Origin of the sequence: Streptomyces sp. NPDC059740 (assembly GCF_042733155.1) — a bacterium.
In the GTDB taxonomy this organism is placed as follows: Bacteria; Actinomycetota; Actinomycetes; order Streptomycetales; family Streptomycetaceae; genus Streptomyces.
This window is the reverse complement of record NZ_JBHWGP010000016.1, coordinates 57,672-115,342: the sequence shown is the minus strand read 5'-3', so window position 1 is coordinate 115,342 and position 57,671 is coordinate 57,672. Positions and strand designations below refer to the sequence as shown.

The following is a 57,671-nucleotide window of genomic DNA, read 5'->3' as shown; positions in this document are numbered from 1 at the left end:
CCCGGCTCCCCGCCGGGGGCTCACTCACCTTCACCTCGGGCATTCTCGTGCTCCGGCCCGGGCCCGGAATGACCACTCTGCTGGCTGCCGCCGGGGCCGTGGAGTCCCTCACCAGGGCGCTCGCGGTGGAGCTGGCCCCGTCGCGGCTGCGCGTCAACACCCTCCGCTTCGGTCGGTTCGACACCCCGCTCCTGCGTGGGCAGTCAGGACTGGACTCCGACGAAGCGATCTCCGCCGCCGGTGCCGCCGCGCCCCTCGGCCGCGTCGGCACCCCCGAGGAAGCCGCCGCCGCCGCTCTCTTCCTCATGGCCAACAACTACGTCACCGGCCAGGTCCTCACCGTTGACGGCGGCGAATCCCTGGCCTGACCCGGTAGGGCCCCGGTCGCTGGGCAGTGTCTTCACAGTCCCGCCTGTCCGGTGGCGTCTGGCACGCACGCTCGCCGCGTTGTCGGTCGTCGGCGCAGCCCGCTGCGCTCCCCTCCCTCCGCCCTGCGATCGCACGCACCAGACGCCACCGGACCCGCCCTTCGGGCGAACGACGCCACTGTGAAGACACTGCCCAGCCCCGCGGGAGCCCCCACCGTGCGGCGGCCCGAGGCCGCCCCCCGCCGTGCCTCTCCGACATGGTCTCCCCGGCCCTGTCGGCGGGCGGGGCCGGACGCCGGAGTCCGAGGCTCCCGTCCGTCTTCGGCCGACAGGCCGGGCGCCCGGCGGCCCGTCACCGGAGGCCGCGGTGGGGAGCGGTCGGTCGGGGCGCACGGAGGCGATCCGGTCAGGCCCGCAAGCGGAGCCCGCGGGGTGTGGCGTGGAAGCCTGCGGACTCCAGGGCGGGGGCGAGGTGGGAGTTCAGCGCGCTCCCGCCGTTGATCCGCTCGACGGTGACCGTGCCGAGGGCGCCCGCCCTGGCGGAGGAGGCGAGTGCCTCCAGGGCGAGCCCCGCCCGTCCCGCGGCGCCGGCCTCGGCCCCGTCCGTGGTGGCCGGCCCCCACACCAGCAGCGTCTTGCCGCCCCGCTCCATGTACAGCGACAGCTCCCCGTCGACGAGCACCACCAGGGACCCTGCCTTCCGGCCGGGCTTGTGGGTGGCTCCCTCGGGTGGCTCGGGCCAGGGCAGGGCGGCGCCGTAGGCGTTCGCCGGGTCGGCCGCGGCCAGCACGACGACGCGGGCGGGGTCGGTACGGCGGCCGGTCGGCGGCTGCCACGGCATGGCGCCGTCGTCCGCGCCCTGCACCGCCCGCTCCCGCGCGTTACCGACGGCGCGGAGCCGGTCCACGGCACCGTCCATCGCGAACTGGGCGGCCCCCAGGCCCTCGACCACGTAGCCGCGGCGCGCCTGGCCGGACTCCTCGAAGACTGACAACACGCGGTACGCGGCGGAGAAACCGCCCTGTACTCCCTCGGCCTGCACCGCGCCTCGCGTCACGACACCGTGGCGGTCCAGCAGCGTCCGGGCCAGGGCGTGCGCCCGGTGCGTCGGTTCGGACTCGGGCTCCGGGAGAAGGGACCAGCGGCCGGCAACCGTCGGGGGGCCCGAGCGCGAGGCCGTCGGCCGCCCCGTTCTTCCGGTGGCCGCCGTCAGCGTGCCGTATCTGCCGCGCGGCACCGAACGCCGGGCGCGGTGTGCCGTCGACCCGGCGGTACGGCCGGAGCCGAGCAGGGAACGCAGGGGCGCGAGCGTGTCGTTGGTGAGCCGACCGGACCAGGCCAGCTCCCACACCACGTCGGCCAGTTGCGGATCGGTGGCCTCCGGATGAGTGGTGGCCCGCACCTGGTCGGCGATCTGGCGGAAGAAAAGGCCGTACCCCGGCGCGAGGGCGGCCAGCACCGACTCGTGCAGGGGCGAGAGTTCCACGGGGTGCGGCTCCGGCAGCAGCAGCGGCGCGGCGTCGGTGAGGAAGAGGGAGACCCAGCCGTCCTTGCCCGGCAGGGCACCGGCGCCCGCCCACGTCACCTCACCGCCGGCCGTCAACTCGTCCAGCAGGGCAGGGGCGTAGTCGCGTACGCGGGACGGCAGGACCAGCTTCTCCAGGGCCGAGGCGGGCACCGGCGCCCCCTGGAGCTGTTCGATCGCCCGCACCAGACCGTCGATACCGCGCAGCTCACCACCGCCGACGTGCTGCCACTGCGGCAGGAAGGCGGCGAGGGTGGCCGGAGCCACCGGCTCCAGCTCGTGGCGCAGGGCGGCCAGCGAGCGGCGGCGCAACCGCCGCAGCACCTGCGCGTCACACCACTCCTGGCCCACGCCGGACGGCGCGAACTCGCCCTGCACGATGCGCTGCGCCGCTGCCAGGCGGTGCAGCGCACCGTCCGTGACCGCGGCACCCAGACCGAAGCGGGAGGCCGCCTGCTCGGAGGTGAACGGGCCGTGGGTACGGGCGTAGCGCGAGAGGAGGTCCCCCAACGGGTCCCCCACGGGCTCGGTGAACGACTCCGGCACACCGACGGGCAGCGCCGTGCCCAGCGCGTCCCGCAGCCGCCCGGCGTCCTCCACCGCGGCCCAGTGCTCCTGCCCCGCGATCCGCACGCCGATCGCCCGGCGGGCCGCCGCCAGCTCCCGCACCCAGGCCCGGTCCGCCCCCCGCTCGACCAGTTCCGCGTCGGTCAGCGGGCCCAGCACCCGCAGGGCGTCGGCGACCCCCTCGACGTCCTTGACCCGACGGTCGTCGGTGAGCCACTGCAGTTCGCCCTCCAGCTCCGCCAGGACGTCGGCGTCCAGCAACTCCCGCAGCTCGGCCTGGCCGAGGAGCTCCGCCAGCAGACGGGAGTCCAGCGAGAGCGCGGCCGCCCGGCGTTCGGCGAGGGGGGAGTCGCCCTCGTAGAGGAACTGGGCGACGTAGCCGAAGAGCAGGGACCGGGCGAACGGTGAGGGCTCGGCAGTGGTGACCTCCACCAGGCGTACTCGCCGTGCCTCGATGTCGGACATCAGCTCGGTCAGCCCCGGCACGTCGAAGACGTCCTGGAGGCACTCGCGGACCGCCTCCAGGACGATGGGGAAGGAGCCGAACTCACTCGCCACCTGGAGGAGCTGCGCCGCCCGCTGGCGCTGCTGCCAGAGCGGGGTGCGCTTGCCCGGGTTGCGTTTGGGCAGCAGCAGGGCGCGGGCGGCGCACTCGCGGAACCGGGAGGCGAACAGGGCACTGCCGCCCACCTGGTCGGTCACGACCTGGTCGACCTCGCCCTTGTCGAAGAGGACGTCCTCGGCGCCCACCGGTGACTGTTCGCGGTCGTGGGCCGTGCCGGCGCTCGCCGCGCCCGGGTCGGCGTCCAGCAGGTCCAGCCCCAGGAGGTCGGCGTCCGGCAGCCGGAGGACGATGCCGTCGTCGGCGTGCATGACCTGCGCGTCCATGCCGTACCGCTCGGTGAGCCGGGCGCCCAGCGCCAGCGCCCAGGGCGCGTGGACCTGCGCTCCGAACGGGGAGTGCACCACCACCCGCCAGTCACCCAGCTCGTCGCGGAAGCGCTCGACGACGATGGTCCGGTCGTCGGGGACGTGTCCGCAGGCCTCCTTCTGCTCGGCGAGATACCGCAGGACGTTGTCGGCGGCCCATTCGTCCAGGCCGGCGGCGGACAGGCGGGCGCGGGCGTCCTCGGGGCTCTGGGCGCCGATCTCCCGGAGGAAGGCGCCCAGCGCCCGGCCGAGTTCCAGTGGCCGGCCGAGCTGGTCGCCCTTCCAGAACGGCAGGCGGCCCGGCACCCCCGGAGCCGGTGAGACCAGCACCCGGTCCCGCGTGATGTCCTCGATCCGCCAGGAGGTCGTGCCGAGGGTGAAGACATCTCCCACCCGCGACTCGTAGACCATCTCCTCGTCCAGCTCGCCGACCCGGCCACCGCCCTTCTTCGGGTCGGAGCCCGCCAGGAAGACACCGAAGAGGCCGCGGTCGGGGATGGTGCCGCCGGAGGTGACCGCCAGCCGTTGCGCCCCGGGCCGCCCGGTCACCGTGCCCGCGACGCGGTCCCAGACAATGCGCGGGCGCAGCTCCGCGAAGGCGTCGGAGGGGTAGCGCCCCGCCAGCATGTCCAGTACGCCGGTGTAGGCGGACTCCGGCAGCGAGGCGAACGGCGCGGCCCGCCGGACCAGCGCCAGGAGTTCCTCCACGTCCCAGGTGTCCATGGCCGTCATGGCGACCAGCTGCTGCGCCAGGACGTCCAACGGGTTGGCCGGGACGCGCAACGCCTCGATCGCGCCGGCCCGCATCCGCTCGGTGACCACCGCCGACTGCACGAGGTCGCCGCGGTACTTGGGGAAGACCACGCCCCGCGAGACCGCCCCCACCTGGTGCCCGGCGCGCCCCACCCGCTGCAGACCGGAGGCGACCGAAGGCGGCGACTCGACCTGCACCACCAGGTCCACGGCGCCCATGTCGATGCCCAGCTCCAGGCTGGAGGTGGCCACCACCGCCGGCAGCCGCCCGGCCTTGAGGTCGTCCTCGACCTGCGCCCGCTGCTCCTTGGAGACCGAGCCGTGGTGGGCGCGGGCCAGCACCCCCGGCGCGCCGCGGGCCGCCCCCGACTCGGCCATCAGCTCGGCGGGGGAGTGGTGCTCGGGCAGCGGCTCGCCCGTCTCGCGCTCGTAGGCGATCTCGTTGAGCCGGTTGCACAGTCGCTCCGCCAGCCGCCGCGAGTTGGCGAAGACGATCGTCGAGCGGTGCGCCTGCACCAGGTCGGTGATGCGCTCCTCGACGTGCGGCCAGATCGAGGGCTTCTCGGCCGCCTCGCCCTCCTGCACCGGTGACCCGCCCAGCTCGCCGAGGTCCTCGACGGGCACCACCACCGACAGGTCGAACTCCTTGCCGGACGGGGGCTGGACGATCTCCACCCGCCGCTGCGGGGAGAGGTAGCGCGCCACCTCCTCCACGGGCCGGACCGTGGCCGACAGTCCGATGCGGCGGGCGGGACGGTCCAGCAGCTCGTCCAGCCGTTCCAGGGAGAGGGCCAGGTGGGCGCCCCGCTTGGTACCGGCGACGGCGTGCACCTCGTCGACGATCACCGTCTCCACGCCGGCGAGCGCCTCGCGCGTCGCCGAGGTGAGCATCAGGAAGAGCGACTCCGGCGTGGTGATCAGGATGTCGGGAGGGCGGGTGGCCAGCGCCCGGCGCTCGGCGGGCGGGGTGTCACCGGAGCGGATGCCGACCCTGACGTCCGGCTCCGGCAGCCCCAGCCGCACCGACTCCTGCCGGATGCCCGTCAGCGGGGAGCGCAGGTTGCGTTCGACGTCGACGGCGAGCGCCTTCAGCGGGGAGACGTACAGGACGCGGCAGCGCTTCTTCGGCTCGGCGGGCGGGGGGGTGGCCGCGAGCGAGTCGAGCGAGGCCAGGAAGGCGGCGAGGGTCTTCCCCGACCCCGTCGGTGCCACGACCAGTACGTCGGAGCCCTCACCGATCGCCCGCCACGCGCCCTCCTGCGCCGCGGTGGGCGCGCGGAAGGCACCCGTGAACCAACCGCTGGTCGCGGGCGAGAACGCGTCGAGCACTGACCGAGCCATGTCCCCCATCGTGCACCCGGCCACTGACAACGCCCTCTCACCACGTGAGAGCCGGGCCCGGCAGGGGCGCGAACGGGGGAGGATGCCGGGGTGAGTGGTTACCCCGGCCCGGAGAGCCGGCACCCCCGGAAGACGGAGTGGGCCCGGCACTGGCGGCACGCCGCGCTGCCCGGTGTCGAACTGCTGCGCGCCCACTACGTCGCCCACACCTTCCCCCGCCACAGCCACGAGGGGTACGTCATCGCGGCCGTCACCCGCGGTGTGGAGGAGGTGGGTCTCGGCGGCGGCGTGGTGCGGACGGGCGCGGGCGAGGTCGTCATGATCAACCCGGAGGAGCCGCACAGCGCGCGTGCCGGGGCGCCCGAGGGCTGGGTCTACTCCACGCTCTACCCCTCCCGCAGCCTGGTCGCCGGCATCGCGGCCGAGACGGGGGCGGGGCGGGGTACTCCCCACTTCACCGAGACCCGGGTGCGCGCCCCGCGGACCGCGGCGCTCCTGCACGCCGTCCACCACGCCGCCGAGGAGGGGGACGGGCTGCGGGCCGACAGTCTGCTGCGAGAGGTCGTCGCCGGCCTGCTGCACCGCCACGGCGGCCCCTCGGTCCGCCGGCCGCCCGCAGCGGGGGTCCGCACCGCGGCCAGGGCCAGGTCCGTCCTCCTGGACCGCATGGACGGTCCGCCCACCCTGGAGCGGTTGGCCCGGGACCTGGGGACCAGCCCGTTCGCGCTCTCCCGCGCCTTCCGGGCGGCGTACGGCATGCCGCCGCACGCCTGGCTCACCAACGCCCGGGTGCGCCGCGCCCGCGAGCTGCTGCTGAGCGGCCACAAGCCCGCCGAGGTGGCTGTCCGGGTGGGTTTCAGCGACCAGTCGCACCTGAACCGCCACTTCACCCGCATCGTCGGGGTGCCGCCCGGCGTCTTCCGCAGCGCCCACACCGATGCCGGGACGCCTTCGGGGCCGCACCCCGAACCGGGCCGGACCGGCGAGGGCCGCCGTGAGCGCAGAAACGTACAAGACGAAGGAAGCCCGCAGTCCTAGCGTCCCCTGTGTGAGTGAACGCCCAGACACCTGCGCCCGTAAATCCGGCCCTGTCCCGACCTGCTCGCCGCCCTCCGCCGCCCCGGCACCTGCGCGGAGAACCCCGGGCGGACGCCCTGACCTGCCGCCGGCGGTCGCGGAACGGCCCGACTCCGCGGTACGGCGGGACGCCCTGGGGGTGGGCGTGGCCGTCGGGTTGGCCGGCTTCGCCTTCGGCGTGACCGCGGCCGGAGCCGGTGTCGGCGTGGTGCAGACCTGCGCGCTCAGCCTGCTGGTCTTCACCGGTGCCTCGCAGTTCGCGCTGGTCGCCGCGTTGGCCGCCGGGGCGGCACCGCTCGCCGCTGCGGCGGGCGCCTTCTTCCTCGGCACCCGCAACGCCTTCTACGGGCTGCGTCTGACCGGTCTGCTGGGTTACCGCCCGGCGCTCCGGCCGCTCGTGGCCCACTGGATCATCGACGAGACCTCGGCGGTGGCCCTGGCCCAGCCCACCCGCCGCGCCGCACGGTTGGGTTTCACCGTCACCGGCGCGAGCCTCTTCGTGCTGTGGAACCTCACCACGCTGGGCGGCGCCGTGGGTGCGCAGGCGCTGGGCGACACCCGGGCCTGGGGGCTGGACGCGGCCGGACCGGCCGTCTTCCTCGCGCTGCTCGCCCCGCAGCTGAGAAGCGCGAGGACACGGACGACGGCCGGCCTGGGCGCCCTGGCGACGCTGGCCGCGACACCGGTACTGCCCGCCGGCGTGCCCGTCCTGCTGGCCGCCCTCGCCGCCCCCGCGGCGCTGTCCGCCGAGCGGCTCCGCGGCCGGGGCCGGCCGGGGGCGGCGGGCCGGCGCCGTGGCGAGGAGGAGGGGATGCGGGGATGACGTCGTGGACACCGGTCATGCTGACCGCGGCCGGCTGCTACCTGTGGAAGTACCTGGGCATGCTGCTGCCCGTGGGCCTGCTGGAGCGACCGGCGGTGCGACGGCTGGCCGAACTGGTTCCGGTCGCTCTGCTCGCGGCGCTCATCGCCCAGCAGACCCTCACCGACGGCCCGCACCTGGTACTCGACGCCCGTGCCGCCGGGCTCGCCTCGGCAGCCGTCGCCTTGCTGCTGCGGGCGCCCTTTCTGGCCGTCGTGGCGGTGGCGGTCCTGGTCACCGCGGGGACGCGGGCGCTCGGGTGGTGAGGGCCGGAGCCGTCCGAGGCGGCCCGGTCCGCCGGTGCCCGGACCACGCGGGATACTGGACGCATGCGGTTGACGGTCTTCTGGCAGCAGATGGCGGAACACCTCGGCGAGGGGTACGCCGAGTCCTTCGCCCGTGACCACGTCATGTCCGAACTGGGCGGTCGTACGGTCGACGAGGCGCTGGCGGCGGGCTGGGAGGCCCGGGAGGTGTGGCGGGCCGTCTGCACGGCCATGGGTTTCGCCTACACCGGCGGCGAACCCGGCGAGCGCCGCGCCTGAGCCCGGCGGACGCCCGTGCCCCGGGCCGGCGGCGGGCACGCGGCGCCCGGCGGCCGTGACCTGATCCGGTTGGCCGGTACCGGTACGGAGGCCGCAGGCGCGTTGTCGGCGCGGTACGGGAGACTGGGCCCGTGCCCGCGACACCGAAGTCCTCAGCTCACGGTCGCCGTCCCGAACGCCGTCCGGGTGACCCCCGGTCGCTGCGCATGCCGCGTTGGCTGCCGCGCGCGATGGTGCTGGCCCTCGTGCTGCTCGCCTGCTTCCAGCTCGCGACCTGGGCATTCCACCAGCTCGTCTCGCTGCTGCTGAACGTCCTGATCGCGTTCTTCCTGGCCCTGGCCGTGGAACCGGCGGTGGACTGGCTCGCGGCCCGGCGGATGAGACGGGGACTGGCGACGGGCATCGTCTTCTTCGGCGTGCTGATCGCCGCGATCGGGTTCTTCACCCTGCTGGGATCCCTGCTCGCCGGGCAGGTCACCATGATCGTCCAGGACTTCCCCGACTACCTCGACTCGCTGGTCAGATGGTCGAACAGCACCTTCCACACCCATTTCTCGCGGGTGCAGGTGCAGCAGAACCTGCTGGCCTCCCAGTGGCTGCGGCGGTACCTGCAGAACAGCGCCAACAACGTCCTGGCAATCTCCGCCACCGTCCTCGGGAGCCTCTTCGACCTGCTGACGATCGCCCTCTTCTCGTTCTACTTCGCCGCCGACGGGCCCCGCATGCGGCGGGCGCTGTGCTCGGTGCTGCCGCCGGCCCGGCAGGCGGAGGTGCTGCGGGCCTGGGAGATCGCGGTGACCAAGACCGGCGGCTACCTCTACTCCCGCGGACTCATGGCGCTGATCTCCGGGGTGGCCCACTACGTGCTGCTGCAGGTGCTCGGCGTCCCCTACGCCCCCGCCCTCGGCCTGTGGGTCGGACTGGTCTCGCAGTTCATCCCCACGATCGGCACCTATCTGGCGGGCGCCCTCCCCATCCTGCTGGCGTTCACGGTCAACCCCTGGTACGCGCTCTGGGTCTTCGGCTTCGTCGTGGTCTACCAGCAGTTCGAGAACTACATCCTCCAGCCGCGCATCACCGCCCGGACCGTCGCCATCCACCCCGCGGTCGCCTTCGGGTCCGTGGTCGCCGGCACGGCGCTGATGGGCGTCGTCGGTGCGCTGATCGCCATCCCCGCCACGGCCACCGCGCAGGCCTTCCTGGGCGCCTACGTCCGGCGCTACGCCATCACGGACGAGGCGAGGACGCACGGCAGCCGGGGGAGAGGCGGACGCGGTGGGTCGCTGCTGGACCGGTTGCGCAACGGCCTCGGCGAGGAGGCGCCGGAGGCCCCGCTGGAGGGCCGGCGCAGCGAGGCCCGGGCGCGGGGGGAGGACGAGCGACGGACCGACGAGCAGGAGCGCCGGGGACCGGAGGACCAGGGGCAGGAGGGGCAGGAGCAGCGCGACGACGACCAGGACGAGGGGAACTGGTGACGCCCGCCGGCCAAGGGGAAGAGAGCGCACGGACGCGCCACCGGGTCTGCCGCGCCCCGTGAAGGGCGCCGTGCGGCGGCCGGGGGCCGTCTTCGGGCGGGCGTGGCGAGCTTGACACGAAAATCGAACATCCATTCATATGGAGACCTCCGGTCCCTGCTCTTCCACGGTCTCCTCGGCGTTTCCGCAGGTGGCGGCGGAGGCGCGGGAAGTTTTCCACAGGCCGGACAGTGGTCCGGGCGCGTTGTCAGTGGCAGGCGTTAGCGTCATGGACGTGAAGCGATCGACTCAAGCAAACCGGGTGGAACCCATGGCAGGCACCGACCGCGAGAAGGCGCTGGACGCCGCACTCGCACAGATTGAACGGCAATTCGGCAAGGGCGCCGTGATGCGTCTCGGCGAGCGGCCGAACGAGCCCATCGAGGTCATCCCCACCGGGTCGACCGCTCTGGACGTCGCACTGGGCGTCGGCGGCCTCCCGCGGGGCCGCGTGGTGGAGGTCTACGGTCCGGAGTCCTCCGGCAAGACCACGCTGACCCTGCACGCCGTCGCGAACGCGCAGAAGAACGGCGGCTCGGTCGCCTTCGTCGACGCCGAGCACGCCCTTGACCCCGAGTACGCCAAGAAGCTCGGCGTGGACACCGACTCCCTCATCCTGTCCCAGCCGGACAACGGCGAGCAGGCCCTGGAGATCACGGACATGCTCGTCCGCTCCGGTGCGCTCGACCTCATCGTCATCGACTCCGTGGCCGCCCTGGTGCCGAAGGCGGAGATCGAGGGCGAGATGGGCGACTCGCACGTCGGCCTCCAGGCCCGGCTGATGAGCCAGGCGCTGCGGAAGATCACCAGCGCGCTGAACCAGTCGAAGACGACCGCGATCTTCATCAACCAGCTCCGCGAGAAGATCGGCGTGATGTTCGGCTCCCCGGAGACCACCACCGGTGGCCGGGCGCTGAAGTTCTACGCCTCGGTCCGGATCGACATCCGCCGCATCGAGACCCTCAAGGACGGCACGGAGGCGGTCGGTAACCGCACCCGCTGCAAGGTCGTGAAGAACAAGGTCGCCCCGCCCTTCAAGCAGGCGGAGTTCGACATCCTCTACGGCCAGGGCATCAGCCGCGAGGGTGGGCTGATCGACATGGGCGTCGAGCACGGCTTCATCCGCAAGTCCGGCGCCTGGTACACCTACGAGGGCGACCAGCTCGGGCAGGGCAAGGAGAACGCCCGCAACTTCCTCAAGGACAACCCCGACCTCGCGAACGAGGTCGAGAGGAAGCTCAAGGAGAAGCTCGGCATCGGCGTCAAGCCGCAGGAGCAGGCCGTCGAGGGCACCGAGGAGACGCCGGCGGGTGCGGTAGCCGAGGGTGACGCGGCCAAGTCCGTACCGGCTCCCGCGGCGAAGGCCACCCGAGCGGCCAAGACCGCGGCGGCCAAGAGCTAGCCCGGCATGACCCGGCGGACCGAATGGCCCGAGAGCGAGGGAAGGGCCGACGCCTCTCACATGCCGGATGACGCCTCCGTGGGCACGCTCCCCACGGAGGAAGGACCTGCCTCCGGCTCGTCGAGAGCCGAGCCGGAGGCGCGTACGCCGGACACCCGTACGCCGGAGGAGCAGGCACGGGCCATCTGCCTGCGCCTGCTCACCGGGACTCCCCGGACGCGGAAACAGCTGGCGGACGCACTCCGGAAACGGAACATCCCCGAGGACGCGGCGGAGGAGGTGCTCTCGCGCTTCGAGGAGGTCGGGCTCATCGACGACGCGGCCTTTGCCGGCGCCTGGGTCGAGTCACGGCACCACGGTCGTGGCCTCGCCCGTCGCGCTCTTGCACGGGAGCTGCGCACCAAGGGAGTCGCCGCCGAGGTCGTCGAGGAGGCAGTGGGGCAGCTGGACTCCGACGACGAGGAGCGCACGGCACGCGAGTTGGTCGAACGCAAACTCCGGGCCACTCGTGGCCTGGAGCGCGACAAGCGGCTACGGCGGCTTGCCGGCATGCTCGCCCGCAAGGGCTACCCGGAGGGCATGGCGCTGCGTGTCGTCCGCCGCGCCCTGGAGGAGGAGGGGGAGGACGCGGACCTCGACGGCTGTCTCTTCGACGACTGAGCCCGGCCCGGCCCCGGGCTGCCCCCAAGTCGGAGCGGGGAGTGCAGAGAAACACCTGGCCCCGGACGCAACCGAGGCACAGGAGGAGGCGGGATGGTGAGGCGAGCCCTGAGACACCAACCCTGAGACACCAACCCTGAGACACGAGCCCGGAGACACGAGCCCGGAGACACGAGCAGGGTGAACAAGACGCAGCTCCTGCCCAAGGACCTGCCGACTGGGGTGCGTATGTGGTGGTGATCAATAGGCGGTCCTGTGAGGTGTTGGATCCAGATCATCGAGGCACGAAGGTGGAGGCCGACGAGATGGCTCTCGGGGTCTTGTCGTGTCGGGTGGCGATGCCTTGCCAGGCCTTCAGCTTGTTGATCAGGTGCTCAACGGTGTTCCGCTCCTTGCGGAGGGTCGGCATCGCGACTTACGGACCGACCGCCTGGGAGCCCTCCTTCCTACGGTTGGTGGCCTGGTCCCTCTTCTCCGGGAGCGCTGCCTTGATATGACGTTTCCGCAGATAGACGCGGTTACCCCGGGACGAACAGGCCTTGTCCCCGGCGACCGCGTCGGTCCGGGTGCGGGGACGGCCCATCGGCCTCCGGACCCGCACTGCCTTGAGCACCGGGATGAACTGCGGGCTGTCCGCGGCCTGCCCCGCGCTCAGGCCGAACGCCGACGGGCGGCACTTCCGGTCGGCGGCGAGGTGGACCTTGCTGGTTTGTCCGCCCCTCGAGCGTCCGAGCAGGACAGCTTTCAGTCGCAGCTTGCGCCGACGCTGAATGCATCGTCGTTCTCCCCGCTCGGGGTCGTATTAGGTGTCCTGCCCGTCTTGTTCTTCCGGTCCGCCCCTTTTTTGCCGGGCCTTCCCTCTTCGGCGGCGGCCTTCTCCAGGGCGGTGATGACGCCCTGGTCGAGGTGCATTCCGGCAGCGTCGTGGTGGGCCCGGGTGGTGGTGGAGTCCACGCTGACCAGGGACAAGTCCACCTCACCTCGCTTTGCCGGCTTCCGCGACCAGGCCCTCCAGCAGGGCTTCAAAGGCGCCGGTGTCTCCCCACTGCCGGAAGCGGTTGTGGACGGCCGACCAGGCACCGAACTCCGCTGGCCTCTCCCGCCATGGCCCGCCCGTCCTGAACCGCCACACGCCCTCGAACTGTGCCGCAGCCGCTCGGGGTACCGGCCGAACCGGCCGATCGGCAGACAGGGCTCGATGAACGCCCCTTCCGCGTCCGTCAGTTGCACTCGCGTCACGCAAGAAGATCTACCGGTCCAGGCCCGCCGCGAGGCCGAGTTCCGCAGACTCATCACGATGCGACGCGCGCCCTACAGCCACCCCGAATACTGCAACGACTCCGTGGTGTCCTCGTCGCCTGAAGTGGCCGAGCCGGCACGGCCGGCTTCACGACCAGGCGATCTCGCCATGGTGGGAGACGAAGCGTCCAGTGCCGGCGCCGGGCTCCTCGGTGGCGAGGGCGACGATCGCGTCCGTGCCCTCGGTGACGGTCTGGGGGCCGCTGTGACCGTTGAGGTCGGTCGCGGTGTAGCCGGGGTCGGCGGCGTTGACACGGATGCCCTTGAGTCCCTTGGCGTACTGCGTGGTCAGCATCGTCAGTGCCGCCTTGGAGGAGGTGTACAGCGGCGCGACGACGCGCGACTCGGGCCGGTCGGGGTCGTGGGTCAGGGCGAGGGAGCCCATACCGCTGCTGACGTTGACGATCACGGGGTCGTCCGAGCGGCGCAGCAGCGGCAAGAACGCGGTGGTGGTGCGGATGACGCCGATGACGTTGACGTCGAGGACGGCGCGGGCGTCGGCGGCGGTGAGGTCGCTGGGGTCTCCGACGGGACCGTGGACACCGGCGTTGTTGATCAGGACATCGATCCTGCCCTCATGTTCGGCGACGTTCGCGGCCGCGGCGGCCACGGACGCGTCGTCGGTAACGTCGATGGGGACGTAGCGTGCGCCGAGCGCGGCGGCGGCCTCCTCGCCCTGCTCGCGGTTGCGGGCTCCGACGAGCACGGTGTGGCCGCATTCGGTCAGCCGGCGGGCGGTCTCGCGGCCGAGGCCCTTGTTGGCTCCGGTGATGAAGGTGATCGTCATGCCTTCGATACTGGTCCCGACGAGGGAGGCGGACCAGGGACGCTTCGACGGTGGGAAGACCAGTACCACCCTCGCGCCCACACGCACGACCGGAAATGCAGGAAAATGGAGAGCATGTCGACGACACCCGGAACCGGACTGGGCGCGATGATCCGCACCTGGCGGGACCGGCTGGCTCCGTCGGCCGCCGCGTTGCCGGTTGCCCGCGGGCGCCGGGCTGCCGGGCTGCGGCGCGAGGAACTGGCTGCTCTGGCCGGAGTATCGGTCGACTACATCGTGCGCCTGGAACAGGGGCGGGCCACGACACCCTCAGCGCCGGTGGTGGCGTCCTTGGCGCGCGCCCTGCAGCTGTCCACCGCCGAGCGGGACCATCTGTACCGGCTGGCCCAGCTCGTGCCGCCGGCGAACGGCGCGATCTCTGATCATCTCCCGCCCGGCGTGCGGCGGGTGCTCGCCCGGCTCGGGGACGTGGCGGTTGCCGTGTTCGCGGCGGACTGGCAACTGGTGTGGTGGAACCGTGGGTGGGCCGCCCTGCTGGGCGCGCCCGACGCCTCGCCGCCACGGCTGCGCAACTTCGCCCGCGACAGGTTCCCGGTGGACGCCGGCCCCGCCCGCCTCGCGCTGTGGCCAGTGACCGAGACGGACCGCGACGCCACCGACGCCGCCGTCGTCTCGGACCTGCGCCGCGCCACCGGCCGCTTCCCCCAGGACACCCGCTTGGCCGTGCTGATTCGCGAACTGAACGCGGGCAACAGGAGGTTCGCCGAGCTGTGGGCGGCCGGAGAGGTGGCCGCGCACCGCGAGGACCGCAAGACGATCGACCACCCGTCGGTGGGCCCGATCACGGTGGACTGCGACGTCCTGACCGACGGCGACTCCGAGCGCAAGATCGTCATCATGACCGCCGTGCCCGGCAGCGAGGACGAGAGCAAGCTCAAGCTCACCACCATCGCCGGCCCATCGGCCACCACGAACAACTGATCCGCCCAGCGCATCGATCGACCGGCTGGACGGTCGCGGCGACTGCCGAACCACGATGCCGACCTCCACAAGAAGCGTGACACCGTCGAGCACCTGACCAACAACTGCAGGCCTGCGAGCCATCGCCACCCGATGCGACCAGACTCCCGAGAGCCGTCCCGCCGGCCGCCACCTTCGCGCCTCGATGACAGGTCTTCCCCACCGGCCCTCAGCAGTGCCTGTCGGTCGGGGCCGGCTTCGGTCCCAGCCCGCCCTGTGCCGGGGGGAGGACGGGCAGGCCGGCAGCCCGCCAGGCCTGGAACCCGCCGTCCAGGTCGGTGACGTCCCGCAACCCGAGCTGCCTCAGCGACAGCGCCGCGAGGCTGGAGGCGTAGCCCTCGTTGCAGACGACCACCACGGGTCTCTCCGGGCCGGTCGTCTCGGGCGCACGGTGCGGGCAGGTGGGGTCCAACCGCCACTCCAACTCGTTGCGTTCCACCACGAGCGCTCCGGGCAGCAGTCCGTCGCGTTCTCGCAGGGCGGCGTACCGGATGTCCACCAGCAACCCACCCGACCGCTGGATGGCGAGGGCCTCGGATGGCCGTACTCGGCGCAGTCTCGCCCGGGCCTGCGCGAGGAGGGCGTCCACGGCGCTGGTGGCAGGCTGCGGAGGCACAGTCGGGCCGTTGGGTGCGTTGGGTGCGTTGGGTGCGTTGGGTGCGTTGGGTCCGTCGGGTCGGTCGGCTCCGTCGGGTCCGTGGAGTCCGTCGGGTCCCGTGCTTTCGGCGCGTGTCGGTGGCTGGGCGCAGTCCGGGGGCGTTGCCGGTGACGAGGGCCTGTCCTGGGTCATGTCCACTCCTCGGGCACCTCGACACCGGTCAGGCTGAGCGTCCTCCCGACCCTGTTGTACCGCCGCATCAGGGGGAGCGGCGGATAGTACGCGTGCACGGAGACGGCGTGGGCGTGAGCGGAGGTGTTGGCCACATGATGCACGTGGTGGGGGCCGAACGAACGTCCCAGGCCGCGGCTGAGGGTCCGTTCCCGGTCCACGTCCTCTGCCAGTTCCAGTGAGGTCCAGCCCGAGGTCGGCAGTTGGGCGGCCACCGACTGCTCGTCCAGCACACCCGCCGCGGTGGCGAAGGCTCCCCGCGAACCGCCGTGATCGTGCCAGCCGGTGCCGGTCCCCGGTGGCCAGCCGATGAGCCAGGCTTCACTACCGCCGGGGCCGTCCAGACGTCGCCAAGTCCGGTCGTGGGCATGGAGCGGAAGCGTGGCCACCACAGCCGGGTCGGCCGCCGCTCCCTGTACGAAGGCGAGCAACTCCGACACATCGGGGGCGCCGCCTCCGCTGACGGCAGTGGGCGGGGCGAGGCGCAATTCGGACACGGGTACCTCCTGTTGAGACGGGCGAGACGTAGGGGGCGTGGGTGTGAGTGGGCGGTGTCAGGGACGGGGAGGGCAAGGAGAGGGGGAGGGAAGGCACCGGCAGGCTCGGTCGGACTCCGCCGCCGCCCGCACCTACTGGTCGCTTCAGGCCTGACGGCTCACGGGCCCGGGGCCTCGCGAACCCGCGGTTCCGTGAGGCCCCGAGCAGAGAGGGCACAAACGGCGTGCGGTGCGGGGGCAAGGGCCCGGTGCGCAGACGGCTGGTGCCTCAAGTGCCTCGTGCGCGCGCCGGTGTTCGCCCGCTTTCCCTTGCTCGTCAGTGTGCGCCGGACCGGGCGTCGGCCCCCTGTGCGGGTGAAGGCTCAGCCCTCCACGTCCCCGCACCGGTACCCCGCGCTGCAGGATGCGTGAGGTGCCCAGCGCTGCGCAGAACTGCCCCGGCCCCCGGCCGTCCGAGATGCTTCGGCTACTCGCGGCACGAGGTGGGGCGGCCGCACCTCTCGTCAGGACACGAGCCACCACGGCTTGCGTGGTTCGTGCAGCCCGTCCCCGTGTACCGCGGGACTCGGCGGCACCTCACCCGGGGCCCGGCTCTGCCCGCCACCGCGCCGGACCGTCACCCGGACCTCACGCCGAAACGTCACCCGGACCACACGCCGGAACGTCCCGCGGAGCCGTCCCGCTGGCCGACCCACAGGACGGTCTGCGGTCCGGTCATCCGGCAGGAGCGGTGGCGAGGGCGGAGCGGTAGGAGACGGCTTCGGCGACCGGAGTGGGACGGCGGCCCGGTGGCCCCGAGCCCGGTGGTCGCGCGCCCGGTGGTCCCGAGCGGCGGTCCCGGGTGCGGGAGCACAGGTGGGAGGGAGGCCGGCCACTGCTGTCGTCAGCAGGCGTACACGCGCGGCGGTCGTGACAGACGGTCGGCCTTCCCTCGCCCCGGACGCAGCCGCGCCAACGGAAGGGCCGTGCACCACGGACCGGGGACAGCCGACGACGGGGACACGCAGCGGTGTCCGGAACGCCCGGCGTCAGGAGGACGAACAGACGTAGCCCGCGAAGCGGACCAGGTCGACATGGACCCTCCGCCACAACCGCGAACCAGTAATCATCCTCATGGCGCGCAGTCAAACACGAGTCGACGCAACCGGGCAACAGCCGTCCAGGGGGCGGGAGGAGCCGTGCGGGTGCAGGAGGGCGGCATCCCGCGCCTCCCTCCGCCAAGGCCCCACGCCGGCGCGATGCGGCGAGTACGCCCGCGTGCCTGACGACGACTGCTCCGTCCCGCACGCCACCTCCACCTCTCACCCACCGCAGCCCCCTCCACTCCCGGCCCGCGCCACCACCCCGCCTGCTCGCCGGGCAAGCCGGGCAAGCCAAGCAAGCCAGGCAAGGCGGGCAAGCCAGGCAAGGCGGGAGAGGGCAGGGGACGGGCGGCGGGGCGCCAGGGGCGGCGGAGTCGGTCAGGGCCTGGCTGCGGGGCGGCGGGCCACCCAGGTCTGGCGTGTGGAACGCACCACGAGGTCCTCGCGCTGGCGCACGTCCTGCAGGCCGCCGCCGAGCAGGGTGTCGAGGGCGGACAGGTCGGCGGGGGCCACCCTGCCGTCGAGGGCGTCGCGGAGGCGGCTCAGTACGAGGTGCGCGTAACGTCCGGTACCGGCGGGCAGTGGGGCGCGCAGTTCCAGCTCGTCGGTGTGTTCCCGCTCGACGTCGAAGCCGGCGGCGGTCAGCAGCGCGCCCCAGTCGGCGCCCAGGTGCGGCAATTGTTCGGCGAGCAGGGCGGTCAGGGCCGCGCGGCAGCGGATCTCCAGGCCGGGGCGGTCGGCGACGGCGTCCTCGGGGAGGAACCGCGGCATGCCGTCCATCTCCGCGACCGCCAGCAGGCCACCGGGGCGCAGCGCGGCGCGGACGCCGGTGAGAGCCGCGGCGGGATCGTCGACGTGGTGCAGGGAGGCCGACGCCCAGACCAGGTCGACGTCTGCGAGGCCGGGCAGGCCTGCGCCTGCGTCCGTGTGCAGAGGGCGTACGCGGTCGGCCAGGCCCTTCGCCCGGGCGGTCGCCATGAGGCGGGTGAGCATCTCGGCGGAGCTGTCGACAGCGGTGACCCGGGCGGCAGGGAACCGCGCCAGCAGCGCGAAGGTGCCCGTTCCGGTGCCTGCACCGAGGTCGACGATGTGCATGACGCCTTCCCCGGCCGCCGCGGCGAGGCGGCCGGTCACGGAGGTCAGGTGGTCAGCGAACAGTTCGGCGTCGAGGTCGAGCACCTCGGCAAGGTCGGCCCCGGGGTCCGAGGAGGTGCCGTGCGAGTGGCCCGCCTGCTGACCGTGGACATGGTCCTGACCGTGGGCGTGGGTGTGTGGTGCTCTGGGGTGGTGTGCGGGGTGTGCCATGAGGGCGACCCTACGAACGTCTTGCCCTTTGCGCATAAGCTCTTGCCCATGACGCAAGACGGTGACGGGGTCGACAGCCTCGTACGCAAGCGGATCCGGGCGCTGCGGGCCGCGCACGGCTGGTCGCTCGACGATCTGGCCGATCGGTGCCACCTCAGCCCCTCCACGCTCAGCAGGATCGAGACCGGACAGCGCAGGATCGCCCTCGACCAGCTGACCGCCATCGCCCGGGCCCTGAGCACCTCGCTGGACCAACTCGTCGAGACCGCCGCCGAGGATGTCATTTCCCAGCCCACCTACGACGCGGCGCGCGGCCTGACGCAGTGGACGGTGCGTGGCGATCCGGGCGTCACCGTGGCGCGGATGCGGCTGACCGAGCCACCCCCGGAAGGCCCCGCGGCACTCAAGGCGCACCCGGGCCGGGAATGGTTCACGGTGCTGTCCGGCACGGCCGTGCTGTTGCTCGGGGAGCGGCGGCTGCGGGTCGAGGAGGGACAGGCGGCGGAGTTCCCCACCATGCTCCCGCACGCGGTGGGCGCCGTCGGTGGCCCTGCCGAGATCCTGGGGATCTTCGACCGTGAGGGGCGCCGGACCCACCTGCGTGAGCGCCGGTCCGAGGGCTGAGCCCGGCACCGACCGCTGAGGCCACCTTCGAGGGCTGAGACGGCCTCGAGGGCTCTGAGGCTGCGGTCACCGTCAAGGGCTGTGAGCAGCTGCTGTCGTCCTGCTTCTGAGAGGCGGGCCCCTCGGCGATACTGCCGGTCATGGAGCTGCGTGGGGACAGGGTTGTGCTGCGACCGGTGGCGGACGGCGATGCCGAGGTCCTCGGCAGGATCGTGCGGGAGCCGGAAGTCGCGGCGTGGTGGTCGCCTCCGGAGGACTTCCGGGGCAAGCTCGCCGTGGTCTTCGCGGGCGAGGTGATCGGGGCGATCCAGTTCGCGGAAGAGACCGACCCCGAGTTCCGTCGAGCCGGCATCGACGTCTTCCTGACGGCGCGGTACCACGGTCAGGGGCTCGGTACCGATGCCGTGCGCACGTTGGCCCGGTGGCTGGTGCAGGAACGCGGTCACCACCGGCTGACCATTGATCCCGCCGCCGCCAACACCGCGGCGATCCGTAGCTACCGCAAGGTCGGGTTCAGACCGGTCGGGACCATGCGGGCGTACTGGCGGAACCACCGGACGGGTCTCTGGCAGGACGGGCTGCTCATGGACCTGCTCGCTGAGGAGCTCACCTGACCGGGGCGTTCCCGAGCGCAGCCCGAAGCGCCGGCCTCTCGAACGCAGGACCGGCGCGGGTCGCACTGCGAGCGCGGTGGAGGGCACCGGGGGAACGGCGCGGTACAGGTCGATCCCTACCCCTTGGGTCCGTGCGCGGCGCAGGGCGGTGTCTGTTCCTTGGGTCCGTGCGCGGCGCAGGGCGGTGCCTACTCCCCGTGTCCTTCGGGCGGTCGCGGGCGGGAGGACGGTCCTCTCGCCGCCCCGGCCGGGAGCGCGGAGAGGCCTCCGGGGCCGGCCTCCAGCGCCCGGGTGCCCTCGGCCCCGGTCACGCCCCGCCACACCAGGCCTGCGGCGTCCCGCAGTTGCGCCGAGTTGACGCCGTCCACCGCGCACACCAGTCGGCCGTCGGGCCTCACCACCAGCACGGTGTGGGCGACCGTCCCCGGGTACGCCTCGGCCACCAGGACCTCGGCCGGCACCGCCAGGTCCGCCACGACGGCGTTGAGCTGCGGCATGACCCCGGCCGACATCCAGTGGCGCTGGTCCCAGACGGCGGTGCCGGGTGCGACCAGCACCACCAGCAGACGATGGCCCAGCCGGTCGTGGAGGCGTACCCGCGAACCGTCCGGTGCGGTGACGGGCACGTCCGTGGTGAGAGCACCGGGCGGTGTGGCACAGGCGGCCGGCACCGGTGTCCGCTGCCCCCCGCCCCGGCGACCGCCCGGGCCGCCCTCCGGGGTCAGCGGCGAGCCCGTGTACTGCGGTGTCCCGCCGGCCGGGCCACGCCCCAGGTGCCCGTCGGCCAGCAGCGCCAGGGGGCCCGTGCCCGCCTTGGGCAGGAGCCGGCGCAGGCCGGCCCCCTGCACACCGTCGCGCAGCAGCGGAAGCACCTGGTCCGCGGCGCGCAACCGGGCGGCCACCGAGCCGCGACGCTCGTGCTGGTAGCTGTCGAGCAGGGCCTCGTCCGGACCGTGGTGCCAGCACCACGCCAGCTTCCACGCCAGGTTCTCCGCGTCCCGGAACCCCTCGTCCAGACCGTGCGTCCCGAGTGCCCCCAACAGGTGGGCGGCGTCCCCGGCCAGGAAGACCCGCTCCCGGCGCCAGGCCAGCGCGAGACGGTGGTGGACCGTGTGGACACCCGTGTCGAGCAGCTCGTACGGCACCTCCGTGGTCGCGGCAGAGGACCGGTCGTGACGATCATGTGCCGCCTCCGCGGCCCAGTCCGCCAGCGCCTCCCGGACCCGCGTGAGCAGCGCCTGCGGAGTGACGAGGTCACGGCCGGGCGGCAGCAGCCAGTCGAGCCGCCACACGCCGTCCGGCAGCGGACGGGCCGTCACCTCGGTGTCCCGGGCGGCGGCGTCGCGTCGGCGGGGGAAGCGGTGCAGCACCGCTTCGCCGGGCCAGGGCAGCTCGCAGCGGAGCGCCGCCACCGCGTGCCGCTCGACAGCGGTGCGGCCCGGGAACCGGACCCCGAGCAGCTTGCGAACCAGGGACCGTGCTCCGTCACAGCCCACCAGGTAACTACCGTGCCATTCCGCCGGGTTGCCCGGGGTGGCGCCCTGGGTGGTCAACCGGACGCCTGAGGCATCCTGGTCCAGCCGTGCTGCCCGCGCCCCGGTGACCAGGCGTGCGGCCGGCTCCTGCGCCAGCGCGGAGCGGAGCGCCGAGGTCAGGGCATGCTGGGGTACGTGCAGCGGAGAGGGCAACGAGTCGTCGAAGGGCACCCGCTCCATGAGCCGGGTCCGGCGCAGTGTCCGCAGGGCCGTCCAGCGGCAGCCCGCGGCGGCCATCGCCGGTCCGCAGCCCAGCCTCGTCAGGTGGTCGACGGTGTCGCTGCCCAGTACCACGGAGCGGGCGAGCCGGGCCGGTTCCTCCTCGGTCTCCTGCTCCACCACCACGACCGGGACTCCGGCGCGGGCAAGGGAGAGCGAGAGGGCCAGCCCCACGGGCCCCGCCCCCACGACGATCACCGGGTTCACCGCCGCGCTCCCGCTCCCTGATCGCGGTCACGGCCTCCGGCCGCGCGGACGCGTCCGTCGCCGCGTCCGTCGCGGGGCGCGCCGCACGGCGCGAGAGGGGCCCGGTACATGATCACACAGAGTATGCAACCCACTGCGAGCCCTCACGTCAAGCGACGAGGTGGCCGCACCCCTCTCCACCCCGCCCCCTGACGGTTTTCCGCCTCACCACCGACCGGTTTCAGCCCCGCCGTTCGCTCCTGTGCCCTGCGGGCTCGAACGGCCCGCGGGCTGTTCGCCGCGGGCTGTCCGTTTGCGGCTTGCGAGGTGCGGGTTGAGTGAGCGGCGGCCCGGCGGCCCGGCGGGTTGCGGGTTCGGACCAAGGGCCGGGGGAACTTCGGCTGCGGACTCCGGCGGCGCGGGCCCAGTGCCCCACGCTGCCGGAGTCCGCCGCGGTCAACCAGCCGGTGACTCTCAGCTTTCCGAGGTGCCCGGGGCCGCCGGACCCCCGGGGCCCGCACCGCCGTCCTTCGCCAACCCCCCGTCGGCAGGGCCGGGCAGGTCCTCCGCGCTGCGGGCGGCGGGCACGCTGTCCGCCCCACCCCCGGCCGGAGCCGCCCCGGCCGCCACCGACCCGCCGGCCGGCGGACCCGCGTCCGGTCCGGCCGGGCCCACCAGGACGGGGGCCGCCGTGGTCGCCAGCGCGTCCGGCGCCTCCGCGGGCTCGACCGCGCCGGCCACCTTGATGCCGGTGCGGGCCCGACGCCCGCGCTTCTCGATCCAGGTGGCCAGGGCCGAGAGCAGGAGGCACATGGTGATGTAGATGGCACCCGTCACGATGACCACGGGAATGTACGTGTCGTGCCCGTCCACGGTGATGTTGGTGCTCATCTGGCGTGCACCGTAGAGGAGTTCCTCGAAGCCGACGATGTAGCCCAGCGAGGTGTCCTTCAGCGTCACCACCAGCTGGCTGATGATGGTCGGCAGCATCGCGCGCACCGCCTGCGGCATCAGCACGGTCGTCATGACCTGCGTCTTGCTCATGCCCAGCGCGAAGGCCGCCTCCCGCTGCCCCTTGGGCACGGAGTTGACGCCGGCCCGCAGGACCTCCGCCTGCACCGAGCCGTTGTAGACCGTCAGCCCGACGACCAGGGCCCAGAACTGCGGCTGCTCACCGGTCAGTCCGAGGGGCTCGCTGAAGCTCAGGATGAGGACCCACAGGACGTAGACGGTGACCAGCAGCGGGATGGCGCGGAAGAGCTCGACGAAGCCCGTGCCGAACCAGCGCAGCGCCGCGTGGTCGGAGAGCCTGGCCACGGCCAGCAGCAGACCGAGCACCAGGGAGAGCGCACCGGCGATCGCGAAGGTCTCCAGCGTCGTCAGCAGGCCGTCGCGGATGGTGTTCTGCACCCCCGCGTACTCGAAGATCTCCCACAGGCCCGGGTTGAACTGCCCCTGCGCCGCCAGGCGGATGACGACGTAGGCGACGAAGCCGACGACCAGCACCGTCCCGAGCACGCTGTAGACCCGGTTGCGGGCCCGGCCACGGGGCCCCGCCGCGTCGTACAGGACGCTGGCACTCGAACTCGACGTCATCCCCGCCACCTCGTCTCCGGGCGCGCCGTCCGCGCGCGGTGTCCTACCCGTCCCTGCCCGACGCCCCGGAGCCGCCCGGGGCCGCCCCGCCTCATCGCGCGAGCCCCATCCGCCGCTCCGCCAGCCGGAACAGGCCGCTGACGGCGAAGGTGATCACCAGATAGGCGATCGCGGTCCACAGGAAGATCCAGCCGATGGCGTAACCGCGGTCGCTCTGCAGCTTGGCGAAGCTGAACAGGCCGGGCACGCTGAAGGCGCCCGCGATCGCCGAGTTCTTCGTCAGCGCGATGATGATGCTGCTGAGCGGGGGAAGCACCACCCGGGTGGCCTGCGGCAGGACGATCAGCCGCAGCGTCTGCGAGAACGTCATGCCGATGCTGCGTGCCGCCTCGGCCTGGCCGACGGGCACCGTGCTGATCCCCGAGCGCACCGCCTCGCAGACGAACGAGGACGTGTAGAAGCCGAGCGCCAGGGTGCCCAGCAGGAAGGGGCTGGAGCCGGGCAGCAGGATCTGCGGCACGACGAAGAAGAAGATCAGGAACAGCAGGGTCAGCGGGGTGTTGCGCAGCAGCGTGACCCACGCCGTGCCGAAGGCGCGCAGCGGCGGCACCGGTGACACGCGGAAACCGGCTATCAGCACACCGAGGACCAGGGCGAGCACCGCGCTGGCCAGCGTGATCCACACGGTCCCGAGGAACCCTTCGCGGAACTCGGGCAGGTGGTCGAGGAGTACGTTCATGGGGTCTCCGCGGTAGCGGTCTGGAAGGCGGGTGGGCGGTGCCCGGCAGCGGTCGGGGGCGGCCGTGCCGACGAGGGGCGACGGGCCGGAAGCCGGCCGGTGCCACGGGACCGGTACACCGGCGGAGCCCCGCCCCGGTACGCCTGCGGGCGCCCGAGGCCGCAGGGCCCGGCCCCGGGCGACCGGCCGGAGCACGACGGCAGGGCCCGGCCCCGGTCGCACCGCGCGGTCCCCGCGGCGCTCCCGCGCGGGCGGCGAAACCCCGAGGCGGTGGGCCCAGAAGGCTGCGGCCCCACCCGCGCAGGTGGGGCCGCCCGGAGCCGGCGCCTGGGGGGCGGCCCGGCCGACGCGGCGACCGGCCGGGCCGCCCCCCGTGGTACGGCCGGTCCGGCCACCCCGTCGCTCAGTAGCGCGGCAGCGGCGTCTTCGGAGCTTTGTAGGGCGAACCGGACTTGCCGAGCGTGGCCTGGTAGGCGGCCTTGTAGTCACCGTTGGCGATGTGCTTCTCCAGCGCGTCGGTGATCTTGCCGCGCAGGACCTTGTCGTCCTTGTCCATGCCGACGCCGTAGGGCTCCTTGGTGAAGGGCTTGCCGACGACCTTGAGCTGGCCCTGGTACTTGGCCGCGTAGCCCTTGAGGATGGCGTCGTCGGTGGTGACCGCGTCCACCGTGCCGTCGCGGAGCTGCTTGACGCAGTCGGAGTACTTGCTCAGCTCGGTGGTCTCCGCGCCGTACTGCGGCTTCTTGATCTCGGCCAGCGGGGTCGACCCGGTGATCGAGCAGACCTTCTTGCCCTTCAGGCTGCCGGGGCCGGTGATGTCCTTCTCGTCCTTGCGCACCAGCAGGTCGGCGCCGGCGGTGTAGTACGGGCCGGCGAACCCGACCTGCTTCTTCCGCTCGTCGTTCATGGTGTAGGTACCGACGTAGTAGTCGACCTGGTGGTGGGAGATCGCGGTCTCACGGACGTTGGAGTCCACCGTGTCGAACTTGATCTGCTTCTCGGAGAACCCCAGGTCGGCGGCGATCATCCGGGCGATCTCGATGTCGAAGCCGGAGTAGTTGCCGGAGGTGTCCTGATATCCCAGGAAGGGCTGGTCGGCCTTGACGCCCACCACGATCTTGCCGGCCTTCTGTGCGCGCTTCAGGGTGGGCGAGTCGAAGCTGACGTTCTTGGCGACCTTGTAGCTGCCCTCGTAGCCCTCGCCGGCGTTGTCACCCGCGGTACCCGACTTGCCGCCGCACGCGGTCGCGGTGGCGGTGAGCGCGAGCACGACCGTGGCCGCCGCCGCCGTCTTACGCATCCTCATTGTCAACGTCCTTCTGTTCAACGGGAACTGGCGATCATGATGACCCGCGGCGGGTCAGTGATGCAGGATCTTCGACAGGAAGTCCTTGGCACGGTCGCTGCGCGGAGCGGCGAAGAACTGCTCGGGAGTGTCCTGTTCGACGATGCGTCCGTCGGCCATGAAGACGACGCGGTTGGCCGCCGAGCGGGCGAAGCCCATCTCGTGGGTGACCACGATCATCGTCATGCCGTCCCGGGCGAGCTGCTGCATGACCTCCAGCACCTCGTTGATCATCTCCGGGTCCAGGGCCGAGGTCGGCTCGTCGAAGAGCATCACCTTCGGCTCCATGGCCAGGGCCCGGGCTATCGCCACGCGCTGCTGCTGCCCACCGGAGAGCTGCGCCGGGTACTTGTCGGCCTGCGTGCCCACGCCCACCCGGTCCAGCAGCTCGCGGGCGGTCTTCTCGGCCGCCGCGCGGTCCCTGCGGCGTACCTTGACCTGCCCGAGGACCACGTTCTCCAGCACCGTCTTGTGGGCGAAGAGGTTGAAGGACTGGAAGACCATCCCCACCTCGGAGCGGAGCCGGGCCAGTTCGCGGCCCTCCTGCGGCAACGGCCTGCCGTCGATCGTGATCGACCCGGAGTCGATCGTCTCCAGCCGGTTGATGGTGCGGCACAGCGTCGACTTGCCCGACCCGGACGGGCCGATCACGACGACGACCTCGCCGCGCCGGATGCTCAGGTCGATGTCCTGGAGCACGTGCAGTGCGCCGAAGTGCTTGTTGACCTGGTCGAGTACGACCAGGTCGTCCGCGACCGCCGCCGGCCCCTCCGTCTGGTCGGTGACCGGTACTTCGCTCATCGGCTCCAGCTCCGTCCTCCTCGGTTGGGAGGACCCTAGTGAGCCCGCGCGACCAGCGTCATTACTTCTGAGCGGAACTTGAGCATAACGATCCGGCCGCATCGGGACACTCTGGGTGAGGGGTCGGGGAGGATGGCGGACACCGCCGCCGGTGGCACCCGTTCCGGACACGGCCGCGCCACGGAACCCGGCCGCGGGCCACCGGCCTCTTGACGCCCCGCCCCCGATGGGCATGGATGACGGGACCGCCGGGCCGGAGCGGTCCCGCGGCGCCGGACCGGGCGACGCGCGGGGCCTCACGGCGGCCACGGCACGGGACGGGAGGACCTGTGAGACTGATGCTGGTCGAGGACGACGACCATGTCGCCGCGGCCCTGACGGCCGTGCTCAGCCGGCACGGCTTCGCGGTGACGCACTGCCGCAGCGGGGCCGAGGCGCTCCAGGCCATGCTCCCCGACGACCGGGCCCCCTTCGACGTCGTCCTCCTCGACCTCGGGCTGCCCGACACCGACGGCTTCGAGGTCTGCGGACGCATCCGCAAGGTGAGCACCACGCCGGTGATCATGGTGACCGCCCGCTCCGACGTACGCTCCCGCATCCACGGCCTCAACCTCGGTGCCGACGACTACGTGGTCAAGCCCTACGACACCGGGGAACTCCTCGCCCGCATCCACGCCGTGGCCCGGCGCACCACCCCCGGCACCCCCGACCCCGCCGACCCGGTGCCCGGCAGCGACGTGCTGCGCCTGGGAGCCGTGACCGTCGAACTCACCACCCGCCAGGTCAACGTCGGTGGCGCCGCCGTCCCGTTGACCCGCAAGGAGTTCGACCTGCTCGCGCTCCTCGCCGGCCGGCCCGGCGTCGTCTTCCGCCGCGAGCAGATCATCAGTGAGGTCTGGCGCACCAGTTGGGAGGGGACCGGGCGCACCCTGGAGGTGCACGTCGCCTCCCTGCGGGCCAAGCTCCGCACCCCCGCCCTGATCGAGACGGTGCGCGGGGTCGGCTACCGGCTCGTCCCGCCCGCCGCGGCCTGACCGGGCCGGCCCGTGCGCTCCCGACTGCTGCCGCTGCTCATCGTCCTGATGGCCGGCGTCCTCCTCGCCCTCGGCTTCCCGCTCGCCGCCAGCGTGGCCGCCGCCGAACAGCAACGCGTCGTCGTCGACCGCCTCGACGACGCAGCCCGCTTCGCCTCGCTGGCCCAGTTCGTGACCGAGACCCCCGACGAGAAGGGGAACATGCCGGGCGAGAGCCGTTCGGTGAAGGCCGACTGCGACCGGCTCCAGGAGGGCAGCGCGCGGCTCCAGGAGGGCGACGGCAGACTGGCCACCCTCACCGCCGAACTCTGCCGCTACCACGAGCTGTACGGCATACGGGCGGGCGTCTTCTACCGCAACAGCGACCAGTCCATGGCCCGGGCCCCCGGCAACTGGTCGGTCCCCGCCGACGGTGAGGCGCGCAACGCCTACAACGAGGCGCTCGCCGGCCGGCGCAGCCACGACCCGCACCAGGTGTGGCCGTGGAGCACCGGGGAGCTGCCGGTGGCCTCGCCCGTCGTCCGCGACGGTGACGTGGTCGCCGTCGTGCTCACCGACTCACCCACCGACCAGCTGCGCTTCCGCATCCTGCGCCGGTGGCTGGTGATCGGCGTGGGGGAGACCGTGGCGATGCTCGTCGCCCTTGGTGCCGCCGTCCGCCTGACCGGCTGGGTACTGCGCCCGGTGCGGGTGCTGGACGCGGTCACCCACGACATCGCCACCGGCCGCATGAAGTCCCGCGTCGCCTCGTCCGGCGGGCCACCCGAACTGCAGCGCCTGGCGGGCTCCTTCAACGACATGGCCGACCACGTCGAGGAGGTCCTGGAACAGCAGCGCGCCTTCGTGGCCGACGCCTCCCACCAGCTCCGCAACCCGCTCTCCGCGCTGCTGCTCCGCATCGAGCTGCTCGCCCTCGAACTGCCCGAGGGGAACGCGGAGATCGCCTCGGTGCGCACCGAGGGCAAACGGCTGGCCAGCGTCCTGGACGACCTGCTGGACCTGGCGGTCGCCGAGCACGCGACGGCCGACCTGCAGCTCACCGACGTCGCCGCGCTCGCCGTCGAGCGGGTCGACTCCTGGCGCCCGCTGGCCGAGGACCGCGGCGTGCACCTCGGCTACGAGGGACGCCGGGCGGTGACCGCCTGGGCCGACCCGGTGAGCCTCTCCAGCGCACTGGACGCCCTGGTGGACAACGCCCTGAAGTTCACCCCGCGCGGTGAGCGGGTCAGCGTCGCGGTCAACGACGAGGGGGACCGGGTGCACCTCGTCGTCGCCGACCGCGGCCCGGGCCTCGCGGACGACGAACTGGAGCGGATCGGCGACCGGTTCTGGCGCAGCAACCGCCACCAGAACGTCTCCGGCTCCGGCCTCGGCCTGTCCATCACACGGGCCCTGCTGGCCGCCGGCGGCGCCGGCCTCGCCTTCGCCCGCAACCCCCCGCACGGCCTCCTCGTCACCGTCACCCTGCCGCGGACGGCGCCCCATCGGGACGCGCCTCCCACCGCCGTCTCCCGGCTCTGACCGGCCCGGCACCGGCGGCCGGCCCGGAGCGCCGGACGGCGGCGCCCCTCAGGGCCTCCCCTCAGGGTTTGGTGGAGACGTAGTAGCGCCGGGCCCCCACGTGCAGCGGGAGCGGGTCGGTGAAGACGGCGGTGCGCAGGTCCACCTTCTGCGCCGCGTGCACCTTCTTGCCGATCCGGTCGCGGCTGTCGATGACCGTCCGGGTCACCGCCTCGGTCAGCCGGGGATCGGTGCGGTCGGTGGTCACCAGCAGGTTGGCGACCGCCACCGTCTTCACCGCCTGCCCGCCCTGCACGGCCGGGTAGGCGTCCGCGGGCATCACCGCGGACCGGTAGTAGACGGACTCCTCCTGCCGGTGCAGCGGGGCGACGAGGTCGCCCAGCGGGACCAGCCGGATCGGGAAGGTGTCGGCGAGGTCGGTGAGGGCGGAGGTGGGCAGCCCCCCGGACCAGAAGAACGCGTCGAGCCTGCCGTCCCGCAGCCGGTCCCGCATGTCGATGAGCGAGACCTCCACCGGCTTCACGTCCTGCCCGTACCGGAGCCCGGCGGCTTCCAGCAGCCGCCGGCTTATGATCTGCACGCCCGAGCCCTTCGCCCCCACCCCGACCCGCAGTCCCCGCAGGTCGGCGGCGGACCGCACCTTGGAGTCCCGGGCCACCACCAGCTGCATGTAGTCGTCGTACAGCCGGGCGCAGGCCCGCAGGTGGCGGGCGCCCGGGGCGTCGCTGCTCTGGTACTGCTGCACCGCGTCGGCCGTGGCGAAGGTGAACGCCGCCTTGCCGGTGGCCAGTTTGGAGAGGTTGTCCGGTCCGCCCTCGGACGGGGTGAGCCGCACCCGCAGGTCGGGCTGGTCGTGGGCGAGGTCCTGCTGCAGCAGTTCGCCGTACAGGTGGTAGACGCCCGCCGGAACCCCGGTGGCGATGGTGATGTGCCCGCTGACGGAGTCCTCCCCGTCCAGCGTCACCACACCCCACGCCAGCAGGCCGAGCAGGGCGCACACCACGGTGCCCAGGAACACCGCGCGACGGCCCCCGGGGCGGGGGAGGGCTCTCACCATGCGGGCATCCTGCCACCGGCGGGTGCCCGGCGGGAGGGGGCGGCGCAGCACGCGGCTGGGCCGGCGGGCGGCCCGGGTGAGCAGGGACACAGAGGCGGTGGCGGCGCAGGCGTCCAGACGTCCGCCCAGCACACGGCCGCGGCCCGCCCCGCCGCGGCGGCGGCCGGCGGTGGCCGGGACGGCCGCCGGGTCGGAGGCGGTCGCCGGCACGGCCTACCCTTGAGCCATGACCAGCAGCGACCGGAGCCAGGCAGTGGACGTCAAGCGAAGCTACGAGATCCGCACCCACGGGTGCCAGATGAACGTCCACGACTCCGAACGCCTGGCAGGCTTGCTGGAGGCCGCCGGGTACGTCGCCGCCCCCGAGGGTGCGGACGGTGCCGACGTCGTCGTCTTCAACACCTGCGCGGTGCGGGAGAACGCCGACAACCGGCTCTACGGCAACCTCGGCCAGCTCGCGCCGAAGAAGACCGAGCGGCCCGGCATGCAGATCGCCGTCGGCGGCTGCCTGGCGCAGAAGGACCGGGACACCATCGTCAAGAAGGCCCCCTGGGTCGACGTGGTCTTCGGCACCCACAACATCGGCAGGCTCCCCGCCCTCCTGGAACGCGCCCGGGTGCAGGAGGAGGCGCAGGTCGAGATCGCCGAGTCGCTGGAGGCGTTCCCCTCCACGCTCCCCACCAAGCGGGAGTCGGCCTACGCGGCCTGGGTCTCGATCTCCGTCGGCTGCAACAACACCTGCACTTTCTGCATCGTCCCCGCGCTGCGCGGCAAGGAGAAGGACCGCCGCCCCGGCGACATCCTCGCCGAGGTCGAGGCGCTGGTCGCCGAGGGCGTCAGCGAGGTCACCCTGCTCGGCCAGAACGTCAACGCCTACGGCTCCGACATCGGTGACCGCGAGGCCTTCTCCAAGCTGCTGCGCGCCTGCGGCCGCATCGAGGGGCTGGAGCGCGTCCGCTTCACCTCGCCCCACCCGCGCGACTTCACCGACGACGTGATCGCCGCCATGGCCGAGACCCCGAACGTCATGCCGCAGCTCCACATGCCGCTCCAGTCCGGCTCGGACGCCGTCCTGAAGTCCATGCGCCGCTCCTACCGGCAGGAGCGCTACCTCGGCATCATCGAGAAGGTCCGCGCCGCCATCCCGGACGCCGCCATCTCCACCGACATCATCGTCGGCTTCCCCGGCGAGACCGAGGAGGACTTCGAGCAGACCCTGCACGTGGTCCGTGAGTCCCGCTTCGCCCAGGCCTTCACCTTCCAGTACTCCAAGCGCCCGGGCACCCCGGCCGCCGAGATGGACGGGCAGATCCCCAAGAAGGTCGTCCAGGAGCGCTACGAGCGCCTGGTGGCACTGCAGGAGGAGATCTCCTGGGAGGAGAACAAGAAGCAGGTCGGCCGGGTCCTGGAGGTCATGGTCGCCGAGGGCGAGGGCCGCAAGGACGACGCCACCCGGCGCCTGTCCGGCCGTGCCCCCGACAACCGGCTGGTCCACTTCAGCCGGCCCGAGGAGCCGGTGCGGCCCGGCGACATCGTCACCGTCGAGATCACCTACGCCGCCCCCCACCACCTGCTCGCCGAGGGGCCGGCCAGGGGCGTGCGCCGCACCCGCGCCGGTGACGCCTGGGAGGCGCGCACCGCCGCCTCCGAGCCCGCCGGCGTCATGCTCGGCCTGCCGACGGTGGGCGTCCCCGCCCCCCAGCCGGAGACCGCCGCCTCCTCCTGCCGCACCTGCGGCTGAGAAGTACGCCTGGGCCAGGGCCTACCGGAGGCGGACGCCGGAGGTCCGCGTAGGGTGACGGCATGTTGGTTGCCGCCGGTGTCGTACCCGCCACACCCCTGCTCGTCCCCGAGGTGGCCTCCGGAGCCGCCGCGGAACTCGACGACCTCCGCGCCACCGCGCTCGGTGCCGTGGGGGTGCTCGCCGCCGCCCGCGCGGACCGGCTCGTCGTCGTCGGGCCGGCCCTCGCGGACGAGGAGGGCACCTGCCCCGCCGGCAGCCGCGGCACCTTCCGCGGCTTCGGCGTCGAACTGGACGTCACCCTCGGCCCCGGCACCCCCGAGGCCGGTGGCCGGCTGCCGTCCTCCCTCGCGGTGGCCGCCTGGCTGCTGGAGCGGGCCCACTGGTCGGACACGCCCGTCACCGGCCTCGGCGTGGCCGAGACCCGCTCCCCCCAGGAGTGCCGGGCGACCGGCCGTGAGCTGGCCGCCTCCGCGCCGCGCACCGCGCTCCTCGTGGTCGGCGACGGCAGCGCCTGCCGGACCGTGAAGGCGCCCGGCTACCTCGACCCGCGCGCCGAGGACTTCGACCGCCGTGCCGCACGCGCCCTGGCCGAGGCCGACCTCGACGCGCTGCACGCCGTGGACGCCACGCTCGCCGCCGAACTGAAGGCCTCCGGGCGGGCGCCCTGGCAGGTCCTGGCGGGCGCTGCCGAGGGCGCGGGTCTGCGCGGCGAACTCCTCGCCGACCAGGCGCCCTACGGCGTCGGCTACCACGTGGCCACCTGGACGTGAACCCGCTGCCGCCGGCCGCCGCCGTCCGCAGTGCCCGCGAGTGGGGGCCGGCGCCGGGCTTTGGGAGACTGGCGGGGTGAACACCGCAGACCGTGCACCCCAGGTCGTCGCCGTCGTCGGTCCCACCGCGGCCGGCAAGTCCGACCTGGGCGTCGCGCTCGCCCGACACCTCGACGCCGACGTGGTCAACACCGACTCCATGCAGCTCTACCAGGGCATGGACATCGGGACCGCCAAGCTGCCCCCGCACGAACGCGGCGGCGTGCCCCACCACCTCCTGGACATCTGGGAGGTCACCGTCACCGCGAGCGTCGCCGAGTACCAGCGGCTCGCCCGCGCCGAGATCGACCGGCTGCTGGCCGCCGGCAGGAGCGCCGTGCTCGTCGGCGGGTCCGGGCTCTACGTCCGGGGCACCATCGACGCCATGGAGTTCCCCGGCACCGACCCGGCCGTCCGCGCACGGCTGGAGGCCGAACTCGCCGAGACGGGCAGCGGCCCGCTCCACGCGCGCCTGGCGGAGCTGGACCCCGCCGCCGCGGACGCCATCCTGCCGGGCAACGGCCGGCGCATCGTACGGGCCCTGGAGGTCATCGAACTCACCGGCAGGCCTTTCACGGCCAACCTCCCCGGTCACCGCGCCCACTACGACACCCTGCAGATCGGCGTGGAGGTCCCCCGGCCCGAACTCGACGAGCGCATCACCCGCCGGGTGGACCGGATGTGGGAGGAAGGGCTGGTCGAAGAGGTCAGGCGGCTGGCGGGGCTGGGGCTGCGGGAGGGCCGCACCGCCTCCCGCGCCCTCGGATACCAGCAGGTGCTCGCCTTCCTGGCGGGGGAGTGCACCGAGGACGAGGCACGGGAGCAGACCGTGCGCGCCACCAAACGCTTCGCACGCCGGCAGGAGAGCTGGTTCCGGCGTGACCCGCGGGTGCACTGGCTCAGCGGCGCCGCGGACGATCTCGACGAGCTGCTTCCGAGCGCATTGACGCTGCTCGAACGAGCGGTCACAGCCTGATCACGTCATGGCATCGGGACGCTCCGGCGGTGAGTGGGCCCCCTCCGGACATGCCATTATCGAGCTCGATCACACCAGGCGGCGGGATGTTGGGAGGGCGCGTGGCGATGGAGGCCGGCCCTCAGGACAGACCCCGGGGCCACGACCCCTTCCACCCCGACGAGCCCTCGCAGCGGCCCCCGGTCGCACACGAGGGGCCGGCGGCCGAGGACCCGCCGTCGCTCTCCGCCACGGACGGCCTGGGCCCGCCGGTCGACGGCGGGCCCACCGCCCTCGACCGGGGACCGGCAGGCCCCCCGGAGGGTGAGGACGCCGAGTCCTTCCGCGAGCTGCGCCCACCGCGCCGCCTGCGCCTGTGGCAGCTGGCTCCCATCGTGTGCCTGGCCACCCTCGGGTCGCTGATGTTCGCCTTCCCGCTCGCCTTCGAGTTCGGCGGCGAGGGCGGCGCCGTGGTCGCCATGCTCGGCCTGCTGCTGTGCTGCTGCGCGGCGGGCTGGGGTATGACCGCCGCCCGCAAGGTCGGCCACACCTGGCCCGGGCTGGCACCCGGCGCCCCACGCCGCCGCAGGTGGCAGGCGCTCCTGGCGTACACCGCGGTCACCCTGGTGCTGGCCGCCCTGGCGATCTGGCGCGTGGCCCGACTGCGCTGACCGGCTACGGTCGGCAGGGCGGACCGGGCAGGCCCGGCGGCTGCCCCGCCGGGCCTGCCCGGGAACCGCGCCGCGCCGGCCTGCCGGCCGCTCCGGCCCCGAGGGCGGCCACCGGCCGACCGGCCGGGAAGCCCGTACCATGCAGGCATGAGCACCACGCAGCGCGTCACCTTCCTCAAGGGCCACGGCACGGAGAACGACTTCGTCATCCTTCCCGACCCCGACGGGACGCTGGACCTCCCGCCGTCGGCGGTGGCGCGGCTGTGCGACCGCCGCGCCGGGATCGGCGGGGACGGCGTGCTGCACGTCGTGCGCAGCGCCGCCCACCCCGAGGCGCGCGCCATGGCCGACGAGGCCGAGTGGTTCATGGACTACCGCAACGGCGACGGCTCGGTCGCCGAGATGTGCGGCAACGGCGTCCGCGTCTTCGTCCGGTACCTCCAGCACGCCGGGCTGGTCGAGCCGGGCGACCTCGCCGTCGCCACCCGGGCCGGCGTCCGCCGCGTCCACCTGCCCAAGCCGGGTGAGGAGAGCGCGGGCATCACCGTGGGCATGGGCCGCGTCTCACTGCCCGAGGCCGGCGTCACGGTGACCGTGGGTGACCGCAGCTGGCCGGCCCGGAACGTCGACGTCGGCAACCCGCACGCCGTCGCCTTCGTCGAGGACCTCGCCCACGCCGGCGACCTGCACACCGCACCGCACCACAGCCCGGCCGGCGTCTACCCCGAGGGCGTCAACGTCGAGTTCGTCGTCGACCGCGGCCCCGGGCACGTCGCGATGCGGGTGCACGAGCGCGGCTCCGGCGAGACCCGCTCCTGCGGCACCGGGGCGTGCGCCGTCGCCGTCGCCACCGCCCGCCGCGACGGGCTCGACCCGGCCACCGACGGCCCCGTCACCTACCGGGTCGACGTCCCCGGCGGCTCCCTGGTCATCACCGAACTCCCCGACGGCACGGTCGAGATGAGCGGCCCCGCGGTCCTCGTCGCCGAGGGCACCCTCGACCCGGCCTGGCTCGCCGCCGGCGAGTGACCCCGCGCGGCTCCGGCCCCGGTTCCCGCAACGCCCCGCGCCCTCCGGGCCCCTGACGCCCGGTCCGGCGCGGAGGCGCGGAAGGGCCCCCTCCGATCGCTCGTACGGGTGACAGCCTCCCCGCGAACGGGGAGGGGGCCGAGGGCGCGTGGTGGGCTCGGTAGCATCAAGCACCGGCCCGGGCGGCCATTCGGCGTCCGGCCGCCGGTCGACGCAGCCGGAGGGTGCCCATGAGTGTGCAGGCCACCGACGCCGGGGACTTCCCGGACCGTCCCGCGGACCCACCCGGGACACCCCCTGCCCCGACCGGGGCCTGCGCCGGCGGTGACCTCGACCCCCGCCGCAAGGGGCTGCACCGCCTCGAACTGCGTGGGCTGCGCCGCATCGGCCTCGCCGCACTCGGCCCCGCACCGCGCGGTGGACTGCCCCACGCCCTCGAACACGTCGCCAAGGTCCACCGGGGCCACCACCCCGACGCCGACCTCCGCCCGCTGACCAGCGCCTACACCCTCGCCGAACGCTCGCACCGCGGCCAGATGCGCAAGAGCGGCGACCCGTACATCACGCACCCGCTCGCCGTCACCCTCATCCTCGCCGAACTCGGCGCCGAGACGACGACGTTGACCGCCTCCCTGCTGCACGACACGGTCGAGGACACCGACGTCACCCTCGACCAGGTCGGCGAGCTGTTCGGCGAGGAGGTCCGCTACCTGGTCGACGGCGTCACCAAGCTGGAGAAGGTCGACTACGGCGCCGCCGCCGAACCCGAGACCTTCCGCAAGATGCTCGTGGCCACCGGCAACGACGTCCGGGTCATGTCCATCAAGCTCGCCGACCGGCTGCACAACATGCGCACCCTCGGCGTCATGCGGCCGGAGAAGCAGGCCCGCATCGCCAAGGTCACCCGCGACGTGCTCATCCCGCTCGCCGAGCGCCTGGGGGTGCAGGCGATCAAGAGTGAGCTGGAGGACCTCGTCTTCGAGGTGCTGCACCCGCGCGAGTGCGCTGCCGCCCGGGAACTGGTCGCCCGGCACGCGGCCCTCCCCGACCCGCTGGCCGCGGTCGCCGCCCGGGTGCGCACCGTGCTCGCCGAGGCACAGATCCCCGCCCAGGTGCTGGTACGGCCGCGCCACCTGGTCTCCGTCCACCGCATCCGCTGCGCCCGCGCCGCCGTGACCGGCGCCGATCTCGGACGGCTCCTCGTGCTGGTGGCCGAGGACGCCGACTGCTACGCCGTCCTCGGCGAACTGCACACCTGCTTCCCGCCGGTGATCTCCGCCTTCAAGGACTTCGTGGCGGCCCCCAAGTTCAACCTCTACCAGTCCCTGCACACCGCCGTGACCGGTGAGGGCGGCGTGGTGGCCGAGACGCTGATCCGCACCCACCGGATGCACCGGGTCGCGGAGGCCGGCGTGGTGGCGCTGGGCAACCCCTACGCCCCCACCGACCGGGCCGCCGACGCAGGACGGGCCGGCGGCGACGAGCGTGCCGACCCCACCCGCCCGGGCTGGCTGTCCCGGCTCCTGGAGTGGCAGAGCGCCACCCCCGACCCCGACGCCTTCTGGTCCTCACTCCGCGCCGACCTCGCGGAGGACCGGGAGATCACGGTCTTCCACACCGACGGCTCCGAAGCCCCCCATCGCGCCGACCGGGTGCTGCTGCCGGCGGGCGCCAGCTGCCTGGACGCCGCCTACGCCCTCCACGGCGCCGACGCCCACCGCTGCGTGGGGGCCCGGCTCAACGGCCGCCTCACCTCCCTGGCCACGCCCCTCGCAGACGGCGACAGCCTGCACCTGCTGCTGACCGGCGACCCCACGGCCGGCCCCGCACCCGACTGGCTCCAGCACACCCGCACCCCCGCCGCCCGCCTGGCCATCGGCCGGTGGCTCGCCGCCCACCCCGAGGAACGCGCCGCCACCGACACCGGGACGGCCCCGGGCCCGTCCCCGGCTGCGGACCGGCCGGCCGGGGCGGGAACGCCCGTCGCCGGCACCACCGCCACGGGCCTGCCCCGCGCCGCCGTGCCGCCGGGGGAGGAGCCCGCAGCGTCCGGCCGCCGGGCGCGGACCGGCGGGCCGGCCCCACAGCACCGGGGCCCCACCGCCGTCACCGACCTCGCCGGCGCCACGGTCCGGCTCGCCGGGTGCTGCACGCCGGTGCCGCCCGACGCCGTGACGGGGTTCGCCGTGCGGGGGGGCGCGGTGACCGCCCACCGCGTGTCCTGCCCCGTGGTCAAGCGCATGACCGCCGGCGGACGGGAGCCCGTGGCCGTCCGCTGGGCCCCCACCGGGCCCGAGGGGCCCCGGCAGGACTGCCGCGTCACGCTCCTGGCCGAGGCCTTCACCCGCCCGCACCTGCTGGCCGACCTCACCGAGGCCATCGCCGCACGCGGGGCGGCCGTCATCACCGCCGTGGTCGAGCCGCCCCACGAACAGCGCGTCCACCACCGCTACACCCTCCGGCTGCCCGACCCCGCGGAACTGCCCCGCCTGATGAGGGCGATGCGCAGCGTCCCCGGGGTCTACGACGTGTGGCGGGCCGGCCGGGCCGTGCAGCAGGCCGGAGCGGTGCGGGGCTGAGCCGGGGCCCCGCCTCCCCGCCCGGGAGGCCCCGGAGCCAGCAGTGCTTCGTTCAGGTTCTGCTCCGCACAGAAAACCGGGGCAGAACCTGAACGAAGCACTACCAGTCAGCGGCAGGGGGCGGGCGCGGGGGCTCGGCGCGAGTGCAGACGCGTCGCGCACGCCCCTCGTTCGGGTGCCGTGGAGCCGTGCCACCACCCGGTGACCTGCGTGCGCTGGTAGCCGTAGGCCATGTCCTTCTTCCGCCGCCCGCCGCAGGTGGGCCCCACTGCACCGCCGGCGGGCGCTCCCGCCGTTCCCCGCCCCGCCGGCCGGCGCGCCGCAGCCCGCACCCGGTCGGCGCTCGCGGCGGGGGCCACCACCGTCGCGCTGGTCGCCGCCGCTTCTCCTCCGCCCGGGGCCGCCGGCATCGGCGACCGCCTCTTCCCCACCCTCGGCAACCCCGGCTACGACGTGCTCTCCTACGACGTCTCGCTCCGCTACTCCGGCGCCAACGACCGGCCGCTGGACGCCACCACCCGCCTCACCGCCCGGGTCACCGACCGCCTCGACCACCTCAACCTCGACTTCGCCCGCGGAACGGTGCGCTCGGTGGAGGTCGACGGTGCGCCCGCCCGCTTCCACCGGGACGGTGAGGACCTGGTCCTGCGCCCCTCCCGCCCGCTGTGGCCCGGCGAACTCGCCCAGGTCACCGTCCACCACACCAGCGACCCCACCGGCCCCAAGGACGCCTCCGACGGCGGCTGGGTGCGCACCTCGGACGGACTGGCCATGGCCAACCAGGCCGACGCCGCCCACCGCGTCTTCCCCTGCAACGACCACCCTTCCGACAAGGCGTACTTCACCTTCCACGTGACCGCCCCCAAGGAGCTCACGGTCGTCGCCGGGGGCACGCCCTTCGCCGAGCGCCACCCCCACGGCGACGCCACCACCTGGACCTACCGCACGGCCCACCCGATGGCCACCGAGCTCGCCCAGGTCTCCATCGGGCATTCCGCGGTGGTCCGCCGCGAGGGCCCGCACGGACTGCCGCTGCGGGACGTCGTCCCGACCGCCGACCGCGCCCGCCTGGAGCCCTGGCTGGCCAAGACGCCGGAGCAGGTGCGGTGGATGGAGGCGCGCGTCGGACGGTTCCCCTTCGAGACCTACGGCGTGCTCATGGCCCATGCCCGCACCGGGTTCGAGCTGGAGACCCAGACCCTCTCCCTCTTCGAACGGGACCTGTTCACCACCAAGCTGCGCATCCCCGAGGGCTACCTCGACTCGATCATGGTCCACGAGCTCGCCCACCAGTGGTTCGGCGACAGCGTCAGCCCCCGCCGCTGGTCGGACGTCTGGCTCAACGAGGGCCACGCCACCTGGTACGAAGCGCTGTACGCGCAGGAGAAGGCGCACGCGCCCATGGAGACGCGGATGCGCAACGCTTACCGGATGTCGGACGCCTGGCGCGCCGACGGCGGCCCGCCCGCCGCCCCGCGGGCCCCGGAACCCGGCAAGAAGGTGAGCATCTTCCGGCCCTCCGTCTACGACGGCAGCGCCCTGGTCCTCTACGCCCTGCGGACCCGGATCGGTGCCGACGCCTTCGGCCGGCTGGAGCGCCTCTGGGTGGCCCGCCACCGCGACGGTGTGGCGGACACCGCGGACTTCGTCCACCTGGCCTCGGAGGTCTCCGGCGCCGACCAGTCCGCCTTCCTCCACCACTGGCTCTTCGACGCGAAGACCCCGCCGATGCCGGGCCACCCCGACTGGCACGCCCAGGCACCGGCCAAGGCCCCCCGGGCCGCCACCCGCGCCGCCCGGCCGGCCGAGGCGGTCCGGAGCCGGGCCGCGGGCGGCCCGCAGCACGGCCGCCCCTGACGCGGACGACGGCCAGGGCGGGCCCCGGGCCCTGGCCGCCCCGCAGCAGGTGGGAAACGTGGTGACGCCCCGCGCCCGGCATGCGACCATCGGTAGGTCGCCACCGTTCCGTCGCCCCCGGGGAATCTTCGGGTACGGTCCGGCGTTCTCCGAAAACGACAGGTGCGGTGACCGCCGTGCCACCTCGACCCGTAAAGGACCACATGACCCCCTCTTCCTCGCTTCCTCAGGACCAGGAACCCACCACGGCCCCCACGGGTCGCCACGACGGTCTGCGGGCCGACGCCCTGATGGAGGAGGACGCCGCCTGGAGCACCGAGATCGACGGCGAGCGCGACGGTGAGCAGTACGACCGCTCCGAGCGGGCGGCGCTGCGCCGCGTGGCGGGCCTCTCCACCGAACTCCAGGACGTCACCGAGGTCGAGTACCGGCAGCTCCGTCTGGAGCGGGTGGTGCTCGTGGGCGTGTGGACCTCCGGAACCGCCCGGGACGCGGAGAACTCGCTGGCCGAGCTCGCGGCGCTCGCCGAGACCGCCGGCGCCCTGGTGCTGGACGGCGTCGTGCAGCGCCGCGACAAGCCCGACCCGGCCACCTACATCGGCTCCGGCAAGGCGCTGGAGCTGCGTGACATCGTTCTGGAGAGCGGCGCCGACACCGTCGTCTGCGACGGTGAACTCACCCCCGGCCAGCTCATCCACCTTGAGGACGTCGTCAAGGTGAAGGTCGTCGACCGCACAGCGCTGATCCTCGACATCTTCGCCCAGCACGCCAAGTCCAGGGAGGGCAAGGCGCAGGTCTCGCTCGCGCAGATGCAGTACATGCTGCCCCGGCTGCGCGGCTGGGGTCAGTCCCTGTCGCGACAGATGGGTGGTGGTGGTTCCGGTTCCACCGGCGGCGGCATGGCCACCCGTGGTCCCGGTGAGACCAAGATCGAGACGGACCGCCGGCGCATCCGCGAGAAGATGGCGAAGGCCCGCCGGGAGATCGCGGACATGAAGAAGGGCCGCGACACCAAGCGCCAGGAGCGCCGCCGCAACAAGGTGCCCTCGGTGGCCATCGCCGGCTACACCAACGCCGGGAAGTCCTCCCTGCTCAACAGGTTGACCGGCGCGGGCGTCCTGGTGGAGAACGCGCTGTTCGCCACCCTGGACCCCACCGTCCGGCGCGCCGAGACGCCCAGCGGCCGGCTCTACACCCTCGCCGACACCGTCGGTTTCGTCCGGCACCTGCCGCACGACCTCGTCGAGGCGTTCCGCTCCACGATGGAGGAGGTCGGTGACAGCGACCTGATCCTCCACGTGGTCGACGGCTCCCACCCGCAGCCCGAGGAGCAGCTGGCCACGGTGCGCGAGGTGATCCGCGAGGTCGGTGCCACCCACGTCCCGGAGATCGTCGTCGTCAACAAGGCGGACCTGGCCGACCCGCTGGTCCTCCAGCGGCTGCTGCGGCAGGAGAAGCGCGCGTTCGCCGTCTCCGCCCGCACCGGGCAGGGCATCGATGACCTGCTTGCCCTCATCGACGAGGAACTCCCGCGTCCCGAGGTCGAGTTGGAGGTGCTCGTGCCCTACCACCGCGGCTCGCTGGTGTCCCGGGCGCACGCCGAGGGCGAGGTGCTCTCCGAGGAGCACACCCCCGAGGGCACCCTCCTGAAGGTCAGGGTCCACCCGGAACTGGCCGCCGAACTGGAGCCGTACGCCCCGGCGCACCACTGACGGCAAGCACAGGAGGGCCCCACCCGGCAACGGGTGGGGCTCTCCGCGCGTCTCACGGACGCCCCCGCCTCCTCCGCCTGCGGACGGACGTGACGGGCCCGGCGGATCAGCCGGCGGCGTGCGCCTTGCTCATGGTCTGGTACATCTTCTGCGCCTGCGCGCCGAGGTGCGGTCCGGCCAGCCACGTCGAGGGGCTCGGGCCGATCGAGGTGTTCGACACGATCTTCTTCACCCCGCCCTTCGTCTCGAACCAGGGGCCGCCGGAGGAGCCGGGCGTCATGGTGCAGCCGATGCGGTACATCGTGGGGTCGTTCTGGTCCAGGGTGAGGCGCCCCGGTCCGTCGACGCACTGCTCGGCCTTGGAGCCGTCGAACGGTGCCGCCGCCGGGTAGCCCTGGGCGGTGATGTCACCGACACTGCTCATCGACGGGGTGTTGAAGTCGATGTCGTAGGCCCCGCCCGCGACCTCCTCCAGCGACTTCGTCGTGCCCTTCTCCGGCTTGACGTGGATGATGGCGAAGTCGTACGGGGCCATCGGCACGCCGTTGTTCTGCTCGCCGCCGTCGGAGATCCACTGGTTGGTGGTGGCCGCGTCGTCCGCCCACCACACGCCCTTGGGGAAGACCTGGTCGCGCGGGGCTGAGTTGACCTGGTCCTCCGTCAGCTTCCCGGCGTCGTTGAAGGACGGCGCGAAGATCATGTTGCGGTACCAGCCGCCGGACTTGCCGGCGTGCACGCAGTGGCCCGCGGTCCACACCAGGTTGGACTTGCCGGGGTGCGCCGGGTCCTTGACGACGGCGGCGGAGCAGGCGGCCTGACCCTCCGGGGTGTCGAACAGCAGCCGGCCCAGGCCCGGGGCGCTCTGGCTGTAGGGCGCGGTGATCGCGGTGGCCCGCACCGGTGCCGGCTCCGGGTCGGTCTGGCCCTGGTCGGCCGGCGGCTGGGCCGGGGTGCTGGGCTGCTCGGGCTTGGCCTTCCCCGCCCGGTCCGGGTCCCACAGCCCCTTGATGATGGGGTTGAGGAACTCACCGGCCTCCCGCATCCACTGGTCCTTGTCCCAGTTCTTCCACTCGCCGTTCTTCCACTTGTCCAGGTCGATGCCGTGCTGCTTCAGCTTGTCCTGCAGGCCCTTGGGGATGGTGAACCCGCCCGCACCCGAACCTCCCGTGGTGGCGGCCGTGGCGGACTCGCTGGGCTGCCCGCCCGCGTTGTCGTCCTCCGGTCCGCACGCCGTGGTGCCCATCGCCAGTGCGGCGGTCAGGGCCACCGCCGCACAGACCTGCCGACTCATCGATCGCATGGGTTTGTGTTCCCCCTGTGGTCTCTCGCGTGTCCGCGCGGCGGTACCAACCGCACACCGCACGTGCGCGTCACGCCTAAGCATTTGTCATGCACCTCGAAAGGTGTGCGCACCCACTATGCCGGTGTCCGAGGGGACGCCGGCAGTCGGGTCCTGGTTCCACCCCCCGATCGATCGACTGACAGGCCGTTATCCCGACCGGCCGTGCTCGTTGGTACGTACGGGGGAGCAGATCCGCCGCGTCCAGCGGCATGCCGCAGCAGCAGGAGGACGAGACCGCCGTGGTCCTGACCGAGCCCGCGCCGACCGCCGAGCCGGCGGCCTGCGAGGGCGTCCTGCGCCGCCACTGCCCGCGGGAGTCCGCCGCCCGCACCTACGCGCGCGCCCTCCCCGTGGTACCGGTGCGCGCCCGCGGCCTCACCGTCGAGGCAGCCGACGGCCGGCGGTACCTGGACTGCCTCTCCGGGGCGGGCGTCCTGGCCCTGGGCCACAACCACCCGGTGGTCCTGGAGGCGGTCCGCGCGGTGCTCGACTCCGGAGCCCCCCTCCAGGTGCTGGACCTCGCCACCCCCGTCAAGGACGCCTTCGTCGAGGAACTCCTCGCCTGCCTCCCCCCGGCCCTCGCCGCACACGGCAGGATCCGGTTCTGCGGGCCCGCCGGCACGGACGCGGTGCAGGCGGCGCTCGGACTGGTCCGCGCCGCCACGGGCCGGCCGGGCGTCCTCGCCTTCTCCGGCGCCTCCCACGGGACGACCACCGGCGCGCCCGCCGTCTCGGGCGGCATCCCTCCCGCGGACACCTGCGTCAGCCACCTTCCCTACCCGCACTCCTACCGGTGCCCCTTCGGCGTCGGCGGGGACCGGGGCGCCGGACTCTCCGCCCGCCTCGTCCAGAGCGTCCTCGACGACCCCGGGCACGGCGTGCCGCTGCCGGCCGGGGTCGTCCTGGAACCGGTGCAGGGCGAGGCCGGCGTCATCCCCGCCCCCGACGCCTGGCTGCGACGCATGAGGCAGCTGACCGCCGCCCGTGACCTGCCCCTGGTCGTCGACGAGGTGCAGACCGGCGTCGGGCGGACGGGAGCGTTCTGGGGCGTCGACCACGCCGGTGTCGTCCCCGACGTCATGGTCCTCTCCGGGGCTGTCGGCGGAAGCCTGCCGCTGGCCGCGATCGTCCACCACGAGGACCTCGACGCGGGGGCCCCCGGCGCCCCCACCGGCACCTTCCGGGGCAACCAGCTCGCGATGGCCGCGGGCCGGGCGACGCTCGCCCACGTCCGCCGCGGCGACCTGGCCGCGCACGCCGCCGGCCTGGGCGCCCGCATGCTCCGGAGCCTTCGGGAACTGCCGGCGCGCCACCGCTGCGTCGGCGACGTCCGCGGCCGGGGACTGATGATCGGCGTCGAGATCGTCGACCCCGAGGCCGCCGACACCACGGGTGCACCGCCACCCGCCCCCGAACTCGCCCTCGCCGTGCAACAGGCGTGCCTGCAACGCGGGCTCATCGTCGAACTCGGCGGACCCCACCACAGCGTGGTCCGGCTCCTGCCGCCCCTGACCCTCACCGACGAACAGGCCGACGCCGTCCTCGACCGTCTCGCCGACGCAGTCGAGGCCACCGCGCGCACCCCACGCCCGCCCGCGCGCGTCCCCCACCCCACCCTGCGAGGCACCACCCGATGAACCACAGCCCCGACACCGACGACGCCCCGGTCCCCGGCGCGCCCCCGGCACCGACCACCACCCGGCTCGCCGACCCGGGCGTGCCGCGCCAGGGCCTCCCCGCCGAGGCCGGCCCGCTCACCGCCGCCCCGCTGCTCTCCTGCACCGAGCCCGCCGGCCACGGCGACCCGCTCGACCACCCCGATCCCGCCGTCGCCGCGGACGCCGCCACCACCGAGAACCTGCTGCGGTGCTGGATCCGCGAGACCGACCTGCCCAGGCCGCTCGGCGACACCCTGACCGTCCCGCTCGCCTCCAGCGCCCTGACCCTCCACGTCCCGGTGCACCTGTGGTCCGCCACGGGCGCGCACCGCCTGGGCAGCCCGCGGCTGGCCGTCACCGCCGGGGCCACACCGCCGCTGGACGCCGTGACCCTCGCGACGCTGCTCCACCGCGAGGCGGTGCACCGCGCGGGCCGCGGGGACGAGCCCGGCACCTCGGCGGACGGCGCCGAACTCGTCGGCCGGGTGGCCGACTCGGTGCGCTGCACCACCACCTTCCTCGCCCACCGCCGGGCACAACCCGCCGACGAACAGGCCGCCCTCTTCCTGGAGGCCGAACAGTCGCTCCTGCTGGGCCACCCGCTCCACCCCACCCCCAAGAGCCGCGAGGGCCTCACCGAGGCGGAACTCCTGGCCTACTCGCCCGAGACCCGCGGCAGCTTCCCCCTCCACTGGATCGGCGTGGACCACCGCGTCCTGGCCGCCGACTCGGCCTGGACCGAACGCGGCAGGACGGTGACCGCCCCCGCCCTCGTCGAGCGCCTCGCCGACGGCGCTCCACAGGCGCCCGCCGGCACCGTGCCGCTGCCGCTGCACCCCTGGCAGAGCCGCGAGCTGACACACCGCCCCGACATCGCCGCCCTCCTCGCCGACGGCCTGCTGCACGACCTCGGTCCCGGCGGCGCCCCCTGGTACCCGACCTCCTCGGTGCGCACCGTCCACCGGCCCGACGCCGCCGCGATGCTCAAGCTCTCCCTCGGTCTGCGCATCACCAACTCCCGGCGGGAGAACCTCCACAAGGAGCTCCTGCGGGGCGTGGAGGTCCACCGCCTGCTGCGCACCGGGCTCGCCGACGAATGGCGCGCCGCCCACCCGGGGTTCGACATCGTCCGCGACCCGGCCTGGCTCGCCGTCACCACCCCCGACGGGGTCCCGGTGCGCGGCCTGGACGTCGTCATCCGGCACAACCCGTTCACCGTCACCGACGACGCGGTCTGCGTGGCGGCCCTCACCGCCCTGCGCCCCTGGCCGGGCCAGGACACCGTGGCCTCCCGACTGGGCCGCGTCATGGGGACGCTCGCCGCCCGCACCGGCCGGCCCGCGGCAGCCGTCGCCACCGAGTGGTTCCTGCGCTACCTGCACGCCGTGGTGGCGCCCGTGCTCTGGCTCGACGGGACCGCCGGTGTCGCCCTGGAGGCGCACCAGCAGAACACCCTGGTGCTGCTGGACCCGGAGGGCTGGCCGGTGGGCGGCCGGTACCGCGACAACCAGGGCTACTACTTCCGCTCCTCCCGGCGCAGCGAACTCGACGCCCGGCTGCCCGGCATCGGAGTCGCCAGCGACACCTTCGTCCCCGACGACGTCGTCGACGAACGGTTCGCCTACTACCTCGCCATCAACAACGTCCTCGGCCTCATCGGCGCGTTCGGCTCCCAGCGACTCGCCGACGAGACGGTGCTCCTCGCCGCGCTCCGCCGCTTCCTGGCCCAGGCCGCCCGGGCACCGCTGGCCCACCGCTCGACCCTGCCGGGGCGCCTCCTGGCCGCACCGACCCTGCGCTGCAAGGCGAACCTGCTGACCCGCGTCCGGGGGCTGGACGAGCTCGTCGGGCCCGTGGACACCCAGTCCGTCTACGTCACCGTCCCCAACCCCCTGCACCTCTGAAGCCCGCGACGGCCCGGCCCGCCCCGGGCCGGGCCGTCCGGCAGCCCACCGCACGTCTGAAAGCCCAGCCCGTTCACGCCCCGCCCACCGGTCAGATGACCACACCGCCTCCGGCCGCCTTCCCACGGCGGACCGGACGAGGAAGGAGAGCCCACCGTGCCGACACCAGGTGCCCGTCCCCGCACCGCCGACGAGCAGGTCCGTCCCCCCACGCCGGCTGCCGACCGGCTGCCGACCGGCGCCGCGGACCCGGAGGCCACCCTCGTCCTCAGAATCCCCCCGGGCCTGGCCGGTCACCTTCCGGCGCAGAGCCGCCCGCCGGCCGCCGAGCCCCCCGGACCGGGCGACATCGCCTCCTGGCAGCCGGCCGTCACGCCCTTCGGGACGTTCCAGCTGGTGCCGGTGCGCCTCCCGCGCGATCTGCCGCTCCTCGCCGCGTGGATGAACGACCCGGTGGTGAACGCCTTCTGGTCGCTGGCCGGGCCCGCCGAGCGCACGGCCGCCCACCTGCGTGCCCAGCTGGAGGGGGACGGCGCCAGCGTGCCCTGCCTCGGACTGCTGGACGGCGTCCCCATGAGCTACTGGGAGGTGTACCGGGCCGACCTCGACCCGCTCGCCGCCCACTACCCGGCGCAGCCGCACGACACCGGTCTCCACCTGCTCATCGGCCCCGACGGCGACCGCGGCAGGGGGGTGGGCTCCGCACTGCTGCGTGCCACTGCCGAGTCGGTGCTGCGCCACCGCCCCGCCTGCTGCCGGGTGCTCGCCGAACCGGACGTGCGCAACAGCCCGTCCGTCGCCGCCTTCCTCAAGGCCGGCTTCCGGTTCGCAGCGGAACTCAGTCTGCCCGACAAGCAGGCGGCGCTCATGGTGCGCGACCGGGGCTGACGCCTCGCCCGGTGCGGCAGGCCGTGGCCGGCATCCGGTCTCCCGGCGCCCGCGGCAGCCGTGGCGTGCCGCGGTCGCCGTCGCCCGACCGTGCTCACGCCGGCCCTCTTCACGGACCGCACCCCGTTGCCTACTCTCTGCCTCCCCGCCCGGGCGGCCGGGCGCCGCCCACACCGGCCGCCCCGCAGCACCCGTCCCCGTCAGCAGCCCTCCCACCGGTCCCGCCAGAGGAGCCCGCCGTGCCGACCGCCTCACTTCCCCCCGACAGCGCCTGGGATCACGCGGCGCGCCGCCTTCTCGCCAAGATGCTGGCGGAGTTCGCCTACGAAGAGGTCATCGCCCCGCAACGGGACGGCACCGCCGAGGACGGCACCCCCCGCTACCGCCTCCCCCTCGACGACGGGGTGACCTACCGCTTCCAGGCCCGCCGCGGCTCCTACGGCGACTGGCACGTCGACGCGGACTCCGTCACCCCCACCGGCGACCCCTTCCACTTCCTCCTCCACAGCCACGGCACCGCCCTGGCGCTGAGCGGCGACACCACCGGCCACCTCATCCGCGAGCTGACCGCGACCCTCGACGCCGACGTCCACCTGGCCGAGACGGCCCTCGACGCGGCGGCACTGGCCGACCTGGACTACGCCGCCCTGGAGGGCCACCAGACCGGTCACCCCTGGCTGGTGGCCAGCAAGGGGCGGCTGGGCTTCTCTGCCTCCGACACCGCGCGCTGGGCCCCCGAGGCCCGCACCGCGCACCGGCTGCCCTGGGCCGCCGTCCACGAGGACCTGGCCCACTACCGGGGCGTCGCCGCGCTCGCCACCCCAGGGGCCCTCTACGACCGCGAGCTGTCCCGGGCGAGCCGGGACCTGTTCGCCGAGACCGTGCGCGGCCACGGCCGCGACCCCGCCCGCTACCTCTACCTGCCCGTGCACCCCTGGCAGTGGGACGAGACGATCGCGCCCCTCTTCGCGCGGGAGATCGCAGCGGGCGCGCTGCTGCCGCTGCCGGCCGACGAGGACCTCCGGCTGCCGCAGCAGTCCGTGCGCACCTTCCTCAACCTCAGCCGGCCCCGCGCGTACTCCGTCAAGCTCCCCCTCTCCGTCCTCAACACCCTCGTCTGGCGCGGGCTGCCGACCGAACGCACGCTGGCCGCGCCGGCGGTCACCTCCTGGATCCACGCACTCCGCGACGGCGACCCGTTCCTCACCGAGGAGGCGAGGGTGATCCTGCTGGGCGAGAACGCCTCCGTGGCGGTGCCCCACCCGCTCTACGACCGGCTTCCGAAAGTGCCCTACCAGTACCGCGAGCTCCTGGGCTGCATCTGGCGCGAGCCGGTCGCCACCGCTCTCGACGCCGGTGAGCGGGCCCGCACCCTCGCCTGCCTGCTCCAGGTCGACCCCGGCGGCAGGGCGCTCGTCACCGAGCTGGTGCACCGCTCCGGGCTGGCCCCGGCGGCGTGGCTGCGCCGCCTCTTCGCGGCGCTGCTGCCGCCGCTGCTCCACTTCCTCTACCGCTACGGGGTGGTCTTCTCCCCGCACGGCGAGAACGCGATCGTGGTCTTCGACGAGGCCGACGTGCCCACCCGCCTGGCCGTCAAGGACTTCGTGGACGACGTCAACACCAGCTCCGTGCCGCTGCCCGAGCACGCCGGCATGCCCGAGGACGTGCGGCGGGTCCTGCTGACCGAGAAGCCCGGTTTCCTCACCCAGTTCATCCACTCCGGCCTCTTCGTCGGCGTCTTCCGCTACCTGGCACCGCTCTGCGAGCGGCAACTGGGCGTACCGCAGGGGGCGTTCTGGTCGATGGTGCGGGAGGAGATCCTGCGTCACCAGCACCGGTTCCCGGATCTCAAGGAGCGGTTCGCCACCTTCGACCTCCTCACCCCCCGCATCGACCGGCTCTGCCTCAACCGCAACCGTCTGCATCTGGACGGTTACCGGGACCGGTCGGTCCGGCCCCACGCGGCCGTGCACGGGACCGTCCCCAACCCTCTCCACGCCCCGTGAGCCCGCGCCTCCGCGGGCGCCGTCGCGGGGTGACCGCCGGGAGCCCTGTCCTGCCCGGACCGGTCCACCGGCCGTGGCGGGCGGTCCGCAAGGCTCCGGTCCGCGCCCGGTCCACCGGCGCCCGCAGCGTGATGTCGGTGGGGCCGCGTAGGGTGGCTGCGCTATGACCAAGCCCTCCCTCCCCGACCTGCTGCACGCCGCCGTCTCCGCCGTCGGCGGTACCGAGCGGCCCGGCCAGGTGGCCATGGCGCAGGCCGTGGCCGACGCCGTCGGCGACTCCTCGCACCTGCTGGTCCAGGCCGGCACCGGCACCGGCAAGTCGCTCGGCTACCTCGTGCCCGCTCTCGCCCACGGCGACCGGGTCGTCGTGGCCACGGCCACCCTCGCCCTCCAGCGTCAGCTGGTCGAACGCGACCTGCCGCGCACCGTGGACGCACTCCACCCCCTGCTGCGGCGACGCCCCGAGTTCGCCATGCTCAAGGGCCGCTCGAACTACCTGTGCCTGCACCGCCTGCACGAGGGCGCGCCCCAGGACGACGAGGACGGCCTCTTTGACGTCTTCGAGGAGGCGGCGCCCACCAGCAAGCTGGGGAAGGACCTGCTGCGGCTGCGTGACTTCGCCGACGAGACCGAGACCGGTGACCGCGACGCCCTCACCCCCGGTGTCTCCGACCGGGCCTGGGCGCAGGTCTCCGTCTCCTCGCGGGAGTGCCTGGGTGCGTCGAAGTGCGCCTACGGCGCGGAGTGCTTTGCCGAAGCCGCGCGGGAGCGGGCCAAGCTCGCCGACGTCGTCGTCACCAACCACGCCCTGCTGGCCATCGACGCCATCGAGGGCGCGCCGGTGCTGCCCTCCCACGAGGTGCTGATCGTCGACGAGGCGCACGAGCTGGTCTCGCGGGTCACGGGCGTGGCGACGGGGGAACTCACCCCCGGCCAGGTCAACCGGGCGGTACGCCGTGCCGCGAAGCTGGTGGACGAGAAGGCCGCGGACCAGCTGCAGACGGCTGCGGAGACCTTCGAGCGTCTCATGGAGCTTGCACTGCCCGGCAGGCTGGACGAGGTCCCCGAGGACCTCGGCTACTGCCTGATGGCGCTGCGCGACGCCGCGCGTACCGTTCTCTCCGCGCTCAACACCTCCCGCGACAGGTCCGTGCAGGACGAGGACGCCGTCCGCAAGCAGGCGGTCGCCGCGGTGGAGAACGTCCACGCCGTGGCGGAGCGCATCGCCAACGGCTCGGAATGGGACGTGGTCTGGTACGAGCGCCACGACCGCTTCGGGGCCTCGCTGCGGGTCGCGCCGCTCTCGGTGTCCGGGTTGCTGCGGGAGAAGCTGTTCACCGACCGGTCGGTGGTGCTGACCTCGGCGACGCTCCGGCTCGGCGGCGACTTCAACGGCGTGGCGGCCTCGCTCGGGCTGCCGCCGGAGGGGCAGGCCGGCGAGGACGAGCCCGACTGGAAGGGGCTGGACGTCGGTTCGCCGTTCGACTACTCCAAGCAGGGCATCCTCTACGTCGCGGGCCACCTCAACCAGCCGGGCCGGGAGGGCAACCGGACGGACATGCTGGAGGAGCTGGCAGAGCTCGTGGAGGCGGCCGGCGGCCGTACCCTCGGCCTCTTCTCCTCCATGCGGGCCGCACAGGCCGCCGCCGAGGAACTGCGCGGACGGCTGGACGTGCCGATCCTGCTGCAGGGCGAGGAGACGCTGGGCGAGCTGATCCGCAACTTCGCCGCCGACCCGCGCACCTGCCTGTTCGGGACGCTCTCCCTCTGGCAGGGCGTCGACGTCCCCGGGCCCAGCTGCCAGCTCGTCGTCATGGACCGGGTGCCCTTCCCCCGGCCGGACGACCCGCTGATGAGCGCCCGGCAGAAGGCGGTGGAGGAGGCTGGCGGCAACGGCTTCATGGCTGTGGCCGCCACCCATGCCGCTCTGCTGATGGCGCAGGGCGCGGGGCGCCTGGTGCGGGCCACGGGCGACCGCGGTGTGGTCGCCGTGCTCGACCCCCGGGTGGCGAGGGCCCGCTACGGCACTTTCCTGCGGCGGTCCATGCCGGACTTCTGGTACACCACGGACCGCAACCAGGTCCGCCGCTCCCTCGCCGCCATCGACGCGGCGGCGAAACTGGCGGAGACGACTCCGCCGGCCGTCTCCGAGGCGGAGGCGGGCGAGTAGCCGGCCGACCTCGTACGGTCACGCCCGTGCCGGGCGGAACGCAGCGGTGACGGGGAGCGCAGCGGTGACGGGGAGCGCTGCGGTGACGGGAACACAGCAGGGCCCCGGAACCGGCGCAGTGGTTCCGGGGCCCGGTCAGGGGGCTCGCTCAGACGCGCCGCAGTACGGCGACCACCTTGCCGAGGATGGTCGCCTCGTCACCGGGGATGGGCTGGTAGGCCGCGTTGTGCGGCAGCAGCCAGACGTGGCCGTCCTCGCGCTTGAAGCGCTTGACGGTGGCCTCGCCGTCCAGCATCGCGGCCACGATGTCGCCGTTCTCCGCCACCGGCTGGCGGCGGACGGTGACCCAGTCGCCGTCACAGATGGCCGCCTCGATCATCGAGTCACCGACGACCTTCAGGACGAAGAGTTCGCCGTCTCCGACGAGCTGGCGGGGGAGGGGGAAGACGTCCTCGACGGACTCCTCGGCCAGGATCGGGCCACCTGCGGCGATCCGGCCGACCAGGGGGACGTAGGAGGCTGCCGGCTTGCCGGTGGTGTCCGCAGGGAGGCTGCTCGGCTGGTCGGAGGCGCGGACCTCGTAGGCGCGGGGGCGGTGCGGGTCACGACGGAGGAAACCCTTGCGTTCCAGCGCCATGAGCTGATGGGCTACCGAGGAGGTACTGGAGAGGCCGACCGCCTGTCCGATCTCCCGCATGGACGGCGGGTATCCGCGCCGCTGGACGGAGTCGCGGATCACCTCGATGACGCGACGCTGCCTGTCGGTCAGACCGGAACTGTCGGCCCGAACACCAGGTGGCCTCCCTGGCAGTGCACGCGCGGGCTTCTGGCCCTCCGCGAGCGCCGTGGCGTCGTCCCTCGTGCCGTTGCGGGCCTGCTCGAAACGGCCCGGTGTGGCGCCCTGGGCGGTGTTCTGGGCGGTAAGCGTGGCGCTGTCTGCGGTAGTGGTCACGTCGGCCCCTCTCGGAATGTTCTCCCTGGTTAGCCAACGGTAGTTCCTTTCGAAAGGTTGCGCCAAACACACGTTCGAGTGAAAAATCGACGATTTGGTCGCATCGCTTTAGCGGGCGGTGGTAGGCCCCGAATCCGTTGGCCGGAAGGGGCAAAGCGTGTCCCGCGGAAAGAAAACGTGGCACGTGAAAGCCGGTGTCCCCGTCCATCCTCCCCGGTCCGCTCCGCGCTCTTCTCCGCGGGGTGGGCGGGGAAATCGCAGACGGCCGGGCGGTCGGTCCCGGCCGTCCCGTGGCGCACCCGGCCGACACCGGGTGCGCCTCGCCCCGTCCGTTCCCGGGCGCGTCGCGGCAGTCTGTGGGCACCGGGGCGAAGGCGCGGGCGGGGGTGCGCCCAGCCGCCGCCCCGGCGCGGCGGGGCGCCGGTGGAGTGGGCCGCCGGCCCGCGTGGCGTATGGGCCGCCCGGGTGGGGCCGTGCCGCCGGAGTGTGACACGCGGTTGTGGGGAGAGTAGCCGCCGTGCCACCACATGTAGTGGTTTGATGGGCACACGCCACCACAACTAGTGGTCCCCCGTCTTCCGGCGCGAGGGGCATCGCCTATGCTTGTGGCCGCCCCGAAGGGACCTGTGGGTCCTGTGGGGCTCATCAGTCGTACCCGTGCAGGCAGCAGCCGCCGCGTACGTCCGTACACCGAGGGCGAGGAGGACCCGGCCGTGCACTGCCCCTTCTGCAGGCACCCCGACAGTCGGGTCGTGGACAGCCGCACCACCGACGACGGCACCTCGATCCGTCGCCGTCGCCAGTGCCCCGACTGCTCCCGCCGCTTCACGACGGTGGAGACGGCGTCCCTGATGGTCATCAAGCGCAGCGGGGTCACCGAACCCTTCAGTCGCGACAAGGTCATCTCCGGCGTCCGCAAGGCGTGCCAGGGGCGCCCGGTCACCGAGGACGCCCTGGCGAAGCTGGGGCAACGGGTGGAGGAGGCGGTCCGGGCCACCGGCAGCGCCGAGCTGACCACCCACGACGTGGGGCTGGCGATACTCGGCCCGCTGGAGGAGCTCGACCTCGTCGCGTACCTGCGGTTCGCCTCCGTCTACCGGGCCTTCGACTCCTTGGAGGACTTCGAGGCGGCCATCGCCGAGCTCCGGGACGAACGGGAGCACGGGGCTCCGCCGCCGGGCGACGGCGGCCGGACGCCCGAGGCGCCGGTGGCCACCGTTTCGGCCGAGACGGACTGACCGCCGCGTTTCCGGGAACCCGCCCCGGTCGCGATCCCGTCCCGACGCGGAGGGCGCGGCCCGTGCGGCGGGGCTTCCCCGGGGTGCCCGGCCGTGCCGGCCGGACACCGGAACCAGGACTCACCAGGCGTCCACGACGTACTGGTACCAGACAGACACACACCGTGCACAGGAAGAAGTGTGCACATATGGGCGTTTGCCCGTACAGGGAGGCGGAATGACAGAGACAGCGAGCGGCCCGGCACGAGGCTCCCGCTCCAAGGGAAGCAAGGGCGGCGCGGCCCGCACGGGGCTCCGCGTCGAGCGCATTCACACCACTCCCGGTGTGCACCCCTACGACGAGGTCGCATGGGCGAAGCGCGACGTCGTCATGACCAACTGGCGTGACGGCTCGGTCAACTTCGAGCAGCGCGGTGTGGAGTTCCCGGAGTCCTGGTCGGTCAACGCGACCAACATCGTCACCAGCAAGTACTTCCGGGGCGCCGTCGGGACGCCCCAGCGCGAGAGCAGCCTCAAGCAGCTCATCGACCGCGTGGTGAAGACCTACCGCAAGTCCGGTGAGGACAACGGCTACTTCGCCTCCCCGGCCGACGCGGAGATCTTTGAGCACGAGCTGGCGTACGCCCTGCTGCACCAGGTCTTCAGCTTCAACTCGCCGGTCTGGTTCAACGTCGGCACCCAGCAGCCGCAGCAGGTCAGCGCCTGCTTCATCCTCTCCGTCGACGACTCCATGGAGTCCATCCTGGAGTGGTACAAGGAAGAGGGGATGATCTTCAAGGGCGGCTCCGGCGCCGGCCTGAACCTCTCCCGCATCCGCTCCTCCAAGGAGCTGCTCTCCTCCGGCGGCAACGCCTCCGGCCCCGTCTCCTTCATGCGCGGTGCCGACGCCTCCGCCGGAACGATCAAGTCGGGCGGTGCCACGCGCCGCGCCGCCAAGATGGTCGTGCTCGACGTCGACCACCCCGACGTCGAGGCCTTCATCGACACGAAGGTCAAGGAGGAGGAGAAGATCCGCGCCCTGCGCGACGCGGGCTTCGACATGGACCTCGGTGGTGACGACATCACCTCCGTGCAGTACCAGAACGCCAACAACTCGGTCCGCGTGAACGACGAGTTCATGAAGGCGGTGGAGGCGAACGCGAAATTCGGCCTGCGGGCCCGCCAGACCGGCGAGGTCATCGAGGAGGTCGACGCCAAGGGCCTGTTCCGCAAGATGGCGGAGGCAGCCTGGGCGTGCGCCGACCCCGGCATCCAGTACGACGACACCATCAACCACTGGCACACCTCGCCGGAGACGGGCCGCATCACCGCGTCCAACCCGTGCAGCGAGTACATGCACCTGGACAACTCGTCCTGCAACCTCGCCTCGCTGAACCTCATGAAGTTCCTGCGGGACGACGACGAGGGCAACCAGTCCTTCGACGCCGAGCGGTTCGCCAAGGTCGTCGAGCTGGTCATCACCGCGATGGACATCTCCATCTGCTTCGCCGACTTCCCCACCGAGAAGATCGGCGAGACCACCCGCGCCTTCCGGCAGCTCGGCATCGGCTACGCCAACCTCGGCGCCCTGCTGATGGCCACCGGCCACGCCTACGACTCCGACGGCGGCCGCGCGCTGGCCGGGGCCATCACCTCGCTGATGACCGGCACCTCCTACCGCCGCAGCGCGGAGCTGGCAGCGATCGTCGGCCCCTACGAGGGCTACGCCCGCAACGCCGACGCCCACAAGCGCGTCATGCGCCAGCACGCCGACGCCAACCGCGACGCCAAGCGGATGGACGACCTGGACAACCCCGTCTGGGCCGCTGCCACCGAGGCCTGGCAGGACGTGGTCCGCCTGGGCGAGAAGAACGGCTTCCGCAACGCCCAGGCCTCGGTGCTGGCCCCCACCGGCACCATCGGCCTGATGATGGACTGCGACACCACCGGCGTCGAGCCTGACCTCGCCCTGGTGAAGTTCAAGAAGCTCGTCGGCGGCGGCTCGATGCAGATCGTCAACAACACGGTGCCCAAGGCGCTCAAGCGCCTCGGCTACCAGGACGAGCAGGTCGAGGCGATCGTCGCCCACATCGCCGAGCACGGCAACGTCATCGACGCCCCGGGGCTGCGCACCGAGCACTACGAGGTCTTCGACTGCGCCATGGGCGAGCGCTCCATCTCCCCGATGGGCCACGTGCGGATGATGGCCGCCGCGCAGCCGTTCCTCTCCGGTGCCATCTCCAAGACGGTCAACGTCCCCGAGTCGGCCACCGTCGAGGAGATCGAGGAGGTCTACTACGAGGGCTGGAAGCTCGGCCTGAAGGCCCTCGCGATCTACCGCGACAACTGCAAGGTCGGCCAGCCCCTCTCCGTGAAGAAGAAGGAGGAGGCGAAGAAGGCCGAGGAGACCAAGGCGGAGGCCAAGCCGGAGAAGGTCGTCGAGTACCGTCCGGTCCGCCGCCGGCTGCCCAAGGGCCGCCCGGGCATCACCACCTCCTTCACGGTCGGTGGCGCCGAGGGCTACATGACGGCCAACTCCTACCCGGACGACGGGCTGGGCGAGGTCTTCCTGAAGATGTCCAAGCAGGGCTCGACCCTCGCGGGCATGATGGACGCCTTCTCCATCGCGGTCTCCGTGGGCCTCCAGTACGGCGTGCCGCTGGAGACCTACGTCTCGAAGTTCACCAACATGCGCTTCGAGCCGGCCGGTATGACCGACGACCCGGACGTGCGGATGGCGCAGTCGATCGTCGACTACATCTTCCGCCGCCTGGCGCTGGACTTCCTGCCGTTCGAGACCCGCTCGGCGCTCGGCATCCACTCCGTCGAGGAGCGTCAGCGCCACCTGGAGACGGGCTCCTACGAGCCGGCCGAGGCCGAGGAGGACACGGACTCCCTCGCCCAGTCGGCGCCGACGCAGAGCAGCCAGGCACCGCACGCCGCCTCGGACATCGTCGAGGAGAGCGCGGCGCCCGCCCCCAAGCAGGCGCACACCAACGCCGAACTGGTGGAGATGCAGCTCGGCATCAACGCCGACGCCCCGCTCTGCTTCTCCTGCGGCACCAAGATGCAGCGGGCAGGCAGCTGCTACCTGTGCGAGGGCTGCGGCTCCACCAGCGGGTGCAGCTGACGGCCGGCTGAGTCGGACCCGGGTCGCCCGCCTCCCGCGGGCACCGGGTACCTGACCGACGCGACCGGGGGCGGTCCGGAGAACTTCCGGGCCGCCCCCGTCGCGCTGCCGTCCTCGGGACGCTCAGGTGGGTTCCCCACCAGGAGGCGTGCCGAGCAGTAATTGCCTTGCGGGCAGCGGATGGCAGGCATAGACATGGCTGTCCGACGCCCGCCGGGACCGACGGCCGGCCTGACAGCGAAAGGAGGCGGAGTCCCCGTGTGTGCCACGTTCACCGCGCCTGCCTCCTCCGGGGAGGCCGACCACGTCCGGCCCCGGAACGGGTAGGCACCTTCCTCAGGAGCCCGCCTTGCCCAAGGCACCGAACGACCTGACCGTGCGCCCGCTGGCCGACCGCACGGAACTCGGCCTCTTCCGCCGCCTGCCCTACGTGCTCAACGAGGAGCTGACCGAGGACCTCGCCGCCGGCCGCCGACGTCCGGAGTGGATGTGGGTGGCGCTGCGCGGGGACCGACTGCTCGCGCGCGCGGCCTGGTGGAGCCGGCCGGGGGACGACGTCCCCTGCTTCCTGGACGTCCTGGACATGGCCGAGGACCTCCCGGACGCCGAACGCCTGGCCGTGGGTGAGCGGCTCCTGCGCACGGCGACGGCCGCCACCTTCCCGAGCGGGGTGTGCCCACCGGAGTACAGCCGCTTCGTCCCGCCCCGGTGGCGTGAGGACGCCCTCGCCCGCCGCACCGTCAGCGACCGCATGGCGGTGGCGGAGCGCACCGGCGCCCGCCTGTTCGTCGAACGGCTGCGCCTGGAGTGGCGGCAGGGGACCCCGCTCCCCGAACCGGGCGGGCGCCTGCGGTTCCGGCCGGTCGAGGAGACCGGGGAACTGCTGGCCCTGATGGTCTCGGCACTGGACGGGACGCTGGACGCGCACAGCCGTGACCAGCTGACCCGGATGTCCGCGCGCGACGCGGCCAGAGAACACCTGGAGGACGAGTTCCTGCGGTACACCTCGCCGAGGCGGTGGTGGCGGATCGCGACCCTGGCCGACGGAGAGCCGGTGGGCCTGGTCGTCCCGGCCCGCAACGACTACAACCCCGTCATCGCCTACCTGGCCGTACTGCCCGGTCACCGCGGCAGCGGCTACGTCGACGAGATCCTCGCCGAGGGCACCCGCGTCCTGGCCGGACAGGGTGCTCACCGCATCCGGGCCGCCACCGACCTCGGCAACGCCCCGATGGCCGCCGCCTTCGAGCGTGCCGGATACGTCAACTTCGGACGGGAAATCATGATGACCTGGGGCTGAGCGGCACCACGGAGGGGTGGGCACCGGCTCTCGGAGGCACCGCGGGCCTCACCCGAGGAGGGCCGTCAGCCGACGTGCCTGCTGCTCGGCGGTGCCCGGCGGGTTCCGCGGAAC

44 protein-coding genes and 1 pseudogene (2 of these 45 cut by a window edge) are annotated in these 57,671 nt (G+C 73.3%); 29 read left to right on the top strand and 16 right to left on the bottom strand.

Translation table 11 applies throughout. The annotated features are described in order from the left end of the window. Positions 1 to 368, top strand: the 3' portion of a protein-coding gene (locus ACFV3R_RS20115) for an SDR family NAD(P)-dependent oxidoreductase (protein ID WP_385584462.1). The gene continues 427 nt to the left of window position 1, outside the view; the window shows 368 of its 795 coding nt (coding positions 428-795); the start codon falls outside the window, past its left edge; its stop codon occupies positions 366 to 368. Between the two features lie 406 nt (positions 369 to 774). On the opposite strand, the gene ACFV3R_RS20110 is transcribed toward ACFV3R_RS20115, so the two are convergent. Beyond that, positions 775 to 5,484, bottom strand: coding sequence for an ATP-dependent helicase (locus ACFV3R_RS20110; protein ID WP_385584458.1), 4,710 nt, complete (start codon positions 5,482 to 5,484; stop codon positions 775 to 777). Between the two features lie 90 nt (positions 5,485 to 5,574). Between ACFV3R_RS20110 and ACFV3R_RS20105 the strand changes: the two genes are divergently transcribed. The 7 genes from ACFV3R_RS20105 to recX all read left to right on the top strand — a co-directional run bounded on the left by ACFV3R_RS20105 (position 5,575) and on the right by recX (position 11,544). Further along, positions 5,575 to 6,522 carry an AraC family transcriptional regulator gene (locus tag ACFV3R_RS20105; RefSeq protein ID WP_385584455.1) on the top strand — a complete coding sequence of 316 codons (948 nt, stop codon included), beginning with the start codon at positions 5,575 to 5,577 and terminating at the stop codon, positions 6,520 to 6,522. Positions 6,523 to 6,532: 10 nt separating this feature from the next. Further along, positions 6,533 to 7,384 (top strand): AzlC family ABC transporter permease, encoded by an 852-nt coding sequence (locus ACFV3R_RS20100; protein ID WP_385584452.1) that lies wholly within the window; start codon positions 6,533 to 6,535, stop codon positions 7,382 to 7,384. Next, complete coding sequence (locus ACFV3R_RS20095) at positions 7,381 to 7,689, top strand: AzlD domain-containing protein (RefSeq protein ID WP_385584449.1); 309 nt, start codon at positions 7,381 to 7,383, stop codon at positions 7,687 to 7,689. Before ACFV3R_RS20100 ends, ACFV3R_RS20095 begins: the two co-directional genes overlap by 4 nt. 63 nt (positions 7,690 to 7,752) lie before the next feature. Further along, positions 7,753 to 7,968, top strand: a complete 216-nt coding sequence (locus tag ACFV3R_RS20090) for a DUF3046 domain-containing protein (protein ID WP_385584446.1) — start codon at positions 7,753 to 7,755, stop codon at positions 7,966 to 7,968. Positions 7,969 to 8,174: 206 nt separating this feature from the next. Further along, positions 8,175 to 9,443: an AI-2E family transporter gene (locus ACFV3R_RS20085; protein WP_385584531.1), complete on the top strand. Its 1,269-nt coding sequence runs from the start codon at positions 8,175 to 8,177 to the stop codon at positions 9,441 to 9,443. Positions 9,444 to 9,753: 310 nt separating this feature from the next. Continuing rightward, positions 9,754 to 10,884, top strand: a complete 1,131-nt coding sequence (gene recA / locus ACFV3R_RS20080; RefSeq protein ID WP_385584443.1) for a recombinase RecA — start codon at positions 9,754 to 9,756, stop codon at positions 10,882 to 10,884. A 60-nt stretch (positions 10,885 to 10,944) separates the two neighbouring features. Beyond that, the gene (recX, locus tag ACFV3R_RS20075; RefSeq protein WP_385584439.1) at positions 10,945 to 11,544 is read left to right on the top strand and encodes a recombination regulator RecX; all 600 of its coding nucleotides are present in this window, start codon (positions 10,945 to 10,947) and stop codon (positions 11,542 to 11,544) included. Positions 11,545 to 11,801: 257 nt separating this feature from the next. On the opposite strand, the pseudogene ACFV3R_RS20070 reads toward recX, so the two are convergent. Beyond that, positions 11,802 to 12,783: pseudogene (locus ACFV3R_RS20070) on the bottom strand (IS5 family transposase); the annotation flags it as partial. Between the two features lie 148 nt (positions 12,784 to 12,931). Beyond that, the gene (locus tag ACFV3R_RS20065; protein WP_385584437.1) at positions 12,932 to 13,630 is read right to left on the bottom strand and encodes an SDR family NAD(P)-dependent oxidoreductase; all 699 of its coding nucleotides are present in this window, start codon (positions 13,628 to 13,630) and stop codon (positions 12,932 to 12,934) included. A 114-nt stretch (positions 13,631 to 13,744) separates the two neighbouring features. On the opposite strand from ACFV3R_RS20065, the gene ACFV3R_RS20060 reads away from it, so the two are divergent. Beyond that, positions 13,745 to 14,611, top strand: coding sequence for a helix-turn-helix transcriptional regulator (locus ACFV3R_RS20060; protein ID WP_385584434.1), 867 nt, complete (start codon positions 13,745 to 13,747; stop codon positions 14,609 to 14,611). Positions 14,612 to 14,819: 208 nt separating this feature from the next. Here the strand turns inward: ACFV3R_RS20060 and ACFV3R_RS20055 are convergent, their stop codons facing one another. The 4 genes from ACFV3R_RS20055 to ACFV3R_RS20040 all read right to left on the bottom strand — a co-directional run bounded on the left by ACFV3R_RS20055 (position 14,820) and on the right by ACFV3R_RS20040 (position 18,363). Beyond that, on the bottom strand, positions 14,820 to 15,266 hold the full coding sequence (locus ACFV3R_RS20055) for a rhodanese-like domain-containing protein (protein ID WP_385584431.1): 447 nt from the start codon (positions 15,264 to 15,266) through the stop codon (positions 14,820 to 14,822). A 170-nt stretch (positions 15,267 to 15,436) separates the two neighbouring features. Continuing rightward, positions 15,437 to 15,976, bottom strand: a complete 540-nt coding sequence (locus tag ACFV3R_RS20050; RefSeq protein WP_385584428.1) for a cysteine dioxygenase — start codon at positions 15,974 to 15,976, stop codon at positions 15,437 to 15,439. Positions 15,977 to 17,004: 1,028 nt separating this feature from the next. Continuing rightward, positions 17,005 to 17,085, bottom strand: a complete 81-nt coding sequence (locus ACFV3R_RS20045; RefSeq protein WP_385584528.1) for a putative leader peptide — start codon at positions 17,083 to 17,085, stop codon at positions 17,005 to 17,007. A gap of 351 nt (positions 17,086 to 17,436) precedes the next feature. Further along, complete coding sequence (locus tag ACFV3R_RS20040; RefSeq protein WP_385584424.1) at positions 17,437 to 18,363, bottom strand: class I SAM-dependent methyltransferase; 927 nt, start codon at positions 18,361 to 18,363, stop codon at positions 17,437 to 17,439. A 48-nt stretch (positions 18,364 to 18,411) separates the two neighbouring features. Here ACFV3R_RS20040 and ACFV3R_RS20035 point away from each other — a divergent pair, with 48 nt between their 5' ends. Next, positions 18,412 to 18,987 carry a helix-turn-helix domain-containing protein gene (locus ACFV3R_RS20035; RefSeq protein ID WP_385584421.1) on the top strand — a complete coding sequence of 192 codons (576 nt, stop codon included), beginning with the start codon at positions 18,412 to 18,414 and terminating at the stop codon, positions 18,985 to 18,987. 140 nt (positions 18,988 to 19,127) lie between these two features. Beyond that, complete coding sequence (aac(6'), locus tag ACFV3R_RS20030; protein WP_385584418.1) at positions 19,128 to 19,601, top strand: aminoglycoside 6'-N-acetyltransferase; 474 nt, start codon at positions 19,128 to 19,130, stop codon at positions 19,599 to 19,601. A 188-nt stretch (positions 19,602 to 19,789) separates the two neighbouring features. Here the strand turns inward: aac(6') and ACFV3R_RS20025 are convergent, their stop codons facing one another. The 5 genes from ACFV3R_RS20025 to ACFV3R_RS20005 all read right to left on the bottom strand — a co-directional run bounded on the left by ACFV3R_RS20025 (position 19,790) and on the right by ACFV3R_RS20005 (position 26,022). Then, a complete protein-coding gene (locus ACFV3R_RS20025) occupies positions 19,790 to 21,562 on the bottom strand; it encodes an FAD-dependent monooxygenase (RefSeq protein ID WP_385584415.1) in 1,773 nt (590 codons plus the stop codon). 453 nt (positions 21,563 to 22,015) lie between these two features. Then, on the bottom strand, positions 22,016 to 23,137 hold the full coding sequence (locus ACFV3R_RS20020; protein ID WP_385584412.1) for an amino acid ABC transporter permease: 1,122 nt from the start codon (positions 23,135 to 23,137) through the stop codon (positions 22,016 to 22,018). 91 nt (positions 23,138 to 23,228) lie between these two features. Continuing rightward, complete coding sequence (locus ACFV3R_RS20015) at positions 23,229 to 23,876, bottom strand: amino acid ABC transporter permease (protein ID WP_385584409.1); 648 nt, start codon at positions 23,874 to 23,876, stop codon at positions 23,229 to 23,231. A gap of 403 nt (positions 23,877 to 24,279) precedes the next feature. Further along, positions 24,280 to 25,182, bottom strand: coding sequence for a glutamate ABC transporter substrate-binding protein (locus tag ACFV3R_RS20010; RefSeq protein WP_385584406.1), 903 nt, complete (start codon positions 25,180 to 25,182; stop codon positions 24,280 to 24,282). A 54-nt stretch (positions 25,183 to 25,236) separates the two neighbouring features. Then, the gene (locus tag ACFV3R_RS20005; RefSeq protein ID WP_385584403.1) at positions 25,237 to 26,022 is read right to left on the bottom strand and encodes an amino acid ABC transporter ATP-binding protein; all 786 of its coding nucleotides are present in this window, start codon (positions 26,020 to 26,022) and stop codon (positions 25,237 to 25,239) included. Positions 26,023 to 26,351: 329 nt separating this feature from the next. On the opposite strand from ACFV3R_RS20005, the gene ACFV3R_RS20000 reads away from it, so the two are divergent. Both ACFV3R_RS20000 and ACFV3R_RS19995 read left to right on the top strand, forming a co-directional pair. Continuing rightward, positions 26,352 to 27,056, top strand: coding sequence for a response regulator transcription factor (locus ACFV3R_RS20000; protein ID WP_385584400.1), 705 nt, complete (start codon positions 26,352 to 26,354; stop codon positions 27,054 to 27,056). 12 nt (positions 27,057 to 27,068) lie between these two features. Continuing rightward, positions 27,069 to 28,577, top strand: coding sequence for a sensor histidine kinase (locus ACFV3R_RS19995; protein WP_385584398.1), 1,509 nt, complete (start codon positions 27,069 to 27,071; stop codon positions 28,575 to 28,577). A gap of 61 nt (positions 28,578 to 28,638) precedes the next feature. On the opposite strand, the gene ACFV3R_RS19990 is transcribed toward ACFV3R_RS19995, so the two are convergent. Beyond that, entirely contained in the window at positions 28,639 to 29,634 is a 996-nt protein-coding gene (locus ACFV3R_RS19990) for a TAXI family TRAP transporter solute-binding subunit (protein WP_385584525.1), read from the bottom strand. A 226-nt stretch (positions 29,635 to 29,860) separates the two neighbouring features. On the opposite strand from ACFV3R_RS19990, the gene miaB reads away from it, so the two are divergent. The 8 genes from miaB (at position 29,861) to hflX (ending at position 40,990) form a co-directional block, all read left to right on the top strand. Then, positions 29,861 to 31,375: a tRNA (N6-isopentenyl adenosine(37)-C2)-methylthiotransferase MiaB gene (gene miaB, locus ACFV3R_RS19985; RefSeq protein ID WP_385584395.1), complete on the top strand. Its 1,515-nt coding sequence runs from the start codon at positions 29,861 to 29,863 to the stop codon at positions 31,373 to 31,375. Positions 31,376 to 31,437: 62 nt separating this feature from the next. Further along, positions 31,438 to 32,148, top strand: coding sequence for a class III extradiol dioxygenase subunit B-like domain-containing protein (locus ACFV3R_RS19980; protein ID WP_385584393.1), 711 nt, complete (start codon positions 31,438 to 31,440; stop codon positions 32,146 to 32,148). Between the two features lie 76 nt (positions 32,149 to 32,224). Next, the gene (gene miaA, locus ACFV3R_RS19975) at positions 32,225 to 33,163 is read left to right on the top strand and encodes a tRNA (adenosine(37)-N6)-dimethylallyltransferase MiaA (protein WP_385584390.1); all 939 of its coding nucleotides are present in this window, start codon (positions 32,225 to 32,227) and stop codon (positions 33,161 to 33,163) included. A gap of 107 nt (positions 33,164 to 33,270) precedes the next feature. Next, positions 33,271 to 33,813 (top strand): hypothetical protein, encoded by a 543-nt coding sequence (locus ACFV3R_RS19970; protein ID WP_385584522.1) that lies wholly within the window; start codon positions 33,271 to 33,273, stop codon positions 33,811 to 33,813. A 147-nt stretch (positions 33,814 to 33,960) separates the two neighbouring features. Further along, positions 33,961 to 34,842, top strand: coding sequence for a diaminopimelate epimerase (dapF, locus tag ACFV3R_RS19965; protein WP_385584387.1), 882 nt, complete (start codon positions 33,961 to 33,963; stop codon positions 34,840 to 34,842). 230 nt (positions 34,843 to 35,072) lie between these two features. After that, on the top strand, positions 35,073 to 37,421 hold the full coding sequence (locus tag ACFV3R_RS19960; protein WP_385584384.1) for a RelA/SpoT family protein: 2,349 nt from the start codon (positions 35,073 to 35,075) through the stop codon (positions 37,419 to 37,421). Between the two features lie 231 nt (positions 37,422 to 37,652). Next, positions 37,653 to 39,278 carry a M1 family metallopeptidase gene (locus ACFV3R_RS19955; protein WP_385584380.1) on the top strand — a complete coding sequence of 542 codons (1,626 nt, stop codon included), beginning with the start codon at positions 37,653 to 37,655 and terminating at the stop codon, positions 39,276 to 39,278. A 203-nt stretch (positions 39,279 to 39,481) separates the two neighbouring features. Continuing rightward, positions 39,482 to 40,990 carry a GTPase HflX gene (hflX, locus tag ACFV3R_RS19950; RefSeq protein ID WP_385584377.1) on the top strand — a complete coding sequence of 503 codons (1,509 nt, stop codon included), beginning with the start codon at positions 39,482 to 39,484 and terminating at the stop codon, positions 40,988 to 40,990. A gap of 106 nt (positions 40,991 to 41,096) precedes the next feature. On the opposite strand, the gene ACFV3R_RS19945 is transcribed toward hflX, so the two are convergent. Next, entirely contained in the window at positions 41,097 to 42,290 is a 1,194-nt protein-coding gene (locus tag ACFV3R_RS19945; protein WP_385584374.1) for a trypsin-like serine peptidase, read from the bottom strand. A 281-nt stretch (positions 42,291 to 42,571) separates the two neighbouring features. Here ACFV3R_RS19945 and ACFV3R_RS19940 point away from each other — a divergent pair, with 281 nt between their 5' ends. The 5 genes from ACFV3R_RS19940 to ACFV3R_RS19920 all read left to right on the top strand — a co-directional run bounded on the left by ACFV3R_RS19940 (position 42,572) and on the right by ACFV3R_RS19920 (position 50,958). Next, positions 42,572 to 43,969: a diaminobutyrate--2-oxoglutarate transaminase family protein gene (locus ACFV3R_RS19940; RefSeq protein ID WP_385584520.1), complete on the top strand. Its 1,398-nt coding sequence runs from the start codon at positions 42,572 to 42,574 to the stop codon at positions 43,967 to 43,969. Continuing rightward, the gene (locus ACFV3R_RS19935; RefSeq protein ID WP_385584371.1) at positions 43,966 to 45,894 is read left to right on the top strand and encodes an IucA/IucC family protein; all 1,929 of its coding nucleotides are present in this window, start codon (positions 43,966 to 43,968) and stop codon (positions 45,892 to 45,894) included. Before ACFV3R_RS19940 ends, ACFV3R_RS19935 begins: the two co-directional genes overlap by 4 nt. 156 nt (positions 45,895 to 46,050) lie before the next feature. Then, positions 46,051 to 46,782, top strand: coding sequence for a GNAT family N-acetyltransferase (locus tag ACFV3R_RS19930; protein WP_385584368.1), 732 nt, complete (start codon positions 46,051 to 46,053; stop codon positions 46,780 to 46,782). A gap of 305 nt (positions 46,783 to 47,087) precedes the next feature. Further along, on the top strand, positions 47,088 to 48,788 hold the full coding sequence (locus ACFV3R_RS19925) for an IucA/IucC family protein (protein WP_385584517.1): 1,701 nt from the start codon (positions 47,088 to 47,090) through the stop codon (positions 48,786 to 48,788). A 163-nt stretch (positions 48,789 to 48,951) separates the two neighbouring features. Continuing rightward, entirely contained in the window at positions 48,952 to 50,958 is a 2,007-nt protein-coding gene (locus ACFV3R_RS19920; protein WP_385584365.1) for an ATP-dependent DNA helicase, read from the top strand. A gap of 148 nt (positions 50,959 to 51,106) precedes the next feature. On the opposite strand, the gene lexA is transcribed toward ACFV3R_RS19920, so the two are convergent. Beyond that, positions 51,107 to 51,910, bottom strand: coding sequence for a transcriptional repressor LexA (lexA, locus tag ACFV3R_RS19915; protein ID WP_385584363.1), 804 nt, complete (start codon positions 51,908 to 51,910; stop codon positions 51,107 to 51,109). A gap of 713 nt (positions 51,911 to 52,623) precedes the next feature. On the opposite strand from lexA, the gene nrdR reads away from it, so the two are divergent. The 3 genes from nrdR (at position 52,624) to ACFV3R_RS19900 (ending at position 57,557) form a co-directional block, all read left to right on the top strand. Next, positions 52,624 to 53,148, top strand: a complete 525-nt coding sequence (nrdR, locus tag ACFV3R_RS19910) for a transcriptional regulator NrdR (RefSeq protein WP_385584514.1) — start codon at positions 52,624 to 52,626, stop codon at positions 53,146 to 53,148. Between the two features lie 217 nt (positions 53,149 to 53,365). Further along, a complete protein-coding gene (locus ACFV3R_RS19905) occupies positions 53,366 to 56,257 on the top strand; it encodes a vitamin B12-dependent ribonucleotide reductase (protein WP_385584359.1) in 2,892 nt (963 codons plus the stop codon). Between the two features lie 349 nt (positions 56,258 to 56,606). Continuing rightward, positions 56,607 to 57,557 (top strand): GNAT family N-acetyltransferase, encoded by a 951-nt coding sequence (locus ACFV3R_RS19900; RefSeq protein WP_385584356.1) that lies wholly within the window; start codon positions 56,607 to 56,609, stop codon positions 57,555 to 57,557. A gap of 48 nt (positions 57,558 to 57,605) precedes the next feature. Here ACFV3R_RS19900 and ACFV3R_RS19895 read toward each other — a convergent pair whose 3' ends face one another. Continuing rightward, positions 57,606 to 57,671 carry the 3' end of a hypothetical protein gene (locus ACFV3R_RS19895; protein ID WP_385584353.1) on the bottom strand. It continues 120 nt past the right edge of the window, so only the last 66 of its 186 coding nucleotides appear in the window; its start codon lies beyond the right edge, outside the window; the stop codon is at positions 57,606 to 57,608.

Excerpts from the sequence above, each read along its gene's own strand:
- ACFV3R_RS19970 (WP_385584522.1), top strand. The coding sequence starts at position 33,271 with ATGGAGGCCGGCCCTCAGGACAGACCCCGGGGCCACGACCCCTTCCAC.
- ACFV3R_RS20035 (WP_385584421.1), top strand. The coding sequence starts at position 18,412 with ATGACGCAAGACGGTGACGGGGTCGACAGCCTCGTACGCAAGCGGATC.
- ACFV3R_RS19990 (WP_385584525.1), bottom strand. The coding sequence starts at position 29,634 with ATGGTGAGAGCCCTCCCCCGCCCCGGGGGCCGTCGCGCGGTGTTCCTG.
- ACFV3R_RS20060 (WP_385584434.1), top strand. The coding sequence starts at position 13,745 with ATGTCGACGACACCCGGAACCGGACTGGGCGCGATGATCCGCACCTGG.
- miaB (WP_385584395.1), top strand. The coding sequence starts at position 29,861 with ATGACCAGCAGCGACCGGAGCCAGGCAGTGGACGTCAAGCGAAGCTAC.
- ACFV3R_RS20015 (WP_385584409.1), bottom strand. The coding sequence starts at position 23,876 with ATGAACGTACTCCTCGACCACCTGCCCGAGTTCCGCGAAGGGTTCCTC.
- ACFV3R_RS20020 (WP_385584412.1), bottom strand. The coding sequence starts at position 23,137 with ATGACGTCGAGTTCGAGTGCCAGCGTCCTGTACGACGCGGCGGGGCCC.
- recA (WP_385584443.1), top strand. The coding sequence starts at position 9,754 with ATGGCAGGCACCGACCGCGAGAAGGCGCTGGACGCCGCACTCGCACAG.
- ACFV3R_RS20090 (WP_385584446.1), top strand. The coding sequence starts at position 7,753 with ATGCGGTTGACGGTCTTCTGGCAGCAGATGGCGGAACACCTCGGCGAG.
- ACFV3R_RS20005 (WP_385584403.1), bottom strand. The coding sequence starts at position 26,022 with ATGAGCGAAGTACCGGTCACCGACCAGACGGAGGGGCCGGCGGCGGTC.
- ACFV3R_RS19955 (WP_385584380.1), top strand. The coding sequence starts at position 37,653 with ATGTCCTTCTTCCGCCGCCCGCCGCAGGTGGGCCCCACTGCACCGCCG.
- ACFV3R_RS20065 (WP_385584437.1), bottom strand. The coding sequence starts at position 13,630 with ATGACGATCACCTTCATCACCGGAGCCAACAAGGGCCTCGGCCGCGAG.
- ACFV3R_RS20010 (WP_385584406.1), bottom strand. The coding sequence starts at position 25,182 with ATGAGGATGCGTAAGACGGCGGCGGCGGCCACGGTCGTGCTCGCGCTC.
- ACFV3R_RS20110 (WP_385584458.1), bottom strand. The coding sequence starts at position 5,484 with ATGGCTCGGTCAGTGCTCGACGCGTTCTCGCCCGCGACCAGCGGTTGG.
- dapF (WP_385584387.1), top strand. The coding sequence starts at position 33,961 with ATGAGCACCACGCAGCGCGTCACCTTCCTCAAGGGCCACGGCACGGAG.
- ACFV3R_RS19935 (WP_385584371.1), top strand. The coding sequence starts at position 43,966 with ATGAACCACAGCCCCGACACCGACGACGCCCCGGTCCCCGGCGCGCCC.
- ACFV3R_RS19960 (WP_385584384.1), top strand. The coding sequence starts at position 35,073 with ATGAGTGTGCAGGCCACCGACGCCGGGGACTTCCCGGACCGTCCCGCG.
- ACFV3R_RS19905 (WP_385584359.1), top strand. The coding sequence starts at position 53,366 with ATGACAGAGACAGCGAGCGGCCCGGCACGAGGCTCCCGCTCCAAGGGA.
- recX (WP_385584439.1), top strand. The coding sequence starts at position 10,945 with ATGCCGGATGACGCCTCCGTGGGCACGCTCCCCACGGAGGAAGGACCT.
- ACFV3R_RS20045 (WP_385584528.1), bottom strand. The coding sequence starts at position 17,085 with ATGATTACTGGTTCGCGGTTGTGGCGGAGGGTCCATGTCGACCTGGTC.
- ACFV3R_RS20085 (WP_385584531.1), top strand. The coding sequence starts at position 8,175 with ATGCCGCGTTGGCTGCCGCGCGCGATGGTGCTGGCCCTCGTGCTGCTC.
- ACFV3R_RS19920 (WP_385584365.1), top strand. The coding sequence starts at position 48,952 with ATGACCAAGCCCTCCCTCCCCGACCTGCTGCACGCCGCCGTCTCCGCC.
- hflX (WP_385584377.1), top strand. The coding sequence starts at position 39,482 with ATGACCCCCTCTTCCTCGCTTCCTCAGGACCAGGAACCCACCACGGCC.
- ACFV3R_RS20040 (WP_385584424.1), bottom strand. The coding sequence starts at position 18,363 with ATGGCACACCCCGCACACCACCCCAGAGCACCACACACCCACGCCCAC.
- ACFV3R_RS19925 (WP_385584517.1), top strand. The coding sequence starts at position 47,088 with ATGCTGGCGGAGTTCGCCTACGAAGAGGTCATCGCCCCGCAACGGGAC.
- ACFV3R_RS19980 (WP_385584393.1), top strand. The coding sequence starts at position 31,438 with ATGTTGGTTGCCGCCGGTGTCGTACCCGCCACACCCCTGCTCGTCCCC.
- ACFV3R_RS19945 (WP_385584374.1), bottom strand. The coding sequence starts at position 42,290 with ATGCGATCGATGAGTCGGCAGGTCTGTGCGGCGGTGGCCCTGACCGCC.
- ACFV3R_RS20095 (WP_385584449.1), top strand. The coding sequence starts at position 7,381 with ATGACGTCGTGGACACCGGTCATGCTGACCGCGGCCGGCTGCTACCTG.